A 53,573-nucleotide genomic window follows, 5' to 3' on the forward strand; every position below is an offset into this window, starting at 1 on the left:
CACCATGCCGCTCGACGACATCAACAAGGGCTTCGAACTGATGCATTCCGGCGAAAGCATCCGGAGCGTGGTGGTGTACTGACGCGAAGGGGGAGAACGGCATTCTCGCCGCCAAGGGGCGGAGGCAGCCTCGCCGAAGCGGGGCTGCCTCTACGCTACGGCTACCTGTCGATGACTAGGTCGCTGAGAGGTTTGGAGCAGCAGGGCAGGAAAAAGCCGGCGTCGATTTCCCTCTGCCGGATGCCACCGGAATGCTTCATGTCAACCGTTCCGCTGACAAGCTTCGACTTGCAGGTCCCGCACAGGCCATTGGCGCAGGACGAGGGTATCCTGACGCCGGATTTCTTGGCGCAGGACAGCACGGTCTGCTCGCCAGAGACATCGATTGTGCGGGACTGCTTCGAAAATTCGACCTTGAACGTCGCGCTCTCAACCGGATCCGAGACCGGCAGCACATCCTCTTCCAAGGCGGCGGCATCGAAGCTTTCCTCGATATAGTTCGACGAAGGGACCCCCAATTCCGCCGTGATCCTGCGCGCCGCCGCCATGAAGGGCGCCGGGCCGCAGCACATGACGATGCGCTGGGCGAGATCGGGAACGGCGAGACCGAGAAATTCCCGAGATATCCGCCCGGACAGACCCGGCCAATTGCGTTCGCCCGCCACCTCTTCGGGCAGGAAATGAAGGCGTAGAGCTTTCAGCTTGTTGGCAAGATAAGCGAGCTCTTCCCGGAAGATAAGGTCTTTCGGCGTTCTGCCCGCATGCATGAACACGGCGTCCGCCGGCTCCGAGGTGTCGGCCAGTTCTCTTACCATGGACATCACCGGCGTAATGCCTGAGCCGCCCGAAAGGAAGAGGAACTTCCGGCCGGACGGCCGGACGAACCGGCCAAGCGGTCCGTTGGCTCGAACGTGGACCCCGGGGGAGAGATTGTCGTGGAGCCAGTTCGATACCTTGCCCCCAGGCACCCGTTTGACCGTGATGGAGATGGCATTCTTTCGACATGGCGACGACGAGACGCTGTAGCAGCGGCTCTCGGCATCGCCGCCAAGCTCCAGGTCGAAGAGGAAGTATTGGCCGGCAAGGAAACCAAATTGCCTGCCGTCCGGAGAAGCGAACGTGAAGGTTTTCACGTCGTGCGTCTCCTGATGGACGTCGACGCAGATCAGCGTGTCGTCTGCGTCGGGGTTCCAGTCCGCCGGGCTTGGGCCCGCGGTCGATGCTTGGGGCTTAAAGTCCATGAGCGCGCATCCGGTTGATGTACCACGTGGCGAATTGATCGAGGTGACCTTCGGTGAAGCGGGAGTAGGCGCTCGGCTCATAGGCGGGATCCTCAATCCCGGCGTGGGAGCGCGCGACGAGCTCGGCATCCTGGTCGGTCGTGGCCAGCCAAACACTCGTCAGTTTATCCAGATCGTAATCGACGCCTTCGACCGCGTCCTTGTGGACCAGCCACTTGGTTCTGACGAGCGTCCTGTCGGCCGAAAGGGGAATGACGACCGCGGTAACCGCATGATCGCCCATGAAATGGTTCCAGCTGTTGTGTCCCCAGAGATGCATATCCCCGAGATCCTTTCGCTTCATCGAACCGAGTAGCTTGGCGGATGCGGCAGTGGCGTCCGGCGTCTGCGACTCGCCTGCGCCCGCGATGATCAGCCGCTGCGACCGAAAATTCGTCGCCCCGTCGATGACCGGCTCCACGGCCGACGATGGATGGCCCTCGGCCTCCCAGGTCTTCGTCCGCTCCGCATAGAGGGCATGATGTTGTTCGGCCTCTTTCCGGTCCTCCGGGCTCAGGCTTGCGGGATCAAACCCGAAGTCCAGGTCGACGAACGATACGCAGAGTTCCGGGTGATTGGCCGAGCAATGGTAGCATTCGCGATTGTTCTCGATCGTCAGCTTCCAATTGCCCTTCTCGATCACATCGGACTGGAAAGCGACCTTGGCGTTGCGGATGTCGTAGGGAGCGAGCCGCTCGGCCATCACCTGCTCGAGGCGGGCGATGTCCTCGGGGGGATTGTCGGAAAGACATACATAGATCAAGCCGCCGATGGACTTGAAGTTGACGGGCTTCAGGTTCTTGCAGCTTTTGTCGAAGTCGATGCCCATATGCGGCGCATAACTCAGCTCCCCGGACAGCTCGTAGGTCCACTGATGGTAGGGACAGACGAGCTTCGACACGACGGTCGTGCCAGGATCCAGCAGCCGTGAGCCGCGATGGCGGCAGACGTTGTGCACGACGCGGATCTGCTCATCGTCATCGCGAAGTAGGATGAGGCTGGAATTTCCGATTTCGATGACGCTGGCGTCGCCTGGTTCCGGAACGTCGCATTCGAGGCCGATGCAGATCCAGTGTCTGCGAAAAAAGACCTCTACGTCGGCTTCGAAAACGTCGGTCCGCGTGTAAAGCCCCTGGGGCAGCGAATGACCGTCTGCGCGTGCGTCGAGCAGTGGCGATATGGAGGAGGAGAAGGTCTGAAGCATAAGCCACCCTTATCGTTGGACGATGCGATCATCGAACCTAAACGCCTTCTTCTCAACGGCAGAAATGTGCACGCTTGACATAAGGAAATGTAATGCGACTGATAGGGGGCGTGGCCTTTGCAGGATCACGTGGGTGGCAAGAATGAGCGGTCGCAGGAGCCGAACATCCCCCGGAGGTATGAAATGGATTTGACAACCAGTCGATCGCGCGGGGACCTGCTGTCGTGGCCGGATTGAGAAGAAAGTTGCCGCCGCTCACCGGGCTGACAGTCTTCGAGGCGGCAGCTCGGCTGGGAAGTTTCACCAAGGCGGCGGCTGAACTCGGCGTCACCCAGGCCGCCGTCAGTCGGCAGATCCATCTGCTCGAGGATATTTTCGGATCTCCCCTGTTCCGCCGCCTGCATCGAAAGATAGAGGTGACGGACAAGGGGAGACTGCTGTCTTCCGCCACGACGACTGCCTTCAATCTCATCGCAGATACGATTGCAGACATGTCGAAAGAGGAAGGCGGTGACGAACTCGCTATTTCAGCGACCGTCGCATTCTCGCACTTCTGGCTGCTTCCAAGGATATCGTCGTTTGCGCGATCGTATCCGCAGGTCAAGCTGCGAATTATCACCCAGGACAAGTCTGCCGATACCGAAGGCGGCGACGTCGACCTTGTCATCCGGTACGGCAACGGAATGTGGCCCGACGGTCAGGCCGAGTTGTTGTTCGACGACGAGATATTTCCTGTCTGCAGTCCTGAGTACGCTAGCGAAATCGGCCAGGTGGCCACATTGGCAGACCTGATCCGATACCCGCTCATTACTCACGACACGGATGATCCGGCCTGGACGGGCTGGAACGAGTGGCTTGCCGCTTTTTCTGTTCAAAGCCCGAAAAGACCGACGGGACTGCGATGCAGTTTTTACACAGAGGCCATCTATGCGGCGCTGAACGGGCAGGGAATTGCGCTTGGGTGGAAGCGTCTCGTGGAGGATCTTCTCAATCAGAAGCGTCTGGTTCGTCTCACCGATGCGAGTATAAGCACCAGGAACGGCTATTTTGTCGTGGTTCCACGCCGCCAACGGAAGAAGGAATACGTGGAATTGCTTATCGAATGGCTGAAACGCTCAACTGAGGTGGGTCACGGATAGAGGCTGCGTCACTCCTTCGAGCAGAGCGTGGTGGACTATAACGCGAGTCTGTTGCATTGCACGTTCGATCGTATGATGCTGTGCCCCCGCTGCAATGCGTGGTGGCATGCTGTTACAGCATGCCACCGCCACGCCGTGGAATCCTGCTAATCGAGTATCAGCAAGGAGATCAATATCGATGGCTTTGGGGGATGCGGCGAACCGGCCGGACTATGTTTCGTTCGAAGGAAGCGACCCGGACCGCCTTGCAGCAACGTTGACGAACTGGACCACCAATGTCGTTGTTCGACCGCTTAACAACGAGAGCATCTACTATAAATGTGCCTGGGCGAACGCCGGCATCGTATCGATCGGCTTTACACACTTCGACGGCCAAATTCTCTTCGAGAGCGAGGGCGCCGACGGTCAGCTCGTGTTGATCGTGCCGCGTCGCGGTGGCCTTGACCTTCGGATGGGAAGGCAGGCATTTTGCACGTCTCCCGGACGGGGCGCCGTCATCGAAGGCAACCAGCGCATTGCCGCCCTCTCGTTGAGCGCTCGCGAGCACATGTTCGTCGCGATCGATCAAGCGGCGCTTGTCCGCCAGCTGTCCGAAATGGTTGAGATGCCGGTCTCCGGAATCTTGGAGTTCTCGCCAGAGATCGACCTCATATCGGGACCAGGAACGGCAATTGCCAACATTGCGGCCACGCTCCAGGCGGGCCTTGCCGGCGATGCGCCGCTGCGCAGATCTCCCCTCGCGCTGACAAACCTGAGCGAAGCCCTGATCCAAATGATCCTCGATACGTTACCTCATCGCTTCTCGGAAAAAATGCGCCGCGCCGCTACGCCGGTACCGCGTCATGTGAAGAAGGCGATCGACTTCATGATGGCCAACCTGTCGAAGCCGATAACGCTGGTCGAGGTCGCCGTCGCCTGTGGGGTCAGTTCGCGCACGCTCCAGCACGGTTTTCGGCAATTCAAGATGACCACTCCCATGAGTTACCTCCAGGATTTGCGTCTGAATGCGCTTCGCGAAGAGCTGACGCTGGCTCGGCCCGGCCAAAGCATCGCCGACATCGCATTCAAATGGGGCTTCACCCATATGGGGCGCCTGGCCATGGAGTACCGAAATCGTTTCGGGGAGCTTCCATCCCAGACACTCCGTTCCTGTTGATCGGACGGTCGCAGCCACCCGCACGCTTTTTCTGCGGTGCTATGCAGCCGGAGGGGTTACATTTGCGAGGAGTTGCAGCCAGGAGGCTCTTCCGCAAAGCACTCTCTCGAAATCGCGCAATCGCACCCTATAAATCAGGTTCAGCGACGCTAATGGTGACGGAGCCGGAAATGCGTGAGCCTGAAATCATCAGATTCCCACCGAGCGAATGGGTGCCGAACCACCCACGACTGCCGGTTCTGGTTTATCGTCAAGCCCTTGCGGAGAACGATATGGCGGCCGAATTCGAGCGGCGGTTTGCCGGGACCGGCTGGCGAGGCGTCTGGCGTAACGGTGTCTTCTCCTATCAGCACTATCATATCGGTGCGCACGAAGTCCTTGGTATCGCGAAGGGCAATGCCAAGCTGTTGATCGGCGGTCCGCAGGGTGCTGTGATGGAGGTCGGCGCAGGCGACTGTCTCGTCCTGCCGGCCGGCACTGGTCACATGACTCTCGGAGCGAGCGACGGTTTTCTCGTTGTCGGCGGCTACCCGCCCGGACAAAGCGCCGATATTCAGACGAAGGCGGTCAGCAGGAGCGACCTTCAAACGATTGCCGACGTGCCGCTCCCTCCAGCCGACCCGCTCTACGGCGCGAACGGCCCTCTCATGCGGCTCTGGAAAAACGCCTAGGGAGCGGCCGACTCGAGCGTTGCCTTTGCGGAAGCCTTGGCTTTTCGTCAGTTCGCGCCCGATGGCAGCTTGGATTGTGTAGTCGCTGCGCGAGCGACATTCGAACACCGGCAGGATGGCATGCTCGTGCCGGTATCTGAACCCGAACCGTTCCAATACGAGGACGTCTACGAAGGCGATGCGCATTCGACGGCGCTCTTGCGGCAAAGCGACCTCGTACCGGAGAAGCCGGGCACGGACGTCACTTTCCTCGGCTCAAGCTTCGCCCCCGGCGGCAAACTGGCACAATCGTGGACAGCGGAAATCCGCATCGGCGTTCGATTACATAAGCGCCTTCTGGTGACCGGTCCACGGCAATGGCTTCCGCAAACACGGCTGACCTGGTCGGGCCTCTTCGCACGTGATCCGAAGCCGCTTTTGACAGGGTGGACTTTGGGCGAACCGGAACCGGTGGGCCAAGTGGATCTGACATGGGCAAAGGCGTTCGGTGGGCCCGTTACGGGCACCGAGGAGGAAGGCGCTCCGGCGGATGTGCATCGTGAGAATCCGCTCGGGCCGGGGCTGCTCGATATCACTCACGGCGACCCGGAAGTACTGCTTCCAGCCCATCAACTCGACGACCCCGATAACCCGCTACGAGATTGGCAGCAGCACAACGCATCACCGCAATGTTTCGGGCCGATGCCCCCGTGGTGGCGTCAGCGCCAGCAATTTGCTGGCACCTAGGACGAAGACTGGCTCGAGAATCGCCATCCCTTGCTGCCCGTAGATTTCGATCCGCGCTTCTGGCAATGCGCTCACCCTGACCTGGTCGCCGTACCGCATCTCAAGGGGGAGAGCAATATCAATTAGTCCACCTGCATCGCGAGCATGACGTGGCGCGCGGCAGGCTGCCCAGTATTGCGCTTGGCGTGCACTGCGAAGGGGGCGATGCGGAGAGCAGCGGCTGGCACATACTGACGCTAGATGGCGCGCACTTCGATTTTCGCGGACATCGCGACCTTGTCCTGCTGACATGGCGAACGAGGTTTCCGTTGAACGAGGCGGAGCGGGGTCCTTACCCTGAAGCGAATTCGGATCGGCGATAGCAGCCCTGCCACGCAGGAATCCGCTGCATGAGCTTTCCGCCGTCCCGGGACAATTATGTTGGCGAACCACAGTACCCATCGCCGTGGACGACAAACCGGCCGTTGGAAGGTCTTCGCGACACCGACGCAGCGAAGATCGTCTGCCTGTCGCCTGACGTCTGCCTAACGCCGGTCGGCAAGGCCGTGGTTCCGATCCCTTATCAGATCATCGATTATTGCGGCCACGACGAAAGTTACACGCCCTCCGTTCGATTTACGCGGCAGAAAGCCATGGTGCAGCGCTCCAACACGACGCACGTGCATGGCGACGCTCCCGGCACGAGGAAAGGCATCAAGTCCGGCGCGGTAGAAGACATCTGTGAGCCCATCGGCCATGCCTCGCAAGTGCGGGCAGAGGGTTCACATGTCATTCGCCACCTCGCACGGTTCTGGATGAACCAACGCAATACACAAGGCGAGGCGATCTTCGTTCGCAGCACCGACACCTACAGGCCGCCCTTAGATGACGATCCCGTGCCGGGGTCGCTGAGGTTGCCACAAAAGCCAATTCAATTGGCCTTCGATTCGAGCGGCCCCGAGGGACAAAGGCTATTAAGGCAGTTGATGGGGGATGCCGCCAAAAAGCCAGCATCGCCACCCCAGCTTCCCACTCCACCTTCCGGAGGAAGCTCACTCCTCCAGCGCCTTGGAACATTCGGTAAAGTTCTTGGAAGGATAGCAGCGCCAGTCGCAATTATTACAAGCGGCGGAACCCCGGAGTTGGACAACGCAATCCTGATAGCGGGGCCGAAGACGCACTTGACGGCATACATCCTTTAGGAACAGCGGAAAAAGCGCTGTATGAACAAACAAAAAAGCGCATCGCTACTCATCTCTATGATGCGTATAGCAACCCGTTTGCGGGCCCCGACGATGATTATATCGCAAGGGAGCGCCAATATCTTGAAGCATCTATCGAGATAGAGAGATCGAAGAAGATCGAAGAAGCTCGCGCTGGCGCTGAAAGAGGGCGTTCGAGCAGATACGGAAAACTAGGATGAATGGCCGTGCGTCGTTGGTCCGTACAAGTATGTCGAGATGATTTGCCCCGGTGAGGCGCACCATATTATTCCTGATATGGTATATCGTTTAGGCGGTGCACCGGTAACTGAAGCGGAAAGAAACTCTACCGCAGGACGTATTCCAGATTCCCCGACCTACAATCAAGGGCAGGCTATTTGCTTGTCGACCGGCATGCATCGCACGGACGAGGATGCGGTCCATAAATCATTGAATCCGGCACTGGCCGAGTTGGGAAAGAATTTCAATCCGCAAGGAACGGCTCCGCTTGGCAAGATTAGGGACGAGGCGCATAAGGCACTAGATCGGATTAAGAGTTGCCCGAAAAATGCAAAAAATTGGCAAAAAAAGCTGCGGACGGCCAGGTTGCCGGTAAACGAAACCAGCCCGGCCGTACGACGATGCGTCCTCCCCGACTACCGGCCGGGCAACATGTTATCGATGTTCTGAAGGCCGGGACATACTGAGGTGACGAAACATGAAGTCATACGATCCACTCCGCCTAAACAGAGCCTTTGCCTTGGACAAGGACACATTCTGCGTTGTGTTCAGCGGCAAGGATTATGAGGATATGTATTCCTATATCCTCGTTTATGAAGGGCAGTTGGAGCAGCCGTGGTCTCGGTCGGATGTGCCTCGCAAGATTGATGGTCTGACTGGTAAAATAGGGGCGGACGGACGACCGGTCATTTACGCCCTGAGCGATGAAGGCGACGTTTACACCTTGCCGATGGGCCAGGATTCGTCGCACCGGAAAATCGAGGGGGCTGGCGTCTATTCCGACGATGCAACCCGCCTTGGATATGTCAACTCCGTGGCGCTCATTGGCGATGCCCTGTTCGTTACCGGTTATCACTCCCAGCTATATCGCCTGACGGAAGTTGGCACAGACTGGTTTCATAAGCATAAACTGCCGCAAGCACCCGAAACCTACGACTATCTCATCTTCGGCGATCTGAGCGGTACGTCGCAAACTGACCTCTACATGAACGTCACCTATTCGCCAACCAGTACGAGCAGGGAACTGACGGAAGAAGAAGAAGAGGAGGAAATGGATCGACTTTACCTTGCCGGCCGAGACGACGAAGCTTACGCCATCAGAGAAGCAACCGAAGGTTCATCACGAGTCTATGAAAGCCGACTCTATCACTGGAACGGACAGGAATGGCGGATTGTGGCCAAGCCCCGCCCCGGAAGGCATCACCCAGAACCGGCTACTCTGGCCGATATCTTCATCGAGGCTAAAGACAAGGTCTGGGCCGTCGGCCACAATGGTGTGATCCTGCAAGGCAACGCGGAGCAAGGCTTCCAAGACGTATCCTTCAAAGGCAACAGCGAAGGCTTGATCTCAATAACCAAATTCAAGGATCGAATGGTGATCGCATCTGACTACGGACTTCATTGTTTCGACGGGCATTTGCTGTCGCCCTTGAAGCCTGTGCTCGATCCGAGCATCAACCGCAATATCCCTAACCCTATTAAAATCCAGGCCGTCGATGACGTCCTATACTATTTCGACTCGAAACACGGTGTTCACAGCTTCGACGGTAACCGCTGGACAGAGATCGAAGTCCCGTCGGAATTACTGGAACGTGAGTTCAAGGGGCTGCCCCCTCAACGGTAGAGATTCGCGTACATTATCGGCGAAGAGGGCTCTACTTCTGGGTTAACCACGAGAAGGGTAGTCACCGCGTCCATGTCGCCGACAGCGCCATCTCCTGGGCGAAGCCGTCGGCCTCGGCGCAGGGCGAAGGCCGGGTGCGGCTGGCGCAGGGGTCGTCGGACCGAAACCACATCAACGACGGTCGCATCGCTTCCCTACGTGCCGGGAAGCCGCGCCGGCGCCGACTGGAAATTTGAGACGCCGCGGATGGTGCCGGGCAATACGACGCCGTCGCTGGTGCAGATGTCGGAGGCGATGAAGTGCGAATCCCACCGACCCGACACTCACGCATCCGGCAGCGTAAACACCGCACAAGGCGCCGCGATGCCGCGCAGTTCGTGGTCGCCGAGCGGCACCAGCGGCTGGGCGGTCTCCGCGGCGACGGCGCCGGAGATCAGCACCGACCGGCCGAGCGGCCGGCACAGGCCCTCGAGGCGGCTGACCAGGTTGACGGCGGGGCCGATGGCGGTGAAGTCCAGCCGGTCGACCGCGCCGATATTGCCCCAGAGGACATCGCCGAGATGCAGCGCCGTGCCGAAGGGCAGCTGCGGCAGGCCTTGCGCCTCACGCAGGGCGTCGAAATGCGCCATGCCGGCACGGGCGGCGGCGATGGCGCGCAGCGCCGCCTCGCAGGCCTCGGCCGGCGAACCGGTGACTGGGAAGATCGCCAGCAGGCCATCGCCGATGAACTTCAACACTTCGCCCCCGAAGGCGTGGATCGCCCCGGCAACGCGGTCGAACCAGGCGTCCAGGGCAGCGATCATTTCCGTGGGCTGCGTTGCTTCGGAGAGCGCGGTGAAATTGCGGAGATCCGCATAAAGCAGCGCGGCGCGAATGGTCTCGCCGGTGCCCCGTGTCAGCGCCCCGGCCTTAACCCGGGCGGCGCTCCGTCGGCCGAGATAGGCCTCTAGCAGAGCCGACAGCGCCGCCCGCTCGGCGAGGGCCGCCAGGGGCGCTGCGGCGAAGCGCGCAGCTTCGCGCAGCCGGCCTGTCTCGGCGGGGTTGAACGGCCGCATCCCGGCCCAGGCGAGCACCGGTTTGTCGGCCGCCGCTCCGATCGTGTCCTCCAGCACCGGACCGAGCCCGGCCAGCCAATCGCGTTCGGCCTGGCTCGGCGGGGCGCCGGCGAAGCCGAGGGACTCGATCACCGCCCCGGTCTCCGCCCGCCACAGCCAGGTTCGGCGGGCGATGATCGGATGCGGCACGGCGAGCGTCAAGGCGCCGCCGGCCAAGGGGAGACAGTCGGCCAACAGCCGGCTACCGAGCTCGGCCAGGAACCGGTCAGGGCCGGGCGTGGCACCGGCCTCGTCCACCAGCCAGGCGAGGGGTGCGGGCAGATCCATGCCGGGATCATACTGCCACGGCCCTTGACGTGTCATCCGCGCACCCCGTGATCCTTCAATTTCGATTGGTTGGGGGAAGAGTCATTCAGTAATTCAACGGCTTACAGCGCCCTCGTGCGTCTTCACGGGCGCGCGGCACTGTCGGTGGTGGCGCATCCGGCGCCGCCGGGCTATCATCGGGACAGGCCCGATCCTGCCTGCTCCTTCTTCGTCGCAGTCGGGAAAGCCATCGCAACCATGGGGGAGACCGATGCAAGAGGCTCTCGTCGTACGCCGCGAGACGCACATCGCGGCGCCGCCCGCGGCGGTATTCGCGCTGTTGACCGATCCTGAGAAGATCCTGCGCTGGATGGGCACCGAGGCTGAGATCGAGCCTCAGCCCGAGGGGCTCTATCTCGTCAATGTCACCGGCGCCCGCTTCGCCCGTGGCTCTTTCCGCGAGGTGGTGCCGGTGCATCGGCTCGCCTATAGCTTCGGCTGGGAGGGCAGCGAGGTCGTGCCGCCGGGATCAAGCCTGGTGGAGATCGACCTGATCGAGCAGCCGGACGGAACGCTGCTGCGCCTGACCCATAGCGGCCTGCCCAGTGCCGAGCAATGCGCCGGCCATGCGGAAGGCTGGGCCCACTACCTCGGCCGGCTGGGCCAGGTCGCGGCGGGGGGCGATCCGGGGCCGGATCCCTGGCACGGCCGCGCCGGCTAATCGTGCGCTTGCTGTCCCGTGGTGGAGCGGCAAGGGCTGCGAATGTCGGCTATGGCTTCAAGCCGGCCGCGCGCAGCGCATAGCGGATGACTTTCTGGATTTTATCGTCCAAAGAAGACGAACGATCGGCGGGCGTGAGGGGTGCGGATGGCGGCTTTACTGCCGCTTTGTCGCGCCGGCTGGTCGCGAGTCGTCGCGTCAGCCCCCATGAATGGGCGATGTGTGCGGTGGAAGAGATGCCGACATCAAGCATATAAGGACCGCTCTTGCCGTAGCCGCTCGCCACGTCAAGCGGCAGTCCATGCCCCATGTCGTGGATGCTGTAGAGCGTGATGCGGACCCGTCCGTCGATGTCCTTCCACACCTTCCGCGTCTGCCCGTCCACGGTCTCGGTAACGGTTGGTGCCGAAGCCAGTTCGTGGACGCCGCGCCACTGTTCGACGATTGCTCGCGCGTTCGCCTCGGCAACGGTGCTGTCCTTCGTCCCGTGCCAGATCGAGAGCGTCGGCCATGGTCCGGTGTGGCTGGACGCAGTTCGAACGCTGGTCCGCAGCTCTCGAGCTTTCGGGATGCCGTGCCCGCGCATCCGCTCGAATGCCTCCGGGACGGTGAACGCGGTGGCGTATGGTAATCCGGCAATGATCGCCCCGCCGGCAAAGACTTCCGGATAGGTAGCGAGCAGGACATTCGCCATTGCGCCGCCGGCGGACAGTCCAGTGACGTATATCCTGTCACTGGCAACCTTGTGCCTCGAGCGCATCGTTTCGATCATCTGGCGTATGGAAAGAGCCTCGCCCCCTTCGCGCCTGATGTCGTCGGGCAAGAACCAGTTGAAGCAGAGATTGCCGTTATTGTCGCGCAACTGTTGCGGGTAGAGCAGCGCGAAGCCATGATCGTCCGCCATTTTCGACCAGCCCGAGCAGGCATCGTAATCGGCCGGGATCTGCGTGCATCCATGCAGGATGACGACAAGCGCCGGTCTTTTCGGCAGGTTCTTCGGCAAGTAATAGCTGGCTTTCAATCCACCTGGGTTCGAACCGAAATCCATGAGTGGGGAAAGCTTGTTGCGGGAGTGCAGATGCTCGGCTTTGCCTGGCCGGGGTCGCGTGATTCTTGCAAGTGTACCGGGTAGGGTTCTCATGAACGGATATCTCCTTGCGTCAGCGGCCAGATGGCGCGACCGAGTAACAACGCGGCCAGGTCGGATTTCGTTGCTGCACTGCACAATTAAATATACGTGATTGCCATTTCAGCAAACCCCCTGCGCGTGCGGTCACCCGGAGAACTGGGGATGATCGGCGATCCGATCGTGCGCTTCGACGCGGTGGCGACGCCGCTCGTGCTCAGGAACGAGCAAGAAATTCATCGAACGCACCCATCGGCCCTGGCGCCACCAAGCCGCGCGAAGAAACCCGCCGCCGCGCCCGCCGTTGGCCGAACCAGGTGTAGCTACGACGTCGATCCACCTGACCCGGACCTTAGTCGGAGCTCCCTCCGGTCCTTTGCCCCAGTCTCCAGACGCAAAGGTCTGGTGACGACCTTTCGCCGGAACGAAAGACCATAAAATCGCTTAGCTGAGGAGCTGCGGCGCTGCCATCCGGTCTGAAGGCTGGCGGCAAAGCTGAGCCGCTCTGACACGCCGGGGATTTGGTCTCACGGCCAAACTGAACGGAGATCCGCGATGCGATACAGGATGTCAGATAGTCCGGAACGGGAAGCCAGCAGCGGAATACCCGTCGCACTCATCGTTGTGCTCATCGCCGGGTTGAGCGCCTATCTGGTCATAGGAGATTTGCTCACGGAAACCCGCCAGCAAACCCGTGTCTATCCGCCCGAGGCCGTAACACTCGCCGAGAGCGGCAGGAAAGCGCCGTAGTGGTCCGCGACGTGTCGGAGCTCCGGACCTCGGATACGCGCGTGCCCGAGATCTTGCAGCGTATCGGCCTTTGGTCTGAGCGTTGCGCGCATAGGTCTGAGTGACACCTCAAGGGAGGAACTTATAGGCGAAGGAACTGTTCTTGCCGCAAGTCTTCGCGCAGCGCCGTCCCTTCCTGCGCGGGGTCGAGCCCGCCGGTCCTATCCGGCGGGCTCTCTTTGTCGTTGGTGAAGCTGACGCGGCGTCTGAGGCAATCTGACCTCCTCAGACCTTGGTCCGATAAGGGCCGGGCGAATGGCCGGCCGTGGTGTGAGAAAGGTCCAATAATGCCGGGGATGGCAAGCCGCGGGTTGACGATTGACTGGCGCCGTGAGCAAGGTATCGCAAGAAAAGGCGAGCACAAAAATCGCCGGATTGGCTCGACTCTACCGAACTCGACATAAGCCGGCCTTTGCTCGTTCCCTTGGGATAGCCAATGCTAGGCGAATGGTGCGCCAATGATTTTCCTGCGGAGCAATACGAAGACCATCAGGCGAAAGGTCGTGGCCGTCCTGTGCACGGCGACCATCAGCTTCGTCGCTGCAAGTCTTCCCTATAAGGCAACCATCACCGGCTCTGCGCTCGAACTCTCCGTTCAGTCCGCCTTCGCCAAGAACGGCGGCAATAGCGGAAACGGGAAAGGCGGCGGCAATAGCAATGGTGGCGGAAACGGCAATGGAAAGGGCGGCGGTGGTTCGAACAGCAGCAGTTCGAACAGCAGCAGGTCGAGCGGGGCGAGCACAAAAGCCACGTCCGTGGGAGATTTCGGCTCCGTTTTAAGAATTCGCCACGTCGAAGGAATAAGCGAGGAGATCAAAGACGGCCGCTACATCATGAAAGACTCCCGAGGGCGCACCATTGTGAACCGGCGCGCGACTTCGGTCGATCAGAAGCGGCTGCTTTCTCTCATTGACTGAGCGGCCGGTCGAGCGCGTCGCGGAGCACCATCGCAGCCTCGGTGCGGTTGGCGACGTCAAGCTTCGCCATGATCTGTGTCATGTGGTGCTTGATCGTCTTCTCGTGAAGATTGAGCTGGCGAGCGACCTGCTTGTTGCTCATTCCCGACGCTACGAGATTGAGAACCTCCCGCTCTCTAGTGGTCAGGTTGTGGATCAAGTCGAACTTGCTTGCAGCGGCCGGCGCACCGTTGGACAGGAGCTTGGCCGAGAGTGTCGGAGCCACATAGCTTTCGCCTGAGGCCACAGTGCGGATGACATCCGCCAGCGCTCTCGATCCGATCCCCTTGAGGACGTAGCCCTTGGCGCCGCCCTGCAAGGCTGCCTTAACGTCATCGCCAGCCTCGGATACGGTGAGCATGACGATCTTCTGTAACGGAGCGATCTGAAGAATGAGCGGAACCGCCTCGATCCCGCTACCCGGCATGGATATATCGAGCAGCATCACGTCGGGGGCGAGGTTTTCGGCTATCTTCAGTGCATCGTCGCGCGAACCGCCTTCCGCTACGATTTCGAAGCCTTCGAGCTCCGATAGGCTCCTCGTCACTCCCTCTCTGAACAGAGGATGATCGTCGATCACCGCAACGCGAATTGCCGTCGTCATAGCTCCCCAACCTCCTCGATGCCGAGCGACATCCGGACAACAGTGCCCGGAGCGGCCGCGTTCAGTTCAAATGTTCCCCCAAGACTTTCTATCCGTTCTCTCAGACCGGCAAGCCCAAGGCTTGTCGGCCTTATCTTGTTCGGATCGAAACCAGGTCCGCCATCGGCTACCTCGATCTGCACCCTGTTGCCGTCGATGCTCTGCACGACGCGCTGCCCGATGCCTCCTCCATGCCGGTAAGCATTGTTAAGGGCTTCCTGCACAAAGCGGTATATGCATATCTTTGCCGAGGGGGAAAGGTGATCGGGCGGGCGGGACAGCGACAAATCCACGGCCGAACCGGTTCGCTGCTTGTGGGCGCGAACACAGCGCTCGAGTATCTCCGGCAAGCTCGCTGTTTCGATCTGCGGCAGGACCAGCCCGTTGCATATGGTCCTGATCTCGTGCATCGCCTCGTCGAGACTTGCCTTGATAGCGGCGGCCTCGCGCTCGCGCTTTTCCGTTGACGCCGAAGGGTTCATCAAAGCTTCGCTGTCCAGCCTCAGCGAGGCGAAAGCCAGGAGCTGCGCAGGGCCATCATGCAAGTCCGCACCGATGCGCCTCAGCATTTGCTCGTTGAGAGCAGTGGCCCTCTGCGACGCTTGCTGCAACCGTCCACGCAGCGTCTCGTTCTGCGACAGCAGCGCAGAAAGTTCCTCGACCCGCTGCTTAAGCGCGAGACGCTGCTTCTCGATCGTTCGGCCGCCGCGCATCACGATCGCGGAAAGCACGATGAAGAAGGCAAGCGTAAAGCCCGCAACGGCCAGCCACGTCAGGATTCTGGCCCGACCCAAGCTGAGCTGGAAATCATTGGCAATCTCGTGGAACTCTGAAACCGCGACGACCTGTCCCGACCAGGGCTGCAGCAGAGGATTGTAGATCTCGAGAAGCGGCTTATCGGCCGCACGCTCGGTTTCACCGTCCAGATCGTCGATCGGCTTGAACTGAGCGACCACCTGGCCACCGAATGCGGCCTTCAACTCGGGACTGAGCTCGAACCGTTTTCCGACCATGCTCTCTTCATTCGAGTAGAGGATGGTGCCGTCCGCACGCCAAAGGCGGAACGCCAGCAGCCGGTTGCCGAGCGCGCCATGACCAAGCGTCTCGTCGAGCGCACGCGAGACGGCATCGTCGAGCACTTCGGTCGTCTGCATGTCCGGCAGGAGTGGCGCGATTACGCTGTCGACGTAGAGCGCCGTCGTCGCCGCCGAGTTTCGGGTGACGGCGTCCTCTATGAGACTGGTGACGAAGGCGCCGACCACGAGCATTGCCGAAGTCGCGACGATGCCGCCGGCCATCAGGAACTGCTTCGCCAAAGGCTGCGCGTTCCATCGTGTGATCAAGTCTTTGGCGCGCACGACAAATCTCGGGCCTGTCCGCTCGATTCGCTGGCGGCACATCGTTCGATTGATGCCGATATAACTATCGTCTCCGATAGGCGGGTCAATGGCGCGCCACGTTCTGCGATAGTTGGTCGGACCTTTTGTGGCCGGTCCGTCAGACCTAGGTCCCACGAACCATCGCAATAGTCTGACCGCTGTGGTGCTGCGGCATCGCGCAAGCTACCGTCGATCTGGATAGAAATTTGACACCTCCGTTGATGAGGCGAGTGATACCAAAGGAGACCGGCTATGGCTATTTCCAAGACAATCGGAAGGAGCGTCCTTGCACTGGCGATCGCGGTCGCTCCGCTGGCAACCGTCACATTTGGTGCCTCAGGGGTCGCTTTTGCCAAGGGTGGCAATGGCGGCGGGAACGGCGGGGGCAATGGCGGCGGCAACGGCGGCGGCAACGGTGGCGGCAAAGGCGGCGGCAATGGAGGCAGCCATGGAGGAGGGCAGAGCAAGTCCCATACCGGCAGTGGCAAGCAGGACAAGGCACGGTCCGGCAAGAGCAATGGCGACAATCTCCTGAAGTCGCTCTTTTCGCGCGGCACCAAATCCAAGAAGACGATCAAGGCAGCCAAGCCGGTGAAATCCGGAAAGGTCGCGGCCGCCAAGCCGAAGAGCGTCGAACCTGAAAAAGTCAAGCTGGGCTCCGGGTTCAGTTCACTGAACCGGAATTATCACGCCTATCTCAACTCCAACGACCCCCGCATGGCGGCAATCTCGGCCTATGCGATTGCCTATGCCGAGTTCGAGGCTGAGAACGGCATTGACGCCATCCCGACCGATCCCGACTTGAGCGATGAAGCACTCCGCGAAGCGCTGGAAAGCTTCAGCAAAGACGGTGTCGTGACCGACGGCGACCTTCTCGGGGCCAAGGAGATCCTCGGCGTCGGACCAGCAGTCGGCAAAATTGACCAAATACGCGAGACGCTGCCGGACACTTCGGAAACTTTGGATACTTCAGACGTTTCGGATACGTTGCCCGAGGAACCCGAAACCGCCGGTCTGAATTCCGGATTCAGTTCGCTGAACAGGAATTATCACGCCTATCTCAACTCCAACGACCCCCGCATGGCGGCGATCTCTGACTACGCGATCAACTATGCCGAGTTCGAGGCCGAGTTCGGCGCCGACGCCATCCCGACCGATCCTGCCTTAAGCGACGAAGCGCTCCGCGAGGCCCTTGAAAGCTTCACGAAAGACGGCGTCGTGACCGACGACGATCTCGCCGAGGCAAAGGATATCCTCGGCGTCGGGCCGGAATTCGGCAAGATCGACGAGATACGCGCGACGCTGCCGGAGACGACTGATACTGAACTGGATGTTGCGAACTGAACCAAAGCGCGGACTGTGCCGACAGTATTCGACATCGGTCCGACAACCGGATGGGGCAGCTTGATCCATGAAGTTGGAGACACGTGACGACGCACTCGGCAGTGCCGCGCGCGCGATGCGGCACGGGCGGATCGGCTTTTCCCTGCAGCAGGTCAACGCCGTCAACGATTCGAGCGAGGTCCTCTATTCCGAGTGCCTGGGCAGGTTCGTGGAGCCTGACGGCACGGTCAGAACCCGCGGAGAATTCTCGGCACTGCCCGAAGCCGCGGCGGTTGATCGTGTCTTTGGCCTCGATCTCCTCGACCTGGCTTTCGAATGGCTCGCTTGTCATCCGTTGGATGTGCTCGGGTGCGACATCTCGGCCGAGAACATGGCAGACGAGCGAAGCTGCATGGTGCTGCACGATCTCTTTTCACGGCACAGCGCTTTGGCGACGCGCATGGTGCTCGAGGTCACCGAAAACCTGCCCCTGAAAACGCTCCCGGTCGCTGCGGACTTGCTCAAGTCTGCTCGCTCGATCGGGTACAGAATTGCGATAGACAAGTTCGGGACCGGCAACGCGCTGTCCATCCCGGCCGACCTCGTGAAAATCGACGCATGCTTCCCCCAGCACAGCCGGGGTGACGCAGCGCCGATCCTGCGTGACATGGTCGCTCTGGCCTCCTATGCGGTATCAATCGTGGTTGTCGAAGGCATCGAAACCTATGATCAGCTTGAAGCTGCCAGGAGCGCCGGAGCGACACATGTGCAGGGATTTCTCCTTTCGGAGCCAACTCTGCCGCCCATCTATTCGCGCAGCGCAAAGGCCTTCGAGCGAAGGCATCGACCGTTGTCGCACGGCGCGCACTTCGCGCAGCGGTCCTGGCGCCTGTAGCGGTCGGGCTCGCAAACAACCTGCTCATGCTGCTCGAGGGCCGGAGGTCGGCTTAGCGCACGTTGCCCGAACGCATTCCCTCAGCCAGCGATGGGCCGGATCGGCATCGAGGCGGGGGTGCCAGAGCATCGACACGGTGATCTCGGGAATGGAGACCGGCAGGGGAAAGCTGAACAAGCCCAAACGAAGATTGCCAGTGTGGCGCTCTGGAACGGTGGCGACCATGTCCGAGCTTCGCGTCAGCGCCAGCGCGGGTGAAAAACCGCCGACGGTCGCGGCGATCTCCCGTTCCAGTCCGATCATCTCCAAAGCGTCATCGATCGGTCCCTTCTCGGGCCGATGGCGGGCGACGAGGATATGCCGCCCAGCGGCGTAGCGGGCAGGCGTGATCTCGCCCCGGCAGAGTTCGTGTCCGACACGCACGACGCCGACGAAACGGTCCCTGAACAAAGCCTGCGTACGGACCTCCGGGCTCTGGCTCCTGCCCAGGACGCCGGTCTCCAGGTCGACGCTTCCGTCTCGTAGCGGCGTGCTGTCCTTGTCCAGCTTCGGAACGAAGCGCAGCCGCACGCCCGGCGACTCGGCATTGACAGTGGCAATCAGGGCCGGCCCGAAATTCTCGACGAAGCCATCGCTGGTGCGCAGCGTGAAGGTCCGGACCAGCCGCCCGAGATCCAGCCGGTCGGCAGGCCTGAGCACCGCTTCCACCTCCTCCACCAGGCGGCCGACCCACTCGCTGAGTTCGAGCGCACGGGGTGTTAGGACAAGACCGCGTCCGGCCCGCACCAGCAGCGGGTCGCCCATCGTTTCGCGCAGCCGCGCCAGTTGCCGGCTCATGGCGGAGGGGCTCAGCCGCAGCCTTCGCGCGGCGCGGGCGACGCTGCCCTCGGAGAGCAGAACATCGAGGGTGACGAGGAGATTGAGGTCAGGGTGCGTCATGGGGGCGACGATAGCACACAGATCGACATCGCGTCAGATGCACGAATGAAGTGCAAACGGTGCGCCTTCCGCCATGTCCGGCGACGGTCTACCTGTCGTCCGACGCTTTTTGAGAGGGACGACGACGATGACATCCTACCCACAGGAGACGTTTGCTGCAGGCACGGAGCAGGCGGTCTCGGTCCGCTGGACGCTGGCCAGCCTTTCCCTTTCCATGCTGCTCGCCTCCTTGGGAACCAGCATCGCCAATGTCGGCTTGCCCACCCTGGCCGGGGCCTTCTCCGCCTCGTTTCAAGAGGTGCAATGGGTCGTGCTCGCCTATCTCCTGGCTACCACCACGTTGATCATCAGCGTCGGCAGGCTCGGCGATATCGTCGGCCGCCGCAAGCTGCTGCTGGCTGGCATCGCCCTGTTCACGATGGCCTCGGCCTCGTGCGCGGCCGCTCCGCATCTTTCCTGGCTCGTCGCGGCAAGGGCCGTGCAGGGCCTGGGCGCCGCGGTCATGATGGCACTGGCGATGGCCATGGTCGGCGAGGCCGTGCCAAAGGAAAGAACCGGCAGTGCCATGGGGCTGCTCGGCACCATGTCCGCGATCGGGACGGCGCTCGGCCCTTCGCTGGGGGGCGTGCTGATTGGCGGCTTCGGCTGGCGAGCGATCTTCCTGGTGACGGTGCCCTGCGGTCTCCTGGCTCTGTTTCTCGGCCACCATGCCCTGCCTGCAGCTCGACCGAGAGCAAAGTCCACCAGACCCGCCTTCGACGTCATCGGCACGCTGGTGCTGGCCCTGACGCTTGGCGCCTATGCACTCGCAATGACCATTGGAGGCGGCACGTTCGGCACGATCAACCTGATTCTGTTGCTGGCGGCGATCTTCGGCATTTGCGCTTTCCTGTTCGTGGAGTCCCGCGCGGCCTCGCCCCTGGTCCGTCTTGCGACGCTTCGCGAACCGCGGCTGCGATCGGGCCTTGCGACGAGCATGCTCGTCGCGACGGTCATGATGACGACATTGGTGGTCGGGCCGTTCTACCTGTCGCGCGGCCTGGGACTGGATGCGGCGCTCGTCGGCCTGGTGATGTCGGCCGGACCGGTCGTCTCGGCGCTGGCGGGTGTGCCGGCGGGGCGGCTCGTGGATCGCTTCGGCGCGGGGCGCATGGCTGCGGCAGGTCTCGGCATCATGGCAATCGGCTGCCTCGCACTCTCCGTTGTTCCGCAGCCGTTCGGCGTCGCGGGCTATGTCATGCCTCTCGTCACCCTCACTGCCGGCTATGCCCTGTTCCAGGCGGCCAACACTACCGGCGTGATGAAAGATGCGCGCCCCGAGCAACGTGGCATCGTCTCCGGCCTGCTGAACCTCTCGCGCAATCTCGGGCTCGTCACCGGCGCGTCGGTCATGGGCGCGGTCTTCTCCTTCGCCGCGACGGCGAGCGCCTTTACGACAGCCGATGGCGTCGCAGCCGCGGCCGGCATGAGGGCCACTTTTGCCGTCGCCACGGTGCTGGTCGTCTTTGCCGCCGCGATTGCCGTGGCAAGCCGCGTCCACGTGGTCGAGCCCACACCCGAAGAGACAGAGGGGGTCGGCTCGTAGCGGCGCCTTCTCTAGTCGGCGTGTCGGTGTCAAGCGATTTTTCAGAGCTGAGTCGAGGAGGTCTGGATTGGGCCCATACTCACCGTCGCACAATCTGCTAGAGTGACCTAATGTTCGCGACCAATCCGTACGAGTTTCGCAGAGCGACCCTGGATGATCTCGCTTTACTGAAGGCGTGGCGGTCGAACCCGCATGTCCTGGAATGGTGGGGTTCTGGTGAGCAGTATGGTGAAGCAGAACTGGTTGATCCTCGGGTGGCTCGCTGGATCATTTCAATTAACGAACGGCCCTTTGCGTTCTTGCAGGACTACACGGTGCACGGATGGGAAGATCACCATTTTGCCGGTCTTCCCAAGGGGTCGCGGGGAATTGATCAATATATCGGAGACCCCGAAATGGTCGGCGTTGGACATGGTTCAGCGTTTATCGGAATGAGGATGCAGGCTCTTTTCGATGAGGGCGCACCTGTGATCGCGACCGATCCGCATCCAGACAATGAACGGGCGATAACCGTCTACAAGAAGTTGGGGTTCGAACCGTCTGGACCACCTCAAGAGACCGGATGGGGCTTGATCTTGCCAATGCTGGCGAGGCGGTAAGCAGAATGGATGCAACGCTGTCCAGCCGAAATCGCCGCTCTACAGAAAGTAGGCGATCATTGGCTGCGTCCGGCTTGTGCAGCGTTTGACATCGTTTCGCGGCCCGCGCTTCTCTCCGGGATCGGCACTTGGCCCTCCCATGATGGGGTCCAATAGATGATGTGGTCCAATCTATGCTGCATCCTGATGACGGATCATCGGTATAAACGCCGCCACGAACTTACATCACCATCGTCCGCGAAGGACGTCTTCCGCCGCTCCGCGGAACTTTTAATTCCTGCCGCGGTCGCCCTTTATGGCTGGCGACTATGCCGCTGCGGTTGAGTTATTCTCCTCCTGCGTCCAGCGGAATTCCAAGCCATCCAGCCACATGCGATGCATGACGACCGCGAGCCTGCACGCCAATGCCACCTTGGCTTTCTTACTACCACGCCGCTTCGCAATGTTTCATTGCCCACGCCTTCAACCAGCACCATTTCACCACGCGCGTCATCATCGACTGGGCAGCCTCGTGGAGCAGCTTTCGCATCATGGCATCCCCTGGAGAGAGACATGACCGACCGGGCTCACTTCGCCGGATTGATGGAGAACGGGTGTAACTCCAAGAACGGCTCCTACCGATCGCCAATGACGGAACCGGGCGGGAACCGCAAGGAGCGTGCCAGGTTGTGAATGTGACGCGCGCCAATGCCGCAACACCCGCCGACGATCGACGCACCGGCTTCGACCCAATCGCAGGCAAAGCGCGAGTAGCGGTCGGCGGTCAGGTCGACGCGGGTGTGATGGAGCGTTTCATTGGCTGCGCCTTCGGCTTCTTTCGCCTCGAAGGCGTTGGCGTAGACGCCGATGACGATATTCGCTCGTCTGTCCCGGAACGTCGCAGCCGCAACAGCCACGGCGCGGGCCATGACTTCCGGACGGCTGCAGTTGAACAGAAGCGCCTCGGCACCGGAGCCGGCCGCCCAGGCGGCAGCCGCGGCCACGGTTTCCCCGGATCGGAGCTTCGGCTCGTCGCCTTCGAGGGCCCCGGGCTCATCAGTCAGGGTGAAGGAAACCCAAAACGGCTTGCCGGTCGCGGCAACGGCGGCGCGGACAGCATCCCCTTCCGCGATCAGGCTCAGGGTCTCGCCGAGCCAGACGTCGACATAGGGCGCCAATCCTTCGACGAGGACCTTCAGATAGTCCTGCACGCGCTCGGGATCGAAGCGTTCCGGCTCATAGGAGCCGAAGATCGGCGGCAATGAACCCGCGACCAGGACCTTCCGGTCGGTCCTCTCATCGGCGGCCTCTCGCGCGAGTTTTCCGGCCAGTTCGATCAGCGAGCGTCCCTCGGAGCGGAAACGCTCTTCGCCGATGTGAAACGGCACGAGCGCATAACTGTTCGTCGTGATCACGTCCGCTCCGGCGTCGATGAATTCCCTATGAACTCTTCCGACGATCTGAGGAGCCTCCATCAGCGCCAGGGCGGACCATTCCGGTTGCCTGAGTTCGGCGCCGAGGCGGATCAGCTCCCGGCTCATGCCGCCGTCGAGAATGCGTATTTGGCTCATTGATGATGGGCTCCAGTTGCTCGCTTCAGCGCCGGATGACCGAAGACGTCGTAAGCGGTCCGGGGCGCCTGGGAATATGGATGGGATCTCGCTGCGGTCTTCATCGGAGCGCCTGATCCAGGTCTGCGATGATGTCCTCGACGGCCTCCAGACCGACGGAAAGCCGGAAGACGCCATCGCCGGCGAAGGCGCGGTAGTCGTCGAGTTGCGCCCCTTGCAGCCGATAGGTGGACTTCATCATCTCGTTGGTGTCGAGAAGGACGACGATGCTGCGCTGGTGGCCGAGCGAAAAGGCGTAATGCACCACTCGCAGCCGATCGGCGAGCCGGACCGCCATTTTTTGCTGGTCGTCCGTCTGGAATATCAGGATGCCGCCGAAGGTATTCATCTGGCGGTTTGCCAGCGCGTACTGGGGGTGCGTCTCCAAGCCGGGATAGATGACCGATTTGACGCCCGGATGATCGCAAAGGAAACGGGCAATACGCATCGCCGAATCGGACACTGCCCTGAGCCTCGGGAAGAGCGTGTCGATGCCGCGCATGATGAGCCAGGCGTTGTGAGCCGACAGCGACGCACCGAGATAGACGCCGGCCCGCGAGCGGATTTTCTCGACCAGCTCCTTGCGGCCGCAAACCACGCCCCCGAGGGCGTCGCCGTGGCCGTTGATGAACTTCGTCAGCGAGTGAATGACGAGATCGACGCCAAGGGCGAGCGGCCGGGTGGCAACAGGCGTGGCAAGCGTGGAATCGACCGAAACGATTGCCCCGTGCCGATGGGCGAGCGCCGCCACAGCGCAAAGATCGGTCAATCGCAGGATCGGGTTGCAGGGGCTTTCGCAATGGACGAGCCGCGTGCTGGGACGGAAGGCAGCAGCGACTTCGTCGAGGCGCGCCATGTTCACGGCGGTCACCTCGATCCCGTAGTCGGGCAAGATCCGCCGGGCCAGCTCGTTGGCGCCCGCGTAGCAGACATCGCTGATGATCAGGTGATCGCCCTTCTTGAGGCAGGTCAGGAAGGTGGCGGCGATCGCCGCGACGCCAGTCGCGGTCGCAAGCGCGTCGTCGGTGCCCTCGAGGGCGGCCATCCGCTGTTCGAGCTGCCGCACCGTCGGATTGGTCCAGCGCGCGTAGAGGAATGGCAGCGCCGTCAGATCCTCGACGCCGTCGGCCGAAAAGGCACCGTCACCGGGGGTGAGCATATTGTTGACCGACATCGAGATATTGGGGGCGATCGCCCTCGTCGTCGGATCGATCTCCAGCCCACCGTCGAGCGCGAGGGTTTCCCAGTGCAGAGACGGGCGGCCGACCGCAGGCGGCCGGATCATCGTCTGGCTGCGGTCCTCCGCCATGACTATCGGGATCGCCTGATCCGAGGACATGAAAAACCTTTCCCAGATGCGTTTCGACACGGACTCTAGTGCTCGCTCAATGTTTTTGGCCGCTCAGGAGCTGCCGAACTGCCGAGAAAAGGCGCCATAGGGGCCTCGTGCGCGGCCAAATCGATAAGCCCCTCGCGGCGCTAGCGCCGCACGGGAACCTGGGCTTCGACGATCTTGAAGGCGCGGGTGATGATAAGCGTCAGGCAGACATAGAAGACCGTCACCACCATCAGCGGTTCGTAGACCAGCAGTGTGTCCTGTCTCACCCTGTAGGCCACGGCATAGAGGTCCATCACCGTCACCGTGAAGGCGAGAGGTGTTGCCTTCAATTGCAGCACGACCTCGCCGGCGATCGTCGGCAATGCGATGCGGATGGCGCGCGGCAGCCAGATACGCCTGAGCAGCGTCCGTGAAGACATGCCGAAGGACCGGCCGGCCTCGAGCTCGCCCTTGGGAACGGCGAGAAGCGCGCCGCGCAGCACCTCGGCCTCGTAGGCCGCATAGTTGAGAGTGAAGCTCACGGCTGCAAAGAAGAAGCCTTCGCGCAGGACCGGCCAGAGGAAGCTTGCGCGCAGGCCCGGGATCATCGGCAGGAGCGAGCCGACGCCGTAGTAGAGCAGCCACAGCTGGATCAAGAGCGGCGTTCCGCGCAGGCAGGTGCAGTAGCCGCGTGCCAGCAATTTGAGCCAGCGCGGGCCGATCACCTGCGCCAGGGCAAGGCCGATCGCCAGAACGAAGCCAAAGCCGACCGAAATGACCAGCAGCAGCACGGTCTGAACTGCGCCTGCGGCAAGCAGCGGCCAATAGGAGAAAATCCACGAGAAACTCATGAGGCCCTCCTATGCGGTCTTCGGCTGGCCGCGCCGGAAGCGGGTCTCGAGCGCCGAGAAGACGACGTTGGAGAGCAGCGTTATGGCGAGATACAGCGCGGCGGAGGCGAGGAAAAACAGAAAGTAGTGCTTGGTGTTGCCTGCGGCGATCCGGGTCGCCAGCGCCAGCTCCTGATAGCCGACGACGGCGATCAGCGCGCTATCTTTGGTGACGCACATCCAGAGATTGGCAAGGCCCGGCAGCGCATTCGGCATCAACGCCGGCAGCACGATGCGGCGGAAGCGGAGCCGCGGTCTCATGCCGAAGGCGGCAGCCGCTTCGACCTGTCCGATCGGAACGGCGAGGATCGCCCCGCGAAACACTTCGGTCATGTAGGCGCCCTGGACAATGCCGAGCACCGCGACGGCGGCGACGAAACCGTTGATCTCGATCGGCGGAAGGCCGAGTGCCGCCAGGAGGCGGTTCAGCCCATCGGTCCCCGCATAATAGAGGCCGATGATCAGGATCAGCTCCGGGATGGCGCGAACCGCCGTCGTATAGAGATCGAGGACGAGCAGAACCGGACGGTTACCCTTCAGCTTGCCGATCGCGCCGATAAGGCCGATGACGATGCCGACGAGATAAGCGCCGAGCGAAATCAACACGGTCGAGAGCGCTCCGGCAAGCAGCACGCCTCCCCACCCGGGCGGGTAGGGGGAGAGCAGTTCCAGGAGCGATTGGCTAGATGACATTCGGATCTACCTGATTGCAATCAAAGGCAGTGGGCAATCGGCGCATGACCCGTCATGCGCCGATTGCCCCTCCAGTCATTCGCCATAGGGATCGAAGTCGAAATACTTCTTGGAGATCTCGGTATATTTGCCGCTGGCCCTGACGGCGGCGATCGCCGCATTGAGCTTGTCGCGCAGTGCCGTATCGTCCTTGCGCAGCCCGCCGCCGATGCCGGTTCCAAGGATCGCCGCGTCGTCCTTGACGTTGCCCTTGTCTTCGCAGCAATCCTTGCCGAAATCCGATTTCAGGAATTCCGCCAGCGGAATGGCATCGCCGAAGACATAGTCGATCCGGCCGGCGGTCAGGTCCTGGAAGGCTTCGTCGAGCGTCGCATAGGTCTGTTCCGATGCCTTGTCGGCAAAATACTTCTTGTAATATTCGGACTGGATCGTCGAGACCTGTATGCCGATGGTCTTGTCGGCAACATCCTCGGGGGCAGCTCCGATCTTGCCGTCCTTGGCGCCGATCAGCTTGCTCGGCGTGTTGTAGTATTTGTCGGTGAAGTCGATCGTCTTCTTGCGTTCGTCGGTGATCGACATCGACGACCAGATGACATCGAATTTCTTCGCATCGAGGCCGGGGATCAGGCCGTCCCAGGACATGTCGACGATGGAGCAGGTCTCCTTCATCTCCGCGCAGACCGCGTCCATCAGCTCGATTTCCCAACCGACCCATTTGCCGGACGGATCCTTCGTGAAGAAGGGCGGGTAGGCTTCGTTCATGATGCCGAAGCGCACTTCCGCATTGGCCGCACCTGCAAGAGAGAAGGCCACGCCGGCCATCAGGATGGAAAACAACTTCATTCGACTACCCCTTCTAGTTTTCGTCGGAATGGAAACGGACGCATCAATGGCTGAGAGCACCGGTGAACGCGCGGCAGCGGGCGCTGAGCGGCGCGCCGAAGACCTGGGCGGGAGGCCCTTCTTCCTCGACGCAGCCCTGATCAAGAAACATCACGTGACTGGAGACGTCCCGGGCGAATTTCATCTCGTGCGTAACGAGCAGCATCGTGCGGCCCTCTTCGGCGAGCTCGCGGATGACCTTCAGCACCTCGCCGACAAGCTCGGGATCGAGTGCCGAAGTGGGCTCGTCGAAAAGCATCAGCGCCGGATCGACGCAGAGCGCGCGGGCGATCGAGGCACGCTGCTGCTGTCCACCCGAAAGGAACGCCGGATAGGCGTGCCGCTTGTCGTAAAGACCGACCTTGGAAAGCAAGGCCTCGGCCCGCTCGATCGCTTCCTTGCGGTTCATTCGCAGAACATGAATGGGCGCCTCGATGACATTTTCAAGCACAGTCATATGAGCCCATAGGTTGAAACTCTGGAACACCATGCCGAGGCCGGACCGGATCCGTTCGATCTGCCGCCAATTGGCCGGATGGGAGCGCCCCTCCCGGCTCGGCTTCATCAGGACCTCTTCGCCGCTGATAACGAAGCGGCCGCGGTCGGGAATCTCCAGAAAGTTGATGCAACGGAGGAAGGTGCTCTTCCCGGAGCCCGAAGAGCCGATGAGGGAAATGACGTCGCCCTTGTGTGCCGACAGCGACACGCCCTTCAGGACCCGGTGATGTCCAAAGCTCTTGTGGACGTCTTCGACCAGCAAGGCGGCGGCCGTTTGCTTCATTCCTGTCGGTCCCCTTGCGTTTTTTAGTTATTTGGTCGGCAATAATATTGCCTTGCCGGGCGGCTTTGCCGCGCATTTGGCGTTCAATATGCGGAATTTGTGCAGAAGTTCGGCGAACGTGCGGCCAAGCTCCCAACCACACCGGAGGCCCATGATGTTCGGCGGCACTCCCATTACAATAGGACAACGACGCGCTCAATGACGCGGAAGTTTCGTCCTCGCGCGCCGGAAAAAGGCGTACATGGCCCGAATTTGGGGCGACGTGCCGCGCCAATGGGGTATAGGCTGCGGCAAATCACCGAGGCGAGGAGACAATGACGGAGCCACTGGACCAATTCGATCGGAAGATTCTCGAGATCGTGCAGCGCGACTGTCAACTCAAAGCGGAGGCGATCGGCGACATCATCGGCCTTTCGGCGTCCGCCGTTCAACGCCGCCTCAAGCGGATGCGCGAGGACGGGATCATTTCCGCCGAGATTGCCCTGGTCGACCGCAAGATCGCCGGAAATCCGATGACGTTCATCGCCGGCATGGAGATCGAGCGTGAAAATTACGATGCTCTGGCGAAATTCCGCAGCTGGGTCGATAAGCAGGATCACATCCAGCAGGTCTATTACGTGACCGGATCGGTGGATCTCGTGGCAATCATCACCGCCGAGGACGTCACTCAATACGACGAGATCACCGCGCAGATCATGTCACAAAATCCTCAGATCAAGCGAATCCACACGAATGTCGTACTGAAAGATGTGAAGCTCGGAATGTTCGTTCCCGTGGCTTCCGACTAGTGCCACATTCCGGTGAGGCGGTGCCGGTGGAACTGAGCAGGCAGCGGTTATCAGGATGATCTATTTTACGAGTGACACGCATTTTGGCGAGGCGCGGGTGCTCAGCATCGATCGTCGGCCGTTCTCCAACCTGGCCGATCATGATGCTGCGCTCGTCGCCAACTGGAACGAAACGGTCTCGCCGGAGGATGAGATCTGGCATCTAGGCGACTTTGCCTCGAGGAAATCGGGCTTTGCGGAAGGTTTGCTCTCCAAACTAAACGGCAGGAAGCATCTGATCGTCGGCAACAACGATCCGCTCGCCACGGTCAAAGCGAGCGGCTGGCAGAGCATACAGCACTACGCGGAACTCTTGGTCGACGGGCGTCTGCTCATTCTCTGCCACTATCCGTTCCGAACCTGGAACCAGATGGGAAAGCGGTCGATCGATCTGCACGGCCACTCCCACGGCAAATTGAAGCCGATGCCTCGGCAGTTCGACGTGGGCGTCGATGCCAGAGATCTGCGGCCGGTCAGTCTCGCAGACATTCTCCGGAGCCGCGCCTGAAGCCATAGCCCACGTGCCTCGACGGGAACGACTCGTCTTCTGAATTGTTTTCGCACGAGATCGGCGGCCGTGGCGAGGTGCTTATGCAAGGAGACCTGTTCGGAAATCCGGTCGGCAATCTGCCGGAGGGCTTTCGCTACGAGCCGGACATCGTCCCTCAGAAGATTCAAGAGGATCTCCTCGGGGCAATACCGCAGCTTCCGTTCAAGCCTTTCGATTTCCATGGTTTCGAAGGCAGGAGACGGGTGATCTCCTTCGGCTGGAAATACGATTTCAGCACGGAATCGCTTCGGGAAATCGACCCTATCCCGCCGATGCTCCTGCCGGTGCGCCAGTTGGCCGCGGATTTCGCCGGATTGCCGGCAGAGGGGTTGGAACAGGCGCTGGTCACGGAATACGACATCGGGGCGCCGATCGGATGGCACAAGGACAAGGGAGTCTTCGGCAACGTCGTCGGGGTGTCGCTCCGGTCCGCTTGCACGTTCAGACTGCGCCGTCGATCCGGTGGAAAGTGGGAGCGCGCTTCGATCGTTCTCCAGCCCGGTTCGGCCTATCTCCTTGCCGGTCCATCTCGCAGCGAATGGGAACATTCCATTCCGCCGGTGAACCAACTGCGATACTCGATTACCTTCCGGCAGCTGCGTACGAAAGAAGGCGGGCGCTGAGCACGTCGTTCCCGGGCCGGACCATAGCGGCTGGGCATTCGTTCATGCAAGCGCGCCGTCGGCGACATCGAACGGCGACGGGGACTGTCCCGCGTCGATCAGTTTCGTGGCCATCATGTAGGCGCGCGCATCATTGATCGCGTCGACGGCGAGCAGTTTCTCGCCGGCGAAATACCAATAGGAGCACGAGCCCGGCCTGGCGCCTTTTCTCTCGACGATCCGGTCGTAGCCGCTGTTGAGCCCGGCGATCTGCAGCTTGACGTCGAACTGATCCGACCAGAACCATGGCCTCGGGCGATAGTCGCGGTTCGCGCCGAGGATGTTGGCCGCAACGGCCCCCGCCTGGTCGATCGCGTGCGGCACGCTCTCGATGCGCAGGCGGCGGCCATCCATCAGGAAGGAGGCGCAATCGCCGGCCGCCCAGATCCCGTCTGCGGAAGTCCTTCCCTGAGGGTCGACGCAGACGCCGTTTTCCAACGCCAGTCCAGCCGCGTCGGCGAGCGCCACGCTCGGGCGGATTCCGATGCCGACGATGACGAAATCGATGTTGATGCACGAACCATCCGAAAGCCGTGCCTTGCGGACGCGGTTCTCCCCCTCCAGGCTGACGAGCCCGATGCCTTCGAGGAGCCTGACACCGCGATCGGCATGAAACGAGCGGAAATAGGCGGAGGTCTCGGGAGCGGCGACGCGGCCGAGGATGCGGTCCTGGAGTTCGACGAGCGTCACATCGACGCCCGCCTGTTTGAGTGCGGCGGCGACCTCCAGCCCGATATAGCCGCCGCCGATGATCAAGGCGCGCTTTCCGGAGGCGACATGCGGCGTGATCTCTTCGACGTCGCCGATCGTTCTCAGCGTGAAGATATTGGCGCGCGCTCCGCCGATATCGGCCGGCAGACGGATGGGTGCTGCGCCCGTCGCAAGCACGAGGTCGTCATAGGCGAGGCTCTCCGGACCCAGTTCGATGCGCTTCTCGGCCGGTACGATCCGCGTGACCTTCGTTGCGAGCCGCAGATCGATGCCGCGTTCGGCGTAGAACGTGGGTCCACGCAGCGCGAGCCTGTCGGCAGCGAGCTTGCCAAGCAGATAGGCCTTGGAAAGGGGTGGCCGCTGATAGGGCGGGTGCAGTTCGTCGCCGATCGACATTCCTCCTGGACTGGCGGGTAGGTTGGACGGGGCCGGCTTACACGTCCCAGGCGACCGGCAGAAAAACGGGACCGCGGAACACCCATCCGTGGATCCGCGCCGGCGCATCCGGTTGGAGGCGCAGGTTCTTCAGGCGCGAGAAAAGCATCGGCACGACGATCCGGCCGACCATCTGGCGGGCAACCCAGGCGCCGGCGCAAAAATGGGGGCCGGCGCCGAAGGCGAGATGCGGCTGCTTGGGGCGGAAGAGGTCGAAGTTATCCGGGTTCTCGAAACGGCGGTCGTCGCGATTGGCCGCGCCGACGCAAAGGCCGAGCTGGTCGCCCGCCCGCAACTCTACGCCGGAGAGTTCGACATCGCGGGTCACGCGTCGCGGATACATGCCGATCGGCGAGATCCAGCGCACCGCCTCATCGAGAGCCAACGGCCAGAGATCCGGGTTGGCCATGACGGTGGCCAATTGAACCGGATTGGAAAGGAGCCCCAGCGTCAGCGAAAGAATGGAATCGCGCGGTTCGTTGAGGCCGCCACCGATGATCACCTTGATATTCGCCCGGATCTGCTCAAGGTTCATCGGGTGATCAGCATTGACCATCGAGGACAGCACCGCCGGATTGGGGTTCTGGCGATGCCAGGGGAGGACCGCGTCGATTGCCGCATCGACGCCCGCGGCAGCTCCCGTCGCCCGGGCGGAAATTGCAGGATCGCCGGAATAGTTGCCGGCGCCATCCATCAGCGCCTGCGACCAATGCGCCAGCGTCTGCCAGGATAAATCCTTGAGGCCGAGAAGTTCGATGAGGGCGAGCGACGCCATCGGCGCCGCCAGCGCATCGAACAGATCCGCCTCGCCCCGGCTTTCAATTTCCGAGACGAGCCGGTCGCTGATCGCCTCGAATTGCGCCGCCCAGTGGTTCTTGATCGTGCCCGGCCGGAAGCTGACCTCGATCGCCCGACGTTCGATGGCGTGCGCTTCGCCGTCCTTGCGCATCATGGTGTGGCCCATGACCTTGTTGACGAGCGAGCCCGGATTGCTCGAGGCAAAGGTCTCGGAATCGCGCTCGATCGTCATGATGTCATCGAAGCGCGTCACGAGCGCGAGCCGGGCGGTATCCACATAGACGGCCGAGGCCATGTCGCGCAGGCGCTTGTAGATGGGATAGGGGTCGGCCAGCAGATCCGAAAAAGCAATGTCCGATACGACGGGAACGGCGAGCGCCATCTTGTCCCTCCCTGACAATCCGTTGCACTTGATGGGGGGACGTTACCTCGCACGGAGACCATCCTTCAATTCGATGACTTGGATTGAGGATATGCAGTAATTGCATAAGCTTTCGTCGGAACGTATCCTGCGGCAGACGATGTCGCGGGGATCGAATGGGGCAGAAGCAGCATCTGGACGGGATCGATCTCGGCAGCCTCAAGGTTTTGGTGCTGGTTTGCGATCTCGGCTCTTTCTCGGCGGCTGCGAACCGCCTGCAGGTCAATCAGTCGACGGTGAGCTATACGGTGGAGCGGCTGAGGACGGTGTTCCGCGATCCCTTGTTCCTCAGGCAGGGCAACCGGATGTTGCCGACGGAGAAATGCTCGGAACTGACCGAAACCGTCCGCCGCATGCTCGACCAGCTCCTCGCATTCACGGCCGAGCAGACTTTTGATCCTACCTCGGCCACGGGAGCGGTCACCGTGTCCTGCAATTTCCACGAACGGCAGATCGTCATGCCGGAATTCTGCGCGCGCCTCAGGCGGGCGGCGCCGAACGTCCGTCTCGTGGTGCGCGAGTCTGCCGTGCACGGCAAGCGACAGTTGAAGCAGAATGAGTGCGACGTCGTGCTCGGCCCGATCGAGATATTCGGGGAGGCCTATTTCCGCACCCATCTCTTCACCGACCGCTATGTTTGCGTGATGGATCCGGGCAACCCTTTGGCGCAGGCGCCGCTCAGCCTCTCGGACTATCGCTCCGCGCGGCACATCCAGGTGAACCACAACGGCGAATGGCGGGGACTCTATATCGCGGCGCTGGGCGCCAAGGGCATCCCCTTCGAACCGGCCGTCGTTCTTCCGAGCCATGACAATCTCGAACGTATCATTGCCGGAAGCGACCTGATCGCGACCATTCCCGGCCGGCTTGCGCATGGGTTGAGCGACAGGCTGAGCGTGGTGGACTTTCCGCTCGACGTGCCAATCCATATCGACATGTACTGGACCGCGCGCACCGCACAGTCGGGGCTGCACCGCTGGGTGCGGCAGTTGCTTGCCGAGGTCGCCCGGTCGCGGCCGGAAGGAGATGGGGCGTCTTAGAGCGTCACTGCGCGACTCGGCGAGGCTACTCGGCGGCGACGTTCGCGCCGCTTCTCGGAAGGCCGCCGCTGAACAGGTGGCCGGCATGTTCCACCACGTTTTCGGTGGTCTCGCGGATATGGCGCTCGATGAGATCGCTCGCCCGTTTCGGATCGCGGGCCAGAACAGCTTCCATGATCGTGCGATGCTCGACATCCTTTTCACGCCGGAATCACGCTGGTCGGCGCCAGCATCTCGAACAATTCGCCGGTCGATCTCACCCAGGTCACGCCGCTTGCGCGCCTGACGGGCGACCCGCTTGTCGTCGTGGTTCCGAAGGATTCGCCGATCCGGACGATCGACGACCTGCTCGCCACCATCGAGAAGGACGTGGCGACCACCATCTGGGTGGGTGGATCGGCCGGTGGGGCCGACCATATCCTGGCGGCGCTGATCACCAAGTCGGCGGGCGCCGACCCGAGCAAGATCAACTATGTCGCCTATTCCGGCGGCGGCGAGGCACTGGCCGCCATGCTCGGCGGTCAGGCGACCGCCGGCGTCTCCGGCTATGGCGAATGGGAAGGGCAGATCAAGTCGGGCGATCTCCGGGCGCTTGCCATCTCCTATCCGGAGCCGATCGAAGGCATCGAAGCCAAGCCGCTGAAGGCGCAGGGGCTCGATATCGAGCTCGTCAACTGGCGCGGGATCTTCGCTCCTCCGGGCGTCGAAGGCGAGGACCTCGAGGCGCTCAAAGCCGCCATCGACAACACCGTCAAGTCGCAGCAATGGAAGGACATCGTCAAGGCGCGCGGCTGGACGGACTACTATGCCCCCTCCGACGAGTTCACTGGGTTCATCGCCTCCGAAACCGAACGGGTCCGCACGATCCTGACGTCGATCGGCCTTGCACAGTGATGACTGCAGAGGGGAGGCGTTAGCCTCCCCGACTACCGATGAGGATTTCATGACCGAGAGTAGCTTGAAGCAGGCAAACCGCCCGGCCGTGGTCGTTGCCATCGTGCTGTTCGCCGTGGCGGCGGTGACCTACTGGGATGCGAGCCAGATGACCGCCCGCGCCACCTATGGCATGGGCGCCAATGCCGCCTCCTATTTCAGCCCGCGCCACCTATGGCATGGGCGCCAATGCCGCCTCCTATTTCATCTGTCTCTTCCTGGCTGTGCTGGGTGTCGGGCATTTGCTCACCGCTTTCCAGACGTCGGCCGTTGAAGCTGACGACGCCGACTGGAAAGCCATCGGCTGGATCGCGGTCGCCTTGTCGGGACTGATCGGCTCGATCTTTCTGGGCGCCGGTTTCGTCCTCGGATCGACCCTGCTGTTCGCCTTCACTGCACGGGCATTTGGCCGCAAGGCGCTGCTCGTCGATCTCGCAATCGGGGAGGTCATGGGCCTCATCATATTTCTTCTGTTCAACAAGCTTCTGAGCCTCGCCTTGCCGCAAGGTCCGTTCGAGCGGCTGTTCTAGGATCGGGGCAATGGACGCAATCAACCTGCTCATCGATGGTTTCTCGCTGGCGATCCAGCCGGCCAACCTCATTTTCGCGGCCATCGGCGTGTTCATAGGCACGGCCGTCGGCGTGCTGCCGGGCATCGGCCCGGCGCTCACCGTCGCACTTCTGCTGCCGGTGACGTTCAAGCTCGATCCGGGCGGCTCGATCATCATGTTCGCCGGCATCTATTACGGCGGCATGTATGGCGGCTCCACCACCGCCATCCTGTTGAACACGCCAGGCGAAAGCGCCGCCGTCGTCACCGCGCTCGAAGGCAACAAGATGGCTCGCTCCGGGCGTGGCGGCCCGGCGTTGGCGACCGCCGCGATCGGATCCTTCGTGGCCGCTTTGGTCGCCACCGTCGCTTTGGCTTTCCTGGCGCCGCCGCTCGTGAAGGTCGCGGTCAAGTTCGCTCCTTGGGACTATTTCGGCCTGATGCTAATTGCCTTCGTCACCGTCTCGGCGACGTTCGGCTCTTCGCCGCTGCGCGGCCTGACGAGCCTCGCCTTCGGCCTCTGGCTCGGCCTCATGGGGCTCGACCAGCTGACCGGGCAGGCGCGCCTCACCTTCGGCGTGCCGCAATTGCTCGACGGGGTGGAGGTGACGACGCTTGCGGTCGGGCTGTTCGCAATCGGCGAAGCGCTCCATGTCGCTTCGCGCCACCTCTACAAGCCGGAAAAGCCTATTCCCGTCAAAGGCTCGATCTGGATGACCAAGGAAGACTGGTCGCGTTCCTGGAAAGCCTGGCTGCGCGGGACGGTGATCGGCTTTCCGATCGGCGCGCTGCCGGCCGGCGGCGCGGAAATCCCCACCTTCCTGAGCTATACGATGGAGAAAAGGCTGAGCCGCAAGCCTCAGGAATTCGGCTCGGGCGCGATCGAGGGCGTCGCCGGCCCGGAGGCGGCAAACAACGCCTCGGCCGCCGGAACGCTGGTTCCGCTTCTGACCCTCGGCCTGCCGACCTCGGCAACGGCCGCCGTCATGCTGGCCGGCTTTCAGCAGTACAATATCCAGCCGGGTCCGCTCCTCTTCACCCAGCACGCCGATCTCGTCTGGGGGCTTGTCGCCAGCCTCTTCATCGCCAATGTGATGCTGCTGATCCTCAACCTGCCGCTTGTCAGTCTGTGGGTGAAGCTGCTGCGCATTCCGCCGCCCTGGCTCTATGGCGGCATCCTGATCTTCGCCTCCATGGGCACGATCGCCGCCAATCCTTCGGTCGTCGAACTGCTGTTGCTCAGCGCATTCGGCGTAGTCGGCTTCCTGATGCGGCGGTACGATTATCCCGTCGCTCCGGCGGTGGTCGGACTGATCCTCGGTCCTTTGGCCGACAACGCCCTCAGGCGCTCGCTGCAGATGAGCCTCGGCGATCCGATGAACTTCCTGCAGCATCCGAGCTCGGCCATCATGATCGGGATCGCCACCATCGCCCTTATCGCACCTTTCGTGTTCAGCGGATTGTCGCGCTTCAAGCATGACGAGGATTGACGTCGTTATGCGGGCTTTGCAATCGCGCTGCTGAATGCATAAATCGACGTTGAGCTCGTTCGTTACCGAGCCGAAACCAAACGGCGAACCATGGCAAGACAAAGTGTGTCCCCGCAGATCACCGCGAACATCCTGGAATTCGTGAAAACGAACCAGATGCGCGCCGGCGAGCATCTGCCATGTCAAATGCTCGCCGATGCGTTTCGCGTTTCCCGCGCCCCGGTCAATGCCGCATTGAAGAAGCTCGAGACGATGGGAATCGTGCGCGCCGAGCCCAATCGCGGCTACTTTCTGACGATGGACGCGGCAAAGGTCGAGACGGCGAAACCCGACGGTCAGCCTCGGCGCGAGGAGGAGGACCCGCTCTACTTCCGCATCGCCGAGGACCGTCTCGCCGGCAAGCTCGAGGAGCGCGTCAGCGAAAACGAGCTGATGCGGCTTTATGACGTCGCCCGCAGCCGGCTCTTGAAAACCCTGCATCGGATTGCCGAAGAGGGCTGGATGGAGCGCCTGCCGGGCAACGGATGGGCCTTTCGCGAAACGCTGACCTCGCGCCAGAGCTATGAGGAGGGCTACGTCTTCCGCGCGGTCATCGAGCAGCAGGCGATGCTGTTGCCGACGTTCGAACCGAACCCGGAGGAGTTCAGGAAGGCCCGCGCCGTGCAGACGGCTTTGGGGCAGGGCGGTTACGAGACCTGGTCGCGCGCCGAGATATTCAAGGCGAACAACGACTTTCACGAAATGCTCGTCGCCTGTTCGCAGAACGACTTCTTCCTCGATGCGATCAAGCGCATCAATCGGCTGCGCCGGCTGATCGAGTATCAGATCACGATCGACCGCAGCCGCCTGCCTCGGCAGACGAGCGAGCACCTGCACATCCTCGACCTCGTCGAGGCGGGACGCAGAACCGAAGCGGCGGCATTTCTCTACACGCACATCATGGGGGCAAGCCGGATCAAGACGCCGCAGGTCTGAGAGCGCGAGGATACGGCGCTGTCCTAGGGGCTTTGTTTTTCCTCGAAGGCTTCTCTGTCCGGAGACCCTGATCTGCCTCTACTTGCCGATATTTAGTGACGCCCGTTGGCGCTCGGCGCCCGGCGTCGGCCAATTCATAGCATGTCGCCTTGCTGACTACCCCAACCCAAAGAACGCCAAGACAGCGAGCACGACCACAACGAGTCCAACCAGGTAAATTATCTGATTCATTGTTCACTCCTTTCATGGGCAATGAACGGAGTTCTTCGCGGGTATGTTCCAAACCAACATGTCGGTGTGCCGTGAGAGGAGGGTGTTGCGCAGCTTTCGCCGCACGATCTAGATTGCATTTTATGATTATAATATATAATTTACCTCCCGAAGGCTCAGGAAGCCGCTCATTCTCGAGACGGAGGAATCAATGCCCGAGACTAAGCTGGCACATCTCGGCGTCAACGGCGTGGATTATACGATTGTGGATCTTCCCGCTGAGGCAGGCGAGGCGTTGACGCGTCTTCCCTATATCCATCGCATCCTGCTCGAGAACGTGCTGCGCGCCGCCGGGGACGATGCAGCGAGGTCGAAGGACGCAATCCTGGCATGGCTTGAGACCGGAACGAGCGAGCATGAGATCCCGTTTCTGCCCAACCGCGTCCTCATGCACGATACCACCTGCGGTCCGGCGCTCGTCGATATCGCCGGCATGCGCTCGGCGCTCGCGGATGCCGGCGGCGATCCCGCCTTGCTCAATCCGGTCGTGCCGGTAGACGTCTCAACGGATCATTCGGTGGGCGTCGATTTCTTCGGACAGGCGGGCTCGCTCGCAAAGAACATGGCGCGCGAGTTCGAGCGCAATGCAGAGCGCTATCGCTTCATGAAATGGGCCACCAATACGCTGAGTGGTTTCACGGTGCATCCGCCCGGTACCGGGATCATGCATACTCTCAATCTCGAAAGGCTTGCCACCGTCGCGACAAGCAAGCTCGTCGATGGCGTGCTCTGGGCGATGCCGGACACGCTGATCGGCACCGACAGCCACACGCCGATGATCAACGGCATCGGCGTGCTTGCCTGGGGCGTCGGCGGGCTCGAGGCGGAGAGCGTCTTCTTCGGGATGCCGGTGACGCTCCGGGTTCCGGACGTCGTCGGAGTGAAGTTCACCGGAGCCCTGAAAAGCGGCGTGCTCGCAACCGATCTGGCGCTCACCGTCACCGAACAGCTTCGCAGGATCGATCTGCAGGACCGCTATGTCGAATTCTTCGGCCCCGGCGTTTCGACGCTGACCGCCGGCGACCGCGCAGTGGTCGCCAACATGACGCCGGAGTTCGGCGGAAACAGCGGCCTTTTTCCGATCGACGAGCAGACAATCAAATATCTCGAGATGACGGGGCGCTCGCGCGATCAGGTCACGTTCGTCAAGGCCTATGCCAGGCGCGCCGGCCTATGGTTCGATCCGCACAAGGAGCCGCGCTACACAGCCGTCGTAGAGGTCGATCTTTCGACCGTGGAAGTCAGTCTTGCCGGACCGACGCGCCCGCAGGACCGGATCTCGGCCGGGGCTACCCTCCAATCGATCCGACCCATGCTCCCGGAGCGCGGCGAAGACGAGCAGCCGGGCCGCCCGGAGGACGGCGCGGTCGCGATTGCCGCGATCACCAGCTGTACCAACACGTCCGATCCGCGGCTCGTGGTCGCGGCGGGGCTCCTGGCGCGCAAGGCACGGGCCTTCGGACTGAAGCCACCCGATTGGGTGAAGACGTCGCTCGCACCCGGCTCGCCCACGGCGGAGCGATACCTCAGGCGCGCCGGGCTCCTCGAAGACCTCGAAGCGGTCGGCTTCGGCATCGTCGGCTATGGCTGCACCACCTGCATCGGAAATTCCGGGCCGCTGACGGCGCCGATTGCCGGCGCCATGGAAGAGCGCGGCATCGTACCGGTTGCGGTGCTATCTGGTAACCGGAATTTTCCGGGCCGTGTCCACCCGCAGCTCGAAGCCGGCTTTCTCGCCTCGCCGCCGCTGGTCGTCGCCTTTGCGCTGGCCGGGACCGTCAAGCTCGATATTCTGACCGATCCGATCGGAACAGCCGCCGACGGCAGCAACATCACCCTTTCGATGCTGTGGCCGACGAGCGCCGAGATCGACGAGGCGCTCGCGCTGGCATTGAGCGCGCGCGATTTCAAGCCGGCCTATGATGCGGCGGAAGCCAGCCGCGTCTGGGGCGAACTCGACGCGCCGACCACGACGCTCTTTCCATGGGACGAGCGTTCCACCTATATCCGTAGGGCCCCCTTTGCCGCCTTTGGCAACGGTACCCTGCTCGGCAGCTACGAGGCGCATCCGCTTCTTGTTGTTGGGGACGACATCACCACCGACCACATCTCTCCGGCCGGCGCCATTCCGGCGAGCGGCACGGCCGGCAGATACCTTATAGAACGCGGCGACAGCCCGGTGGACCTCAACGTCTTCGCGTCCCGGCGCGGCAATTGGGAAGTGATGGTGCGCGGGCTGTTCACCAACAAGACGGTGCGCAACAAGCTCGGCGACGTTCCGGCGGGCTCCACCATTCACGCGCCCTCCGGCGAGGTCCTGCCGCTCTGGGACGCAGCTCGTCATTATCGCGCAAACGGCCAGTCCGTCGTCGTATTCGCCGGTGAGCGCTACGGCATGGGCTCGTCGCGCGACTGGGCGGCGAAAGGGGTGTCGCTGCTTGGCGCCCGCGCCGTGCTGGCCTTGAGCTTCGAGCGCATTCACCGCTCCAACCTGATCGGCATGGGGATCTTGCCGTTGCGGCTGCCGGCCGAGTTCGGTCCCGACCGGTTGAACCTGGAACCGGGAGATGTCGTCGTTATCTCGGCCGATCCGAAAACGATTGCCCCTCGATGCGCGATTCCGGTGACGATCCGCAGGAAGGACGGCAGCAGCGTTTCCTTCGAGGCAAGCGCGGCCATGGAAACCAATGTCGAAATCCGCACCCTGAAGGCCGGCGGCATTCTGCCCTTCATCCTCGATAAGGTGCTGAATTCATCCCGCAAGGCAGAACCGGGGGGCGCCGGTTGCGCGTAAAAAGAGGGGATTGGGAACACCGGGGATACGGGCGCTCTCGCGGCCTTATGCCCTAACCTTTTCGATCAGGCTCCACAGCATTTCCTTTTCCTTCGGCTTCAGGTCCGTCAACGGCGGCCGCACCGGCCCCGGGGTTCGTCCGATGAGTTCGACGCCGGCTTTGATGATCGAGACCGGATAGCCCTGCTCGCGGTCGCGCAATGCCGCGAAGGGGAAGAAAAAGCCGTGCAGGATCTCCTCCATCGTCGCGCGGTCGCCCGCCCGCATGGCCTTGTAGAAGCGCTGCGCCAGCTCGGGCACGAAGTTGAAGACGGCCGAGGAGTAGGTCGTCACCCCGACGCCGTTGAAGCCTTCGGCAAAGAGCTCATGAGTGGGCATCCCGCCGATATAGCAGAGCCGATTACCGAGTTTTGCCGTCACATGCCGGACGAGATCGACCTTGCCGGTACCGTCCTTGAAACCGACGAGATTGGGGCATGCCTCGGCGAGGCGAGCGACCGTGTCGGCATTGGCGACTGAGTTCGCCCGGTTGTAGATGATGACCCCGAGGCCGGTGGATTCGCATACGGCCTTCACATGCCGGTAGATGCCCTCCTGGGGCGCTTCCATGAGATAGTGGGGCAGGAGCAGAAGACCGTCGGCACCCGCCGCTTCGGCGCGGCGGGCCGTCTCTCTGGCAAGCGCGGTGCCGTAGCCGCAGCCTGCAATGATCGGCACGTTCCCGGAGGCTTCCTTCGCCGCGCGTGTCACCTCGCCAACCTCTTCCGGTGAGAGGGAAAAGAATTCGCCAGTGCCGCCGGCGACGAACAGTGCTGCCGCGCCGAAGCCGGAAAGCCACTCCACGTGACTGCGATAGCTCTCGAGATTGAGGCTGTAGTCTTCGTGGAAGTGAGTAACCGGAAACGACAATAGTCCCGAAGCGATGCGAGACTTGATCTCATCTGGCGACAAAGGAATCCCTCCCATGAATTGGTATTATGTGTCATGGGAAGTCATATGATGACATCGGCTGGAAGTCAACCACCGTGCGGCGCGCCCCGATGACCCGGCAGACTGTTTGGCGTGGAAGTCATAATATGTATTTCTTGGATCTATCGAGATCAAGCTGCAGCCGATACAAGAAACCGGTGAATAGCACTACCGCAAAACTTGCGAAGAAACCTCCGCATGTCTAGTCAACGCGCAGCAGTCTCAATCATTCGCGTCGTGAAAGGACGAACATCGTGGAGCTAGCAGGGAAGGAAACCGGCAAGGGCCGGCGCGGGGCGCTTTGGGCGGCGGTCGCGGTGATCGCCATCGCTGCCGCGGGCGTCACCGGCGGCAAGATCGTCCTCGAAAGGAAAGCCACCGATTTGCTCGCTGAGCGCGGCGGCAAGGCGGGCTCCGTCGAGGTGGATTTTCTCGGACGCGTTCATCTGCGCGACGTGGCGCTGCCGCTCGCCGATGGCTCCAATGTTCATATCGCGGCGGTCGACGGACGACCCAAGATCCTCTTCCTGAACGGGGTGCTCGAGGTGAACGGCTTCGACATCGAAATGGCGATCGGCAAGATCTCCATACCGCATGCGAGCGTCGAAGGCGCCAATCTCGATCCTGGTAGGCTCACCGAAATACTCAGCAACAAAAGCGCTGCCTCGCTGTCGCAACGCATCGAACGCTTTGCGGCAAGGAAGATATCCGCGCCCGAGATTGCCCTGACCCAGGCGATTGCCGGCAGCGAGCAGAAGACGATCTACAAGAACGTTGCCCTGGAGGACATCGCCAATGGCCGCGTCGCGCGCTATTCCGCCGACGGCGCCGAGTTCGCCATGGATATCCCCGATGGAGACGGTGCAACGAAGAAAGAACGCCTGACCGGTTCGATCGGCGCAGTAACGGGCTGGGACTTCGACGCGGCCTATATGGCCCGACTTTACACGGAAAAGGCGGGTCCGGAAGACAAGGAGATAAGGCCGCTCTACGGTCCTCTTTCGGTCAAGGCAATCACCTTCTCGGAGGGCCAGGCGCATTTCGCCTATGACGAAATGCGCAGCAACGGGTTCAGCATGCGCATGCCGACCGAGCCACTTCTCGAAACGCTGGAGAAGTTGACGTCCGTCACAAATCCCGAAGAGCTTGCTCCGGAGGAACGCCGCGCGTTTTTTGCCCGAATCCTGTCGGTTGCCGACATGATCGGCAAGGGCGATATGGAGATGCTTGGCCTGAGGATCGAGGCGCCAGCAAAGGACGGCGAAGTCGAGAGCAAGAAGGTCGGCCTCACCGTCGATCGTTTGGCGCTTCAACTGGACGGTCGGAAGCTCGACGCGGCCTTGCACGGCCTGTCGATGGGCGAGGGCGGCGACTACGTCAAGTTCTCCGAAGCGAGCATGACCGGTTTTTCATGGGATAGCACCCTGGAAGCGCTGAAGAAGATGGCCGGGCTCGACGAGCAACAGCTTGGAGCGTTCCCGTTCACCACGCTGTTGCCTGAGTTCGGCACGTTCCGGATTGCGGGAATCGATGTCGATATGCCTAATCCCGAGACAGGCGCAGGCAACGCCAATGCAGAAGACTACGCCGACGAAACCGACGAGGCGGATGCGCTGGCCGGCGAGGGGCCTATGCCCGATGCCGAGCGGGCGGATGAGGCGGATCAGCAGACGAGCCAGGCTGCCAATCCCGCGCAGGAGCCTGCTACCACAGCCGTTCCTGACCGCATCCGCTTCACGCTCAAAAACTATGAGCTGGCGCTCACCAGTCCCTATAACGGTATCCCGACGGATATCCGCGTCCGCTATGAGGATCTGAGCGTGCCGGTGCCGGCGGACGCGCAGGATGAGACCTTCGCAGAGCTCCGCAAACTGGGCTTCGAAGAGCTGGTCCTCTCCTCGAACATTCAAGCGGCCTGGGATGAGCCCAAGCAGGCCCTGGTGATCAAGGACATTTCGCTCAGCGGCAGGGATGTGGGCAGCCTCTCCCTCTCCGGCCTGATGGGTGGGGTCACCAAGGACTTTTTCTCCGGCGACGCGGCCTTGACCCAGGTGGCGCTTTTCGGCCTCACCGCGCGGGAAGTGAAGCTCAAGATCGAGGACACAGGCGGCATGGCCAAGGGGATCAAGCTGTATGCCGGGCAAAACGGCATGACTGAGGACCAGGCGCGCGGCATGTTTACGATGATGGCCGCGGCGTTGTTGCAGCAGTTTGCGGCCGACCAGCCGAAACTGCGGGGCGCGGTCGACGCGCTTTCGCGCTTCATTGCCAAGCCTGGGACTTTCAGCCTGACGATCAGATCCAAGGCCGAAAACGGCATCGGCGCCTTTGATTTTTTTGCGGCTTCTGAGAACCCCGTGCTCCTTCTCGACAAGGTCGATCTTGAGGCAACCGCGCAATAAGCCGCACTGTTCCGGGGGCTCGGCCCTACAGGGCCCGGAAGCGACGGCTTCAACCGGCAACTGGTATGGCGATCTCAAACCGGGCGCCTCGATCGCGAGCGTCCATGAGACTTATCGTGCCGCCATGAGAGGCGAGCATCGCCTGGGCGATCGCCAGACCCATGCCGGTACCGCCGCTTTCGCGGCGGGTCGAGAAGAACGGCTGAAATATGAGAGCGCGATTACCGACCGGGATCCCCGAACCATTGTCCGAGACGACGACGATTAGCGTGCGCTCCCTGGTAGAAGCATCGAGCTCTAGCCGCGACGCCCCATGCTGGAGAGCATTTTCGGCGATGTTCCCGATTGCAATCGCCAAGGCTTCGCGCGTCAGAGCAATGCCGGTCTCGGTGTCGCCGGAACTCGAAATTTCGAGCGCCGGGAATCGCCGGACCAATGCGGCAGCGACCTCTGCGAGCGTCGTCCTTCCCTTCGTCACCGGCAGTTCAGCGTGCGCAAGCTCTCTCAGCCGCACGAGCAACCGGTCGAGTCTCTCAGCATCGGCGAGGATATTCTCAAGGAAACGCCGCCTGTCCGCTTCAGGCATGGGCGCCTCTGCGTCGTCCTCCAGCAGAAGCTCGGCAGCACCCCTGATCGCGGTCAGCGGTGACTTCAGTTCATGGCAAACATGGGCAGCAAAACGCACATAGTCGGTGCGGTCGACCAACTCACCGGCAAGATCGAGAAAACTTTGTGACAGCGTCGCGATTTCACGCGTGTCGCGATTTCACGCGTGCCGTAACGCTCCAGCGGTTTAAGGGCTGCTTTTCCACCCTGTGCAATTTCCTGCGTTCGGCCGATCAGCGCTTCGATCGGTCCGGTAATGCTTGGCAAGATCTACGTTGCCGCGCCGGAATGCCATCATTGCTTCCGCCCCATTTCTTGCGACCACCGTGGTCATGCCGGCTCGTTCGATGGCGAAGCAAATCACATCGCGAATGTGCGGTTCGTCGTCGACGACCAGGATGCGTGACACCGTGTATGTCCTGTCAGAACTGTTCCCGATAGTTCTTATCGGCCTCCCCAGGCGTTGCAACGTTTATGTGCCCGGTGAGGTAGTCGTGAAGGCGTTGGCCGCGATAATTCCAGCCCCGCCAACCCGAAGCAGATTCAAGAAAGTCGGCGGCGAGGCCTGCCCGGCTGTAACGTGCGCGATAGTCGCTTTTGGCGGCGCCTGAGGCCAGCGCAGCAATAAAAGTATCCAGTGCCGGAATGGCGGATGGCCCAAGGGTTAACAAGTAGTCGATGTCGAGCGGTATGCCAGTCCCGGTGAGTTCGCGGCTGTGGACCACGTTGAATCGCGCCACCAACGCCGGAATGTCGACCAAGGCGCAAGCATAGAGCGTTGCCGCCAATGCTGTCAGATTCGTCGCGATCAGCCACTCGTTGGTCCGGCGCAACAAGATGCGCAAGAGGATCAGGGCTAGGCCGACGGCGACGAGAGCCATCCAGATGCCAGCGGCGACGCGCAATTCGGTCAGCGAATAGACTTCGACATAAAGGTCGAGCCGAAGGATGGAAGAAATGCAAAGCAGGATATTCTGGGAAATCCATGCGTGAACGAGACCACGAACGGCGGCGTTGCTTTCTCCCGGGCCGTCGCTGCGCATGACCACGAGGACGAAGCCGGCGGCCAGGAGAGCGGTGATGATCAGCGGGTAAGCGCCGCGATGGGCGTATTGCGCATGGGTCATGCCGGCCGGCAGCTCCGCTCCGCCCCAAAGATAGAGGAGGTCAAGCAATGTCTGGACGGCGAACAGGGCGTTGAAGACAAGCAGGGATCGAGGAACGGTGGCTTCGCCGAGGAGCAAACCCTCGATAGCCTTGCCGGCCGCCTCTGCACGGGGGGACGGTTTGCTGCGCCGCTTGAGCCGGGGCCGCAGCAGCGGCCAGACTGCCGCTGCCGCCAGAAGCCAGAAGGCAATGCGCCATGGATTGCAGAAGCGAAGAACTGCAGCGAGATCGATCGCCGAGAGCGCCCGCTCGATAACGGGATTGGCGAGCGCAAAGAGGCCCACGAAAATCAGGGCGAAGAGCCCCGGTACGAGCCAGATGACCAGGCCGGGAATGATCTTGGCAGTCGTGTGCCGGGATGCACCCTTGGCGAAGTGCCTGTGCCAGTCGCGGACGAGCCGCATCGGAGCTGCAAGCGCAAAACGGTACAGGACAGGGGGCAATCCAGCGAGCCGCTGCGGAACAAGCTTCGATTGGGCCAAAGCCACTAGCGCGAGGCCGCACGCCGAATTCAAGCACCCCAGGAAGGATGGCGCCTCCAGCAACGGCGCGGATGCGATGAGCGACACCGCGCAAAGGAGGAGAACTTTTGCCGTCGCCGGCCTTGGAACGGAGAAGAGGATGCCGGCGGTGACAGCCATCGCATAGACGAATGCGTTTACGCCGAGCGGCTGTTGGTAGAAAAGCGCATCGGCCAGTGCCACGAGGGCAAGTCCGACGACTGCGCTGGCGCTCCTGCGGTCGATCCGATTAGGAACGACTGCGTTATCGGATAATGTCATCAGCTATTTTCTCCTTCGGGCCGCCGCCGGCCCTGACAAGCATTTGCGCGCCGTCGCGGCCGGATAGGGCGCGCTGGCAGACGCCTTCGGAACTCAACCACCAGCCGTCGACGCGGAGGCGATCTGGAATGGGGAGGGAGAAAGGAATTTCGGTGCGGGTCATGACATTAGCATGTCGCGCGCAATTGCAGATTCCGTGCAGGCCCTTGGGAAAAACTTAGGAGCATGCGCTCGCCGAGGCGGCTGGCCCAGCCAACCGGCGCTTCTCAACGCCTTTCGTCCGGAAACTTGTTCAAGTCGCGGAGCTTGTCGAAAAGCGGCGAACTCGGGCGACCGGAGTTTTATGTCAGAAGCCCCCGGTCGGAGCCGGCGCGCTCCTCCGGGAGCCGCCGGCGCGTGGGCCATGAACCCATAAACTGGACGACTGAGATAGGGTAGATTCCGACCCGTCCGCTTTTGGTCAAAGGCGGAACGCGACATGACCGCGAGCACACGTATAAAAACCAACAGTCCGCCGCCATCGGCTTTACGTCAGGCTCAATCCTTCTTGAACTCGAATAGCTCGATGACGTTGCCCGATGGATCTTCAAGCAAGATGGCGCGGCCGGCACCGCCGTCGCTGACTTCGCCGCGGAATCTTGCATCAGCCCGGCGCAACCGCTCAATAAGGACGTCGACCTCGTTTGTAACAATCATAAATCGGTTCCATCCGCCCGGCTTCGGATCGCCGCCCGCTTGACCACCGCTCCCCGCACCTGGGGCGCTGAGATACAGCGTCAAGTCATCGCGTAGCAGCGCGGCGAACTTGCCCGGATTGTGCTTGTCGATCTTGAAATCAAGATTGTCTCGATAGAACGCGACCGCCTCGTTGACGTCTGCAACGATGTATCGGACGGATGCCATTCAACCTTCTCCTCTGTCTTGTAGCTACAACGGTCCACTCGCGCAAAGGTTTCCTGTCGATGGAGCGGAGTGCAGAAGCTGGCTGTCTGGATGCCAGCCGCAGAAGTTGGATTAAGATGGGCTTTGGACGTAGGTCGTATTTCGGCGGTGTTTATGACACCCTATACGACCGACATTGGGTCAGCATACCAAATGGCGGCTTTCATATCGCGCCAGCTTCTGATTTGAGGCTCAACATGAGCCGATATGACCTGACCGACTTCGAATGGCGCGTGATCGAGCCGCTGCTACCCAACAAGACGAGAGGCGTGCCGCGCGTCTATGATTGACGCGTGCTGAACGGCATCTCTGGGTGCTGCGATCCGGTGCGCCGTGGCGAGACCTACCCGGGCCCTATGGCACTCGCACTACCTGCTATAATCGCTTCGTCCAATGGCGGAAGGCGGGCATGTGGGATCGGCTGATGAACGCCATCACCGCCGCACATGACGGTGCGATCCAGATGATCGACAGCACTTCGATCACCCGGGGCTCACCAGCAGGCTGCGACGGGAGAAGAAAAGCCAGACATTTTGAACAACCGTTTCGTTCGGATGTGTAGCGTGGCCGCGGTAGCGATGTGCCTATCTCTTTCGGAACCGCCTCGATAATATTGCGATTTAATCGCACCCGATTTATATATGCGGCAGTAAGAACTCGATTGGATTTGCCCATGACCACGTCCCCGACCGCAAAGAGCTCCAGTGGACCGCCCGCGTCCCCGCAGGCAGGCAGCGGGGGACGGAAGCTGTCGAATTTCCTGTGCTTCGCGATCTACTCGGCTAACCTTGCCTTCGGTCGGGCATATAAGCCGATCCTCGACGAGATTGGCCTGACTTACACTCAGTACATCGCCCTGGTCGCCCTCTCCGAGGAGGACGACCAGACCGTCGGGGAACTCGGGGAAAAGATGTTCCTCGAATCCAACACGCTGACGCCGATCCTCAAGAAGCTCGAGCAGATAGGCTTCATCATACGTCGCCGCGATCCCGCGGACGAGCGGCAGGTTCGATTGAGCCTGACCCCCGCCGGACGCACTCTGCTCGATTCCGATCCCGCCGCGGCGCTGGTCGACGCGACCGGGCTTGGAGACGACTTTGATGAAGTGCAGGGAAACGTGGCGAGGCTACGCGACAATCTCCTGCGCACCACGCGGGCCGGCCCGGAAAAATCATAGGGGCTCCGCCAGCGGAGCGCCGGTAACGGCGTCGCCGGCCGCCGATAAGGTGTTACGGCTCCCGGCGCCACTTGCAGCAACTCTGGGTGTCCACGCGCCGGTCCTCTGCAAAGACATCGCAGCGGCTCACTGACGGCGCCGCTCACGTGCACATGCTGGGAACTCGAGATCGCTCAGGCGCAAATCAGGTCCCGTCTCGGCTCGGCCGGATGTCCGCACGCCGCATTAAACCTTTTCGAGCCGACTAAACTGAACCGGGATAAGTTTGCGAAGCTTGAGTTCCCCTGCCGCGTCTTTGTCATTGACAGTCAGGAATTGTCCTTTTCCAGATCCCAACGGCCTGACCAGGCGTCCATCCGGCTTGAGCTGGTCAAGCAATGCCGGCGGCGACTGCTTGGCCGCCACCGTGACCAGTATCTTGTCGAACGGAACGCGCTCAGGCCAGCCGCGAGACTTCAGACACGAATGCCGACATTGCTATAACCGAAGCCCTGCAGCAGAGCCTCGGCATGGCTTGCGAATTCCTCAATGATTTCCACGCTCCAGACCTGCCGGCGAGCTCCGCGAGGATTGCGGTTTGATAGCCCAGGCCGGTGCCGATTTCGAGCACTGCCTCATGCCGTTGGGGAGCGAGGAGATCGGTCAGCGACCATGAAGGGCTGCGAGATGGTTTTATCGAGGCCGATCGGCAGCGGCATGTCCCGATAGGCATAAGGCGCAAGCGGGGCTGGCACGAAGAGATGCCGCGGCACCCGCTGCATCGCAGCCGTCACCGGATCAGCGCCGCCCTGCCGAGCTCGTCGCTCGCAAGCTCGACATTGATAGCATCAGCTCGACCATGTGCCTGCGTAAGATCGCGAGGTGCTCTTCATTCATTGGTTTCATGATCGCAGGCCTTCCTCATTGCCAGATAGCTATGATCAGACGGCCTCAGGCGTGACGGGAACCGAGTCCACTTGCGCCATGGCGCGCAAACCGCGGTGGCCGCAAATGGGTCCCTAACCGGTCATTGGTGTCTGTATGGTCAATGGGCTTAATTGGGCCCAGTTCCAGTCGCTCGAAAAAGGTTCCGAAAGTGACTCCGCGATCAGGAAGGGCATTACCGTCGGACGGACCCCGATGAGATACCTGCCTGCAAATTGAAGCACACCGTCAATCGCTAGTATTATTCACTCTCCACCGCAAGGTCGCTAGTGAGCAGATGAGTGTCACTCGTTCAGCGATATTCCTGGCATCAGTCTTGGCAGCCGTTGTGCTGGCAGCGCTATTCTTCGACTGGTACTGGATCCACTTCAGCAAACGGCAGGCCGCCGATGACGCCAGAACAGTCCCTCTCTGCCGGACAGTCTACGTTCAGCACTGCGCCTCCCGGATGCGCGCGCCGCCGCATGACGCCTCCGGCCACACGTGGCATCATCCCGATGGTGTGCTCTTCCGTCTGACCAAGCAGGGGCCAGCCGCGGTTGTTGGTGGAGGCTACCAGAGCGAAACGCCAGGCTCCGGCGAGGTCCTCAGCGATGACGAGATCCGTGCGGTACTGACATTCGTGAAGAGCACCTGGCCAGAGCGCGAGCGCGCCTATCAAACTGAAATGAGCCGCCGGAGCGAGAAGTTGCGGAGAGACAGTGCGGCCGAGGCTGAATGGGAGGAGCATCCATGGGTATCTATCGCGAAGTTATCCTGCCCAGACTATGCGACCTGTCTATGCGCAACGAGCGACTGCGGCCGTGTCGCGAGCGCGTAATCGGCGCGGCGGAGGGGCGCGTCCTGGAGATTGGCGTCGGTTCGGGACTGAACCTGCCGTTCTACAGCCCGAGGGTTCGCGAGATCTTTGCACTCGAACCCGACCCGAATCTCCTCGCGATGGCCCGTCGCGCTCCGCCTATTGACGCGCCATTGTATTTCATCGAAGCCTCCGCGGAGCAGATTCCCCTCGACGACAGCAGCGTCGATACGGTGGTGACGACCTGGACTCTTTGCACGATCCCGGAAGCCGCCGAGGCTCTAACCGAAATGCGCCGCGTGCTCAGGCCGCAGGGCAAACTCCTCTTCGTCGAGCACGGCCTTTCGCCCGACCGCGGCGTGCGCTGGTGGCAGGATACGCTCACGCCGATCTGGCGGCGTATCAGCGGCGGCTGTCATCTCAACCGCCCGATCCAGTCGATGATCGAGGGAGCCGGCTTCGGCATCGAGCGTATCGAGACCGGCTACATGCGAGGGCCGAAGCCAATGACGTTCATGTATGAGGGCAGCGCCCGTCCTAGATGAGTAACGGCCGCGCTCTTAGTCCAGCGCCCGCTATTTTGCGCGTGCCGACGCGATCAGCCGCTTCATGGTCGCCTCGTCGACGAGTCCGCGGACCACTTCCTTTCCGACGACGAAGCTCGGCGTGCCGCCGATGCGCAAGGCTTCCGCGAGGGCGATGTTGCGCTTGATGGCGGCGTCGATCGCCGGGTCTTGCATGTCGGTCTTCAGGCGCTCGACATCGATCCCCACATCGGCGGCGACTTCGAGGGTCGAGGTCTCGGTGATGCGGCCGTTGTAGGTCATCATCCTCTGGTGAAAGGCGAGATACCTGCCCTGCTTGCGGCTCGCAAGCGCGGCGCGGGCGGCGAAGACCGATCCGGAGCCGAGGATGGGATATTCCTTGAAGACGAGCCGTATTCCCTTGTCGGCTTTTTCGAGCTTGCCGAGCAGCGGTGCCGCCTGCCGGCAATAGGGGCAGTTGTAGTCGAAGAACTCGACGACGATGGCGTCGCCTTGGGGATTCACGCCGACCGGGGCATCCGGATCGTTGAAGATATCATCGCGCCGCTCCGAGACCACCTTGGCCGCTTCGCTGTTGGCCGCCGCCTGCTGGCGCGCTTCCAGTCCTTTCACGGACTCAAGGATCACCTGGGGGTTGGCGAGAATATAGGCATGAAGTTGCCGCTCGAGATCATCGGTCTTGCGAAGGGGCGTAAGGACACCCGCCGCAAACAGCAGCGCCAGTCCGGAGAGCACGACCGACGGGCCCGCGAGCGCAATTGCGGTAAACGCCAAGAGCCTCGGACATCGCCCCCGCTTTCCAGCGGCGGAGTCCGGTTCGGAAGAGGAATTGTCGGGCGCTTCTGCTACCATGGGAGCAATCCTTTCAGCTTCTCCCAGAAACCTGGCTCCGGGTGCGGATGCGGCTTCTGTGTCCGGTTTGTCAGCGCGTTGACGAAGACGACCAGATTGACCGTCTCGAACTTCAGCCCGTGAAAGCGGGCGCGCAGGCGACCGTCCTGATCGATCACGTGGGTGACGATCCCGTGCATCTGCATGCCGCCGTTGTCTTCGGTGAACTTGAGACCGTAGGTCTCGGCGATCTTGCGGGTCGTGTCCTCGGGGTTGTCCGGATCGGTCGTCAGGAAGACCCAGTTTGCCGGATCAAGGCCATGCGCCTCGCCGTAGTCGCGGAGGACCGGGCCGGTGTCGTGCTTCGGATCCGTTGTGATGGTGACGAACTCGACCATCTCCTTCATCGGAGTCTGGTTGATCATCTTCTGGATTTCGGCAATCCGCTCCGCATGCAGCGGACAGACGTCCGGACAGTTGGTGTAGACGAAATTCAGGACGACGACCTTGCCACGCAACACGTCGAGGCCGACCACCCGCCTGTCGGCATCCTGCAGGGTGAAGGCAGGCGCTTCGCTGTCCACGGGCTGGAAATACTGCTCCTTGTCGCGGAGGTCCTGATCGACCTCCTCGAGCGAATGAGCCGCCGCCGGTGCGGTCAACGCCATCACCGCGGCGATCGCGAGGAGTGCCAGTCGCAGCATACGCACCGGATACATCATTGCGAATTTCCCTTGTTGCCGGAGGTGGGCACGCCTCCCGCTTTCTGTTCGACGATCGACTTGAGGAACGCCACCATGTCCGGTGCGTCCCATTCAGCAGGCCCCATCAGTCGGCCGAGTTCCCGTCCGTCGGTGTCGATCAGGATTGTCGTCGGCAATCCGACTGCCGCAAGGGCGGAGAGCGCCCGACCGGAAGCGTCGACGTGCGCGGCGAGCCGCCGAACCCCGATCTCAGAGTAGAACGTCTTCACCGTCTCCGCTCCCAGGCGGTCAACCGAAAGGGCGACGACTTGAAACCTGTCACCGCCCAGCGCCGCCTGCAGCCGATCGAGGGTCGGCATCTCCTTGCGGCACGGCAGACACCAGGTCGCCCAGACGTTGAGCAGAACGACCTTGCCGCGGAAATCCGCGAGCGTGCGAGGCTGTCCGTCGCCGTCGGTGAACAGAACATCCGGAATGGGCTTCGGCGTATCGTTCAGCACGAAGCCCTTGGGGACACCCTCGGGTTCTGGACCGACAGAGGCGCGGAGAAAGAGAGCGACGCCTCCAAATCCAGCGAAGCCCATGACACCCAGCAGCAGAAGCGACCGACGGCGCATGGCCGACGGCGCAGAGGTCCTCGCTGTGTCGGTGTTCATCTTGGTCATTCCGTCGTGTAGACCTCAGGTGCCTTGCCGTCCTTCGGCACGGTGTAGATCACGAATGGTTCGGTCTTGGTGCCTGCCATTCCGGGCGAGCCCATAGGCATTCCAGGCAACGTTATGCCAGCGATCGGGGGTTTCTCCTTGAGCAGCTTGCGGACGACGTTCACCGGCACGTGCCCATCGACAACATAGCCCTCGACGAACATCGTGTGGCAGCCCTGCATGTCTTCCGGCAGGCCGGCCTTTCGGCTGATCTCGAGAAGGTCGTTGGTCGGTTTGACGTCAACGTTGAAGCCGTTGTCGCGGAGATACGCAGCATAGCCCTCGCAGCAGCCGCACTGCGGGTTCTTATAGAGCGTCGCCTGCAGCGGATCGGCAAGCGCCGGCGAGGCGAAGGCGATGAGAGCGGCGAGACTGGCGAAGCGGATCGAAGGATTCATTTCGGTTCTCCTTGTTCTGTTTGGTTCAGGCGACGCGCAGCACGGCCATCATGCCGGCCATCTGGTGATCCATGACATGGCAGTGCAACATCCAGTCGCCGGGGTTGTCGGCGACGAAGGCGGCCTCGACGACGTCCTTCGGGCCCATCAGCACGGTGTCCTGCCATTGGCGATATGGCACGGCCTTGCCGTTGCGGCTCAGCACCCTGAGGCTATGCCCGTGGAAGTGCATCGGATGCCACCAGGCGGTCTCGTTGCGCAGTTCCAGCAGGACGCTGCGGCCCCGCTCGAAGACGAGGGCGGGTTCCATGCCGGCATGGCCGTCGCCGGTCATCGACTGGCCGTTGATCGTCCAAACCGCGTCGTGGCCCATGCCCATCATTCCACCGCCGCCACCCATCATGCCGCCCATCATCCCACCGAGGCTGTGTGGAAACGCCTGCTGCCGTGGATCTGGGTGACGCGCACACGGTCTGA

The 53,573-nt window shown here is 61.8% G+C and carries 48 protein-coding genes and 8 pseudogenes; 28 read left to right on the forward strand and 28 right to left on the reverse strand.

The window, feature by feature from the left end; genetic code table 11:
* Positions 1–161 precede the first annotated feature (161 nt).
* Both CO676_RS29180 and CO676_RS29185 read right to left on the reverse strand, forming a co-directional pair.
* Positions 162–1,241 carry a hybrid-cluster NAD(P)-dependent oxidoreductase gene (locus CO676_RS29180; RefSeq protein WP_097523657.1) on the reverse strand — a complete coding sequence of 360 codons (1,080 nt, stop codon included), beginning with the start codon at positions 1,239–1,241 and terminating at the stop codon, positions 162–164.
* Entirely contained in the window at positions 1,231–2,484 is a 1,254-nt protein-coding gene (locus CO676_RS29185) for an aromatic ring-hydroxylating dioxygenase subunit alpha (RefSeq protein ID WP_097523658.1), read from the reverse strand. The genes CO676_RS29180 and CO676_RS29185 overlap by 11 nt, the downstream gene beginning before the upstream one ends.
* A gap of 224 nt (positions 2,485–2,708) precedes the next feature.
* Between CO676_RS29185 and CO676_RS29190 the strand changes: the two genes are divergently transcribed.
* The 8 genes and pseudogenes from CO676_RS29190 to CO676_RS36410 all read left to right on the forward strand — a co-directional run.
* Positions 2,709–3,623, forward strand: coding sequence for a LysR substrate-binding domain-containing protein (locus CO676_RS29190; RefSeq protein WP_097523659.1), 915 nt, complete (start codon positions 2,709–2,711; stop codon positions 3,621–3,623).
* A 94-nt stretch (positions 3,624–3,717) separates the two neighbouring features.
* On the forward strand, positions 3,718–4,779 hold the full coding sequence (locus CO676_RS29195; RefSeq protein ID WP_245424527.1) for an AraC family transcriptional regulator: 1,062 nt from the start codon (positions 3,718–3,720) through the stop codon (positions 4,777–4,779).
* A 170-nt stretch (positions 4,780–4,949) separates the two neighbouring features.
* On the forward strand, positions 4,950–5,450 hold the full coding sequence (locus tag CO676_RS29200; protein ID WP_097523691.1) for a cupin: 501 nt from the start codon (positions 4,950–4,952) through the stop codon (positions 5,448–5,450).
* Between the two features lie 120 nt (positions 5,451–5,570).
* Positions 5,571–6,538 (forward strand): annotated as a pseudogene (locus CO676_RS29205) (DUF2169 domain-containing protein).
* 27 nt (positions 6,539–6,565) lie between these two features.
* The gene (locus CO676_RS29210) at positions 6,566–7,357 is read left to right on the forward strand and encodes a DUF4150 domain-containing protein (RefSeq protein WP_097523661.1); all 792 of its coding nucleotides are present in this window, start codon (positions 6,566–6,568) and stop codon (positions 7,355–7,357) included.
* Positions 7,358–7,615: 258 nt separating this feature from the next.
* Positions 7,616–8,047 carry a hypothetical protein gene (locus CO676_RS34865; RefSeq protein ID WP_144340220.1) on the forward strand — a complete coding sequence of 144 codons (432 nt, stop codon included), beginning with the start codon at positions 7,616–7,618 and terminating at the stop codon, positions 8,045–8,047.
* Positions 8,048–8,075: 28 nt separating this feature from the next.
* Positions 8,076–9,221 (forward strand): hypothetical protein, encoded by a 1,146-nt coding sequence (locus CO676_RS35790; RefSeq protein ID WP_097523662.1) that lies wholly within the window; start codon positions 8,076–8,078, stop codon positions 9,219–9,221.
* 26 nt (positions 9,222–9,247) lie between these two features.
* A pseudogene (locus tag CO676_RS36410) lies at positions 9,248–9,533 on the forward strand (contractile injection system protein, VgrG/Pvc8 family); the annotation flags it as partial.
* Between the two features lie 11 nt (positions 9,534–9,544).
* Here CO676_RS36410 and CO676_RS29225 read toward each other — a convergent pair.
* Entirely contained in the window at positions 9,545–10,603 is a 1,059-nt protein-coding gene (locus CO676_RS29225; RefSeq protein WP_097523663.1) for an adenylate/guanylate cyclase domain-containing protein, read from the reverse strand.
* A 250-nt stretch (positions 10,604–10,853) separates the two neighbouring features.
* On the opposite strand from CO676_RS29225, the gene CO676_RS29230 reads away from it, so the two are divergent.
* Complete coding sequence (locus CO676_RS29230; RefSeq protein ID WP_014763366.1) at positions 10,854–11,303, forward strand: SRPBCC domain-containing protein; 450 nt, start codon at positions 10,854–10,856, stop codon at positions 11,301–11,303.
* A gap of 49 nt (positions 11,304–11,352) precedes the next feature.
* Here CO676_RS29230 and CO676_RS29235 read toward each other — a convergent pair whose 3' ends face one another.
* Entirely contained in the window at positions 11,353–12,444 is a 1,092-nt protein-coding gene (locus CO676_RS29235) for a PHB depolymerase family esterase (protein ID WP_097523664.1), read from the reverse strand.
* 540 nt (positions 12,445–12,984) lie between these two features.
* On the opposite strand from CO676_RS29235, the gene CO676_RS29240 reads away from it, so the two are divergent.
* On the forward strand, positions 12,985–13,179 hold the full coding sequence (locus CO676_RS29240) for a hypothetical protein (RefSeq protein WP_097523665.1): 195 nt from the start codon (positions 12,985–12,987) through the stop codon (positions 13,177–13,179).
* A gap of 497 nt (positions 13,180–13,676) precedes the next feature.
* Positions 13,677–14,135: a hypothetical protein gene (locus CO676_RS29245; RefSeq protein ID WP_014763369.1), complete on the forward strand. Its 459-nt coding sequence runs from the start codon at positions 13,677–13,679 to the stop codon at positions 14,133–14,135.
* Here the strand turns inward: CO676_RS29245 and CO676_RS29250 are convergent.
* Positions 14,125–14,778 (reverse strand): response regulator transcription factor, encoded by a 654-nt coding sequence (locus tag CO676_RS29250; RefSeq protein ID WP_097523666.1) that lies wholly within the window; start codon positions 14,776–14,778, stop codon positions 14,125–14,127. The genes CO676_RS29245 and CO676_RS29250 overlap by 11 nt on opposite strands.
* The gene (locus CO676_RS29255; RefSeq protein ID WP_097523667.1) at positions 14,775–16,217 is read right to left on the reverse strand and encodes a sensor histidine kinase; all 1,443 of its coding nucleotides are present in this window, start codon (positions 16,215–16,217) and stop codon (positions 14,775–14,777) included. Before CO676_RS29255 ends, CO676_RS29250 begins: the two co-directional genes overlap by 4 nt.
* 231 nt (positions 16,218–16,448) lie before the next feature.
* On the opposite strand from CO676_RS29255, the gene CO676_RS29260 reads away from it, so the two are divergent.
* Complete coding sequence (locus CO676_RS29260; protein ID WP_097523668.1) at positions 16,449–17,540, forward strand: hypothetical protein; 1,092 nt, start codon at positions 16,449–16,451, stop codon at positions 17,538–17,540.
* A gap of 67 nt (positions 17,541–17,607) precedes the next feature.
* The gene (locus tag CO676_RS29265; RefSeq protein ID WP_097523669.1) at positions 17,608–18,414 is read left to right on the forward strand and encodes an EAL domain-containing protein; all 807 of its coding nucleotides are present in this window, start codon (positions 17,608–17,610) and stop codon (positions 18,412–18,414) included.
* A gap of 24 nt (positions 18,415–18,438) precedes the next feature.
* Here the strand turns inward: CO676_RS29265 and CO676_RS29270 are convergent, their stop codons facing one another.
* Complete coding sequence (locus CO676_RS29270; protein WP_097523670.1) at positions 18,439–19,353, reverse strand: LysR family transcriptional regulator; 915 nt, start codon at positions 19,351–19,353, stop codon at positions 18,439–18,441.
* A 127-nt stretch (positions 19,354–19,480) separates the two neighbouring features.
* Here CO676_RS29270 and CO676_RS29275 point away from each other — a divergent pair, with 127 nt between their 5' ends.
* Together CO676_RS29275 and CO676_RS29280 are read left to right on the forward strand one after the other, a co-directional pair.
* Entirely contained in the window at positions 19,481–20,938 is a 1,458-nt protein-coding gene (locus CO676_RS29275) for an MFS transporter (RefSeq protein ID WP_097523671.1), read from the forward strand.
* Between the two features lie 110 nt (positions 20,939–21,048).
* Entirely contained in the window at positions 21,049–21,537 is a 489-nt protein-coding gene (locus CO676_RS29280; protein ID WP_097523672.1) for a GNAT family N-acetyltransferase, read from the forward strand.
* A 306-nt stretch (positions 21,538–21,843) separates the two neighbouring features.
* Here the strand turns inward: CO676_RS29280 and CO676_RS36415 are convergent.
* From CO676_RS36415 to CO676_RS29315, 7 genes and pseudogenes are all read right to left on the reverse strand, one after another.
* Positions 21,844–22,191, reverse strand: a pseudogene (locus CO676_RS36415) (transposase); the annotation flags it as partial.
* The gene (locus CO676_RS29290) at positions 22,152–23,087 is read right to left on the reverse strand and encodes a homocysteine S-methyltransferase family protein (RefSeq protein WP_097523673.1); all 936 of its coding nucleotides are present in this window, start codon (positions 23,085–23,087) and stop codon (positions 22,152–22,154) included. The gene CO676_RS29290 and the pseudogene CO676_RS36415, both read right to left, overlap by 40 nt.
* A gap of 100 nt (positions 23,088–23,187) precedes the next feature.
* Positions 23,188–24,465 carry an aminotransferase class I/II-fold pyridoxal phosphate-dependent enzyme gene (locus CO676_RS29295; protein ID WP_097523674.1) on the reverse strand — a complete coding sequence of 426 codons (1,278 nt, stop codon included), beginning with the start codon at positions 24,463–24,465 and terminating at the stop codon, positions 23,188–23,190.
* Between the two features lie 140 nt (positions 24,466–24,605).
* Positions 24,606–25,295 (reverse strand): ABC transporter permease, encoded by a 690-nt coding sequence (locus CO676_RS29300; RefSeq protein WP_097523675.1) that lies wholly within the window; start codon positions 25,293–25,295, stop codon positions 24,606–24,608.
* Between the two features lie 9 nt (positions 25,296–25,304).
* Positions 25,305–26,027 carry an ABC transporter permease gene (locus tag CO676_RS29305; protein ID WP_014763381.1) on the reverse strand — a complete coding sequence of 241 codons (723 nt, stop codon included), beginning with the start codon at positions 26,025–26,027 and terminating at the stop codon, positions 25,305–25,307.
* A 75-nt stretch (positions 26,028–26,102) separates the two neighbouring features.
* Complete coding sequence (locus tag CO676_RS29310; RefSeq protein ID WP_097523676.1) at positions 26,103–26,870, reverse strand: transporter substrate-binding domain-containing protein; 768 nt, start codon at positions 26,868–26,870, stop codon at positions 26,103–26,105.
* A 43-nt stretch (positions 26,871–26,913) separates the two neighbouring features.
* Positions 26,914–27,690, reverse strand: a complete 777-nt coding sequence (locus CO676_RS29315) for an ABC transporter ATP-binding protein (RefSeq protein ID WP_097523677.1) — start codon at positions 27,688–27,690, stop codon at positions 26,914–26,916.
* Between the two features lie 314 nt (positions 27,691–28,004).
* Between CO676_RS29315 and CO676_RS29320 the strand changes: the two genes are divergently transcribed.
* From CO676_RS29320 to CO676_RS29330, 3 genes are all read left to right on the forward strand, one after another.
* Positions 28,005–28,478, forward strand: coding sequence for an Lrp/AsnC family transcriptional regulator (locus tag CO676_RS29320; protein WP_014763385.1), 474 nt, complete (start codon positions 28,005–28,007; stop codon positions 28,476–28,478).
* A 55-nt stretch (positions 28,479–28,533) separates the two neighbouring features.
* Complete coding sequence (locus CO676_RS29325) at positions 28,534–29,025, forward strand: metallophosphoesterase family protein (RefSeq protein WP_014763386.1); 492 nt, start codon at positions 28,534–28,536, stop codon at positions 29,023–29,025.
* Positions 29,026–29,108: 83 nt separating this feature from the next.
* Positions 29,109–29,690 carry an alpha-ketoglutarate-dependent dioxygenase AlkB gene (locus CO676_RS29330; protein WP_014763387.1) on the forward strand — a complete coding sequence of 194 codons (582 nt, stop codon included), beginning with the start codon at positions 29,109–29,111 and terminating at the stop codon, positions 29,688–29,690.
* A gap of 42 nt (positions 29,691–29,732) precedes the next feature.
* Here the strand turns inward: CO676_RS29330 and CO676_RS29335 are convergent, their stop codons facing one another.
* Both CO676_RS29335 and CO676_RS29340 read right to left on the reverse strand, forming a co-directional pair.
* Positions 29,733–30,836, reverse strand: coding sequence for an FAD-dependent oxidoreductase (locus tag CO676_RS29335; protein ID WP_245424529.1), 1,104 nt, complete (start codon positions 30,834–30,836; stop codon positions 29,733–29,735).
* A gap of 37 nt (positions 30,837–30,873) precedes the next feature.
* Positions 30,874–32,055: a cytochrome P450 gene (locus tag CO676_RS29340; protein WP_014763390.1), complete on the reverse strand. Its 1,182-nt coding sequence runs from the start codon at positions 32,053–32,055 to the stop codon at positions 30,874–30,876.
* Positions 32,056–32,210: 155 nt separating this feature from the next.
* Here CO676_RS29340 and CO676_RS29345 point away from each other — a divergent pair, with 155 nt between their 5' ends.
* A complete protein-coding gene (locus CO676_RS29345; RefSeq protein ID WP_097523678.1) occupies positions 32,211–33,134 on the forward strand; it encodes a LysR family transcriptional regulator in 924 nt (307 codons plus the stop codon).
* Positions 33,135–33,159: 25 nt separating this feature from the next.
* Here the strand turns inward: CO676_RS29345 and CO676_RS29350 are convergent.
* A pseudogene (locus tag CO676_RS29350) lies at positions 33,160–33,318 on the reverse strand (GntR family transcriptional regulator); the annotation flags it as partial.
* Between the two features lie 47 nt (positions 33,319–33,365).
* On the opposite strand from CO676_RS29350, the gene CO676_RS29355 reads away from it, so the two are divergent.
* From CO676_RS29355 to acnA, 5 genes are all read left to right on the forward strand, one after another.
* Positions 33,366–34,028, forward strand: coding sequence for a tripartite tricarboxylate transporter substrate-binding protein (locus CO676_RS29355; protein ID WP_280952064.1), 663 nt, complete (start codon positions 33,366–33,368; stop codon positions 34,026–34,028).
* Positions 34,029–34,210: 182 nt separating this feature from the next.
* Entirely contained in the window at positions 34,211–34,597 is a 387-nt protein-coding gene (locus tag CO676_RS29360; RefSeq protein ID WP_245424534.1) for a tripartite tricarboxylate transporter TctB family protein, read from the forward strand.
* Between the two features lie 10 nt (positions 34,598–34,607).
* A complete protein-coding gene (locus tag CO676_RS29365) occupies positions 34,608–36,107 on the forward strand; it encodes a tripartite tricarboxylate transporter permease (RefSeq protein ID WP_097523679.1) in 1,500 nt (499 codons plus the stop codon).
* Between the two features lie 90 nt (positions 36,108–36,197).
* Complete coding sequence (locus CO676_RS29370; RefSeq protein ID WP_097523680.1) at positions 36,198–37,082, forward strand: GntR family transcriptional regulator; 885 nt, start codon at positions 36,198–36,200, stop codon at positions 37,080–37,082.
* A gap of 421 nt (positions 37,083–37,503) precedes the next feature.
* A complete protein-coding gene (gene acnA / locus CO676_RS29375; RefSeq protein WP_097523681.1) occupies positions 37,504–40,146 on the forward strand; it encodes an aconitate hydratase AcnA in 2,643 nt (880 codons plus the stop codon).
* 45 nt (positions 40,147–40,191) lie between these two features.
* Here the strand turns inward: acnA and kdgD are convergent, their stop codons facing one another.
* Positions 40,192–41,097 carry a 5-dehydro-4-deoxyglucarate dehydratase gene (gene kdgD, locus CO676_RS29380; RefSeq protein WP_014763398.1) on the reverse strand — a complete coding sequence of 302 codons (906 nt, stop codon included), beginning with the start codon at positions 41,095–41,097 and terminating at the stop codon, positions 40,192–40,194.
* 272 nt (positions 41,098–41,369) lie between these two features.
* On the opposite strand from kdgD, the gene CO676_RS29385 reads away from it, so the two are divergent.
* Entirely contained in the window at positions 41,370–43,517 is a 2,148-nt protein-coding gene (locus CO676_RS29385; RefSeq protein WP_179875692.1) for a hypothetical protein, read from the forward strand.
* A 49-nt stretch (positions 43,518–43,566) separates the two neighbouring features.
* On the opposite strand, the pseudogene CO676_RS29390 reads toward CO676_RS29385, so the two are convergent.
* The 4 genes and pseudogenes from CO676_RS29390 to CO676_RS29405 all read right to left on the reverse strand — a co-directional run.
* A pseudogene (locus tag CO676_RS29390) lies at positions 43,567–44,384 on the reverse strand (HAMP domain-containing sensor histidine kinase); the annotation flags it as partial.
* A gap of 4 nt (positions 44,385–44,388) precedes the next feature.
* Positions 44,389–44,532, reverse strand: a pseudogene (locus CO676_RS36420) (two-component system response regulator CreB); the annotation flags it as partial.
* 13 nt (positions 44,533–44,545) lie between these two features.
* The gene (locus tag CO676_RS29400; RefSeq protein ID WP_097523683.1) at positions 44,546–46,072 is read right to left on the reverse strand and encodes a DUF4173 domain-containing protein; all 1,527 of its coding nucleotides are present in this window, start codon (positions 46,070–46,072) and stop codon (positions 44,546–44,548) included.
* A gap of 537 nt (positions 46,073–46,609) precedes the next feature.
* Positions 46,610–46,975 (reverse strand): VOC family protein, encoded by a 366-nt coding sequence (locus CO676_RS29405; protein WP_097523684.1) that lies wholly within the window; start codon positions 46,973–46,975, stop codon positions 46,610–46,612.
* 236 nt (positions 46,976–47,211) lie between these two features.
* Here CO676_RS29405 and CO676_RS29410 point away from each other — a divergent pair.
* A pseudogene (locus tag CO676_RS29410) lies at positions 47,212–47,498 on the forward strand (transposase); the annotation flags it as partial.
* Positions 47,499–47,687: 189 nt separating this feature from the next.
* On the forward strand, positions 47,688–48,191 hold the full coding sequence (locus CO676_RS29415) for a MarR family transcriptional regulator (RefSeq protein WP_097523685.1): 504 nt from the start codon (positions 47,688–47,690) through the stop codon (positions 48,189–48,191).
* Positions 48,192–48,416: 225 nt separating this feature from the next.
* Here CO676_RS29415 and CO676_RS37070 read toward each other — a convergent pair.
* Positions 48,417–49,076, reverse strand: a pseudogene (locus tag CO676_RS37070) (protein-L-isoaspartate O-methyltransferase).
* Positions 49,077–49,847: 771 nt separating this feature from the next.
* On the opposite strand from CO676_RS37070, the gene CO676_RS29430 reads away from it, so the two are divergent.
* Complete coding sequence (locus tag CO676_RS29430) at positions 49,848–50,459, forward strand: class I SAM-dependent methyltransferase (protein ID WP_097523686.1); 612 nt, start codon at positions 49,848–49,850, stop codon at positions 50,457–50,459.
* Positions 50,460–50,489: 30 nt separating this feature from the next.
* Here the strand turns inward: CO676_RS29430 and CO676_RS29435 are convergent, their stop codons facing one another.
* The 5 genes from CO676_RS29435 to CO676_RS29455 form a co-directional block, all read right to left on the reverse strand.
* Complete coding sequence (locus tag CO676_RS29435) at positions 50,490–51,311, reverse strand: DsbA family protein (RefSeq protein ID WP_097523687.1); 822 nt, start codon at positions 51,309–51,311, stop codon at positions 50,490–50,492.
* Positions 51,305–52,009, reverse strand: coding sequence for an SCO family protein (locus tag CO676_RS29440; RefSeq protein WP_245424536.1), 705 nt, complete (start codon positions 52,007–52,009; stop codon positions 51,305–51,307). The genes CO676_RS29435 and CO676_RS29440 overlap by 7 nt, the downstream gene beginning before the upstream one ends.
* Positions 52,009–52,659: a redoxin domain-containing protein gene (locus CO676_RS29445; protein ID WP_097523689.1), complete on the reverse strand. Its 651-nt coding sequence runs from the start codon at positions 52,657–52,659 to the stop codon at positions 52,009–52,011. The genes CO676_RS29440 and CO676_RS29445 overlap by 1 nt, the downstream gene beginning before the upstream one ends.
* Positions 52,656–53,096 carry a DUF411 domain-containing protein gene (locus tag CO676_RS29450; RefSeq protein WP_097523690.1) on the reverse strand — a complete coding sequence of 147 codons (441 nt, stop codon included), beginning with the start codon at positions 53,094–53,096 and terminating at the stop codon, positions 52,656–52,658. Before CO676_RS29450 ends, CO676_RS29445 begins: the two co-directional genes overlap by 4 nt.
* A gap of 25 nt (positions 53,097–53,121) precedes the next feature.
* Positions 53,122–53,573: multicopper oxidase domain-containing protein (locus CO676_RS29455; RefSeq protein ID WP_179875694.1), on the reverse strand; the 452-nt coding region annotated here is incomplete at its 5' end.

This window comes from Sinorhizobium sp. BJ1 (assembly GCF_002531555.1).
Taxonomy (GTDB): Bacteria; Pseudomonadota; Alphaproteobacteria; order Rhizobiales; family Rhizobiaceae; genus Sinorhizobium; species Sinorhizobium fredii_B.

Coding starts and splice junctions, on each gene's coding strand:
- CO676_RS29180 (WP_097523657.1), bottom strand. CDS start 1,241: ATGGACTTTAAGCCCCAAGCATCGACCGCGGGCCCAAGCCCGGCGGAC.
- CO676_RS29185 (WP_097523658.1), bottom strand. CDS start 2,484: ATGCTTCAGACCTTCTCCTCCTCCATATCGCCACTGCTCGACGCACGC.
- CO676_RS29195 (WP_245424527.1), top strand. CDS start 3,718: ATGCGTGGTGGCATGCTGTTACAGCATGCCACCGCCACGCCGTGGAAT.
- CO676_RS29200 (WP_097523691.1), top strand. CDS start 4,950: ATGCGTGAGCCTGAAATCATCAGATTCCCACCGAGCGAATGGGTGCCG.
- CO676_RS29210 (WP_097523661.1), top strand. CDS start 6,566: ATGAGCTTTCCGCCGTCCCGGGACAATTATGTTGGCGAACCACAGTAC.
- CO676_RS34865 (WP_144340220.1), top strand. CDS start 7,616: ATGATTTGCCCCGGTGAGGCGCACCATATTATTCCTGATATGGTATAT.
- CO676_RS35790 (WP_097523662.1), top strand. CDS start 8,076: ATGAAGTCATACGATCCACTCCGCCTAAACAGAGCCTTTGCCTTGGAC.
- CO676_RS29225 (WP_097523663.1), bottom strand. CDS start 10,603: ATGGATCTGCCCGCACCCCTCGCCTGGCTGGTGGACGAGGCCGGTGCC.
- CO676_RS29230 (WP_014763366.1), top strand. CDS start 10,854: ATGCAAGAGGCTCTCGTCGTACGCCGCGAGACGCACATCGCGGCGCCG.
- CO676_RS29235 (WP_097523664.1), bottom strand. CDS start 12,444: ATGAGAACCCTACCCGGTACACTTGCAAGAATCACGCGACCCCGGCCA.
- CO676_RS29240 (WP_097523665.1), top strand. CDS start 12,985: ATGCGATACAGGATGTCAGATAGTCCGGAACGGGAAGCCAGCAGCGGA.
- CO676_RS29245 (WP_014763369.1), top strand. CDS start 13,677: ATGATTTTCCTGCGGAGCAATACGAAGACCATCAGGCGAAAGGTCGTG.
- CO676_RS29250 (WP_097523666.1), bottom strand. CDS start 14,778: ATGACGACGGCAATTCGCGTTGCGGTGATCGACGATCATCCTCTGTTC.
- CO676_RS29255 (WP_097523667.1), bottom strand. CDS start 16,217: ATGTGCCGCCAGCGAATCGAGCGGACAGGCCCGAGATTTGTCGTGCGC.
- CO676_RS29260 (WP_097523668.1), top strand. CDS start 16,449: ATGGCTATTTCCAAGACAATCGGAAGGAGCGTCCTTGCACTGGCGATC.
- CO676_RS29265 (WP_097523669.1), top strand. CDS start 17,608: ATGAAGTTGGAGACACGTGACGACGCACTCGGCAGTGCCGCGCGCGCG.
- CO676_RS29270 (WP_097523670.1), bottom strand. CDS start 19,353: ATGACGCACCCTGACCTCAATCTCCTCGTCACCCTCGATGTTCTGCTC.
- CO676_RS29275 (WP_097523671.1), top strand. CDS start 19,481: ATGACATCCTACCCACAGGAGACGTTTGCTGCAGGCACGGAGCAGGCG.
- CO676_RS29280 (WP_097523672.1), top strand. CDS start 21,049: ATGTTCGCGACCAATCCGTACGAGTTTCGCAGAGCGACCCTGGATGAT.
- CO676_RS29290 (WP_097523673.1), bottom strand. CDS start 23,087: ATGAGCCAAATACGCATTCTCGACGGCGGCATGAGCCGGGAGCTGATC.
- CO676_RS29295 (WP_097523674.1), bottom strand. CDS start 24,465: ATGTCCTCGGATCAGGCGATCCCGATAGTCATGGCGGAGGACCGCAGC.
- CO676_RS29300 (WP_097523675.1), bottom strand. CDS start 25,295: ATGAGTTTCTCGTGGATTTTCTCCTATTGGCCGCTGCTTGCCGCAGGC.
- CO676_RS29305 (WP_014763381.1), bottom strand. CDS start 26,027: ATGTCATCTAGCCAATCGCTCCTGGAACTGCTCTCCCCCTACCCGCCC.
- CO676_RS29310 (WP_097523676.1), bottom strand. CDS start 26,870: ATGAAGTTGTTTTCCATCCTGATGGCCGGCGTGGCCTTCTCTCTTGCA.
- CO676_RS29315 (WP_097523677.1), bottom strand. CDS start 27,690: ATGAAGCAAACGGCCGCCGCCTTGCTGGTCGAAGACGTCCACAAGAGC.
- CO676_RS29320 (WP_014763385.1), top strand. CDS start 28,005: ATGACGGAGCCACTGGACCAATTCGATCGGAAGATTCTCGAGATCGTG.
- CO676_RS29325 (WP_014763386.1), top strand. CDS start 28,534: ATGATCTATTTTACGAGTGACACGCATTTTGGCGAGGCGCGGGTGCTC.
- CO676_RS29330 (WP_014763387.1), top strand. CDS start 29,109: ATGCAAGGAGACCTGTTCGGAAATCCGGTCGGCAATCTGCCGGAGGGC.
- CO676_RS29335 (WP_245424529.1), bottom strand. CDS start 30,836: ATGTCGATCGGCGACGAACTGCACCCGCCCTATCAGCGGCCACCCCTT.
- CO676_RS29340 (WP_014763390.1), bottom strand. CDS start 32,055: ATGGCGCTCGCCGTTCCCGTCGTATCGGACATTGCTTTTTCGGATCTG.
- CO676_RS29345 (WP_097523678.1), top strand. CDS start 32,211: ATGGGGCAGAAGCAGCATCTGGACGGGATCGATCTCGGCAGCCTCAAG.
- CO676_RS29360 (WP_245424534.1), top strand. CDS start 34,211: ATGCCGCCTCCTATTTCAGCCCGCGCCACCTATGGCATGGGCGCCAAT.
- CO676_RS29365 (WP_097523679.1), top strand. CDS start 34,608: ATGGACGCAATCAACCTGCTCATCGATGGTTTCTCGCTGGCGATCCAG.
- CO676_RS29370 (WP_097523680.1), top strand. CDS start 36,198: ATGGCAAGACAAAGTGTGTCCCCGCAGATCACCGCGAACATCCTGGAA.
- acnA (WP_097523681.1), top strand. CDS start 37,504: ATGCCCGAGACTAAGCTGGCACATCTCGGCGTCAACGGCGTGGATTAT.
- CO676_RS29400 (WP_097523683.1), bottom strand. CDS start 46,072: ATGACATTATCCGATAACGCAGTCGTTCCTAATCGGATCGACCGCAGG.
- CO676_RS29405 (WP_097523684.1), bottom strand. CDS start 46,975: ATGGCATCCGTCCGATACATCGTTGCAGACGTCAACGAGGCGGTCGCG.
- CO676_RS29415 (WP_097523685.1), top strand. CDS start 47,688: ATGACCACGTCCCCGACCGCAAAGAGCTCCAGTGGACCGCCCGCGTCC.
- CO676_RS29430 (WP_097523686.1), top strand. CDS start 49,848: ATGGGTATCTATCGCGAAGTTATCCTGCCCAGACTATGCGACCTGTCT.
- CO676_RS29435 (WP_097523687.1), bottom strand. CDS start 51,311: ATGGTAGCAGAAGCGCCCGACAATTCCTCTTCCGAACCGGACTCCGCC.
- CO676_RS29440 (WP_245424536.1), bottom strand. CDS start 52,009: ATGTATCCGGTGCGTATGCTGCGACTGGCACTCCTCGCGATCGCCGCG.
- CO676_RS29445 (WP_097523689.1), bottom strand. CDS start 52,659: ATGACCAAGATGAACACCGACACAGCGAGGACCTCTGCGCCGTCGGCC.
- CO676_RS29450 (WP_097523690.1), bottom strand. CDS start 53,096: ATGAATCCTTCGATCCGCTTCGCCAGTCTCGCCGCTCTCATCGCCTTC.